A 55,675-nucleotide genomic window follows, 5' to 3' on the forward strand; every position below is an offset into this window, starting at 1 on the left:
GCCCGCGGTCGCCGAGCAGCAGCACAGCGAGCCGGACCAGGCCGGGGCGGTGCGCGCGGAAGAGTTCCGCCGGGTCGACGGCGGTATCGGTGCCCAGGGTGACCTCCTTTACCAGGTACACGCCGGGTACCGGGCCTAGGTTGACAACGCCACCAGTGCGGTCGCGACGGCGGCCTCGACACCGGCGCCGAGGACATCGCCGGTGATGCCGCCGAGCCGTTTGGTGCACCGCCAGAGGAGCGCTCCCGTGACGGCGTAGGCGAGGGCGACCGCGAGCGGGCCGCGCCACCACGGCAGGCCGGGCAGCAGCGCGGCCAGCCCGGCGGCGGCCAGGCCGACGGCGATCGCGGCGGCGCGGGCCACCGAGCCGGCGACGGTGGCGCCGAGGCCTTCCGGCCGGGCCGTCGGAACGCCGCGCGCGCACGCCATGGAGAGCGTGCACCGGCCGACAAGGACGCCCGCGGCCGCCGTGAACGGGTTCGCGGCGGTCAGGGCACCAACCTGAACGAGGAGGACCAGAACGAGAGTGGCAACCCCGGTGGGGCCGGAATCCCCGCGGCGCATGACGTCGAGGGCTTTGGCGCGGTCGTAGGAGGCGCCGAGGCCGTCGGCGGTGTCGGCGAGCCCGTCGAGGTGCAGCCCCCGGCTGCCTAGCGCGACGGCACCGAGGGCGAGCGCGGCGGTGGCCAGAGAGGGCAACCCGGCGGCGTTCCCCGCCCAGACGATTCCCCCGGCCGCGGCGGCCAGCGGGATCGCCGCGAGCGGGGCAAGCACCATGGCGCGGCCGGCGACCTGCTGGTCGATGACGCGCGGCGCCGGGACGGGCACGGTGGTCAGCGTCCCGGCGGCCATCCGCGCGGCGTCGGCCCACCGGCTCATGCCAGGTCGGCCAGCAGTCCCATGTCGGCCAGGATCGCGCGGGCCGCTCGCAGCGTCGGGACGGCCTGCACCGCTCCGCTCCCTTCGCCGAGCCGCAGGCCGAAGTCCAGGATCGGCTCCAGGCCCAGGGCCTTCAGCGCGAACGCCTGTGACGGCTCCGTCGAGCGGTGGCCGGCCAGCCACCACTGCTCGGCTCCGGGCGCGATGTCCCGGGCCACCACGGCTGCGGCGCCCGAGAACACGCCGTCCAGCAGGACCGGGATCCCGAGCACCGCCGCTTGGACCAGGAAGCCCGCCGTGGCCGCGACGCACGCGCTGCCCAGGGCCGTCAGCCGCTCGAACGGGTCGTCCGTGCGGCCGGCCGTGCGGGTCAGGGCGGCCGCGACCGCCGCCGTCTTGCGGTCGAGGCCGGCCGCGTCGACTCCGGTGCCCGTGCCGACCACCTCGGCCGCGGGGAGGCCCAACGACGCTGCCACCAGGGCTGCGCACATCGCCGTGTTGCCGATGCCCATGTCGCCGGGGATCAGCACGTCCGCGTCGCGCTCCTCCAGGGCGATCGCCCGGCCCGCCTCGAACGCGGCCTGGGCTTCGCCCGGGAGCAACGCGTCCTCGACGTCGATCGAGCCCGATCCGCGGCGGATCTTGTGCGCGGTCACCGACGGCGGCACGTCCGCGCCGTCCCAGTCGACGGCGATGTCCGCGACCCGTACGCGCGCGCCGACCTGGGCGGCCAGCACGTTCACGCCGCTCTTGCCGGCCAGGAACACCCGGACCATCGCCGCCGTCACCTCGCGTGGGTACGCCGAAAGCGCCGACACGCCGTGGTCGCCCGCGAAGACGACCACGCGGACGTCGTCCAGCGGGCGTGGTGGCACCGTGCCGTGCGCCGCGGACAGCCAGGCCGCGATCTCCTCCAGCCTGCCCAGCGCGCCGAGCGGCTTGACCAGGCCGTCGAGGCGCTCCAGGGCGGCGGCGCGGGCGGCGGGGTCGGGCACGGGTACGTCGAACACGGGCGCCTCCTGGCTACAGGTCGAGCGCCCGGCCCGCGACGACCAGCACGACCCGGTCGGCGTCGGCGGACACCCGGTTGTTGAGTGCGCCCAGCACATCACGGAACAGCCGCCCGGACGACGTTGCGGGCACCACACCGCTGCCGACCTCGTTGCTCACCGCGACCACCGGCACCCGGGCCGCGGCCCAGGCGGCCAGGAAGTCCTCGAGCCGGTCGTCCAGGCGGTGCTCCCAGCCCGGCTTCTGGCGCCACGCGCCGACGTCGTCGAGCACGCGGGACAGCCAGGTGCCGAGGCAGTCGATCAGCAACGGCTCGGTCGCCGTGCGCAGGATGCCGGCCAGGTCGGTGGTCTCGACCGTCTTCCAGTTCGCCGGCCGCCGTGCCTGGTGCGCGGCCACCCGCGCGGCCCATTCCGGGTCGTCTTCGCCCGCGGGCAGGCCCGGCGCGACGTAGACGAGGTGCGGGTGGCGGGCGACGAGCCGCTCGGCGTGCCGTGACTTCCCCGAGCGGACGCCGCCGAGGACCAGCACCTTGCCTTCGTCGCGCCCGTACCGGCGGAGGGCGCGAGCCAGGGTTTCGAGATACCCGGCGAGCCGGTGGGTCAGCTTCGTCATACCGGCATTCTGGTGCACGCGCTACCGTGCGCCACGTGCCACTCCGTCTAGGGACAACCACGGCCGGACTCGTGACCGGATACGTAACCGACGCTCTGTTCGGTGACCCCCGAACGGGCCACCCGGTCGCCCTCTTCGGTACCGCCGCGGCCCGTCTGGAACACCGTCTGTGGGCCGATTCGAAGCCGCGCGGAGCCGCGTACGCAGCGCTGTGCACCTTCGGCGCCGTCGGCCTCGGCGTCGTGCTTCAGACGGCGACGCGGCGACGTCCCTTCGCGCGTTACTTGCTCACCGCCGCGTCGACGTGGGTTGTGCTCGGCGGACGCGGCCTTGCCGCCGAAGGCAGCGAAATGGCCCGGCTGCTCGAAGCAGGCGAAGTGCCCGCAGCGCGTCAGAGGCTCTCGCACCTCTGCGCGCGCGACGCGACGACGCTCGACTCCGCGGAGCTGACCCGCGCGGCGACCGAGTCGATCGCCGAGAACACCTCGGATGCCGTGGTCGCGCCGCTGTTCTGGGGTGCCGTTGCCGGGATGCCGGGGCTCCTCGGCTACCGCGCGCTGAACACGCTCGACGCGATGGTCGGCTACCGCTCGCCGCGCTACCGGCGCTTCGGCTGGGCTGCGGCGCGGGCCGATGACGTCGTCAACCTGGTGCCGTCGCGGATCGGGGCGGTGCTCACGGCGTTGTGCGCGGGTGGCCGGGCGCGGGAGTCCTGGCGGGTGTGGCGCCGTGACGGCGACCGGCACCCGAGCCCCAACGCGGGGCAGGTGGAAGCGGCGTTCGCCGGCGCGTTGGACGTCCGGCTCGGTGGGACGAACAGTTACGGCGGCGAGGTGGAGAGCCGGGCGCGGCTCGGGGATGGGCGCGAGCCGGAGCCGGTCGACCTGCGGCGCGCGGTGCGGTTGTCGCGTCGGGTGGGTGCTGCCGCGGTTGCGGTGGCAGCGGTGGTGGCGGCCCGATGAACGGGGTGCTCGTCGCCGGGACGACGTCCGATGCCGGGAAGAGCCTGGTCACCGCCGGGGTCTGCCGGTGGCTCGCGCGCCGGGGGGTGCGGGTGGCGCCGTTCAAGGCGCAGAACATGTCCAACAACTCCATGGTCTGCGCCGACGGGGCCGAGATCGGCCGCGCCCAGTGGGTGCAGGCGCGCGCTGCCGGGGTGGAGCCCGAGGCGGCGATGAACCCGGTGCTGCTGAAGCCGGGCAGTGATCGGCGCAGCCACGTCGTCGCGCTCGGGAAGCCGTTCGGCACGCTCGAAGCGGGGGAGTACGCCACCGGACGGGCCGGGCTGGCCGAGATCGCCTTCAGGGCTTTCGAGGACCTCAGCGCGCGCTTCGACGTCGTCGTCTGCGAAGGCGCCGGGAGCCCGGCGGAGATCAACCTGCGCGGCGGCGACTACGTCAACATGGGGCTCGCGCGCCGGTTCGGGCTGCCGGTGCTGGTCGTCGGCGACATCGACCGCGGTGGCGTGCTCGCGGCCATGTTCGGCACCCTCGCGCTGCTCTCCGCCGAGGACCAGGCCCTGGTCGCGGGTTGGGTGGTCAACAAGTTCCGCGGCGACGTCGGGTTGCTGCGGCCGGGGCTGGACAGCCTCGAGAAGGTCACCGGGCGGCCGGTGCTGGGCGTGCTGCCGTGGCTGGACCGGGTGTGGATCGACTCGGAGGACGCCCTCGCCGTGGCGGGCTGGCGCCGCGAAGTGCCTGGTGGTGGGCTCGGCGTGGCGGTCGTCCGGTTCCCGCGCGCGTCCAACGCCACCGACGTCGACGCGCTGGCCGCCGAACCCGGGGTCACGGTGACGCTCACCGCGGACCCGGACGTGGTCGCGGCCGCGGACGTCGTGGTGCTGCCCGGGTCGCGCGCCACCGTGGCCGACCTGGCCTGGTTGCAGGAGCGCGGTCTGGCCGCGGCGGTGACGGCCCGGGCCGCCGCGGGCCGCCCGGTCCTCGGCATCTGCGGTGGTTACCAGATGCTCACGGAGTCCATTGTGGACGAAATCGAGTCCGGCGCGGGCGAGGTGACGGGCCTCGGCTTGCTGCCCGGGCGGGTGACGTTCGCCGCGGACAAGGTGCTCGCCCGGCCCGCGGGAACGTGGCGCGGGCACCCGGTGGACGCCTACGAGATCCACCACGGCACGGTGGCCACGACGGCGCCGGCGGAGTCCTTCCTGGACGGTCAGCGGGCGGGGGCGGTCTGGGGCACGATGTGGCACGGAGCCTTCGAAAACGACGCCTTCCGCCGCACGTGGCTCACCGAGGCGGCGGCCCAGGCGGGCGTCGGGTGGGCGCCGGCCCCGGGCGCGCCGGGGTTCGGAGCGCTGCGCGAGGAAATGCTGGACAAACTGGCGGACGCGGTCGAAGAACACCTCGACACGGCGATGCTGCGGACGCTGCTGGAGCGCGGGGCACCGCCGGACCTGCCGTTCATCCCGCCGGGCGCGCCTTAGCCCGCCCGGGTGGAGCCGCCGCCTCACGGCGTGCCGCCGGTGGCTGGTTCGCGGTCGCGTCCCTGCCGATCGCCGGTGATCAAGACCCGTGCGATGCCGAAGCCCACCCCAGCACCACTGATCCCGAAGCCCGGCGTCGGAACGCGACCGCGAACCCTCCGGCTCAGGCAGCTACCGCGGTCCGGCGGTTGAGCGCCTTCTCCGCGAACGCGCCGAACGTCAGGCCCAGCGCCAGCCACAGCGTCGCCTGCGTGCCGACCGATGCCGTGCGGAAGCTCCACAACGTCGAGGCCGGGAACGTCGGCGGGACCTCGTCGACCGACGGCAGCAGCCAAGCCACGATGCCGATCACGACGACGTAGGCCGCCGCCGCCAGGAGGAAGCCGTTCCAGGCGCCGAGGCGGTCTGCCAGCTTGCGGCCGAACACCGTGGCGAGAATTCCCACCAGCAGCGACACCGCGACGAAGCCGAAGTACAGCTCGGTGCGGGAGCCGATCGTGCCCGGCTGGCCCACCGCGGGCGGGTTGGCCGGGTACTTCAGGAACGGCACCAGGAACACCACGGCGAACGCGCCCGCCGTGAGCAGCAACGCCGTCAGGCGGGGACGCAACGCGCCGAGCCGGCCCTGGGCGAACGCGAAAGCCAGCGAGAGCAGGCCGCCGATGGCGACGCCGTACACGAGCACGCCGGTCAGCAGGCCGAGCGTGCTCTGGATGTCCCGGGGGACCAGTTCCTCCTCTTCCGCGGCCGGAGCGGGAGCGGCATCGGAGGTTTCATGGGAGTGCGAGTGGCCGGACTCCTCGAGGCCGATGGCCGCGTTCACCGACGGCTCACCGAAGGCGTAGGCGAACCCGAACGCGAGCACACCGGCGATCAGGCCCGCGAGCATGCCGCGGACCAGCAAGGTCTTCATCATGGGAGCGCGTGCCCGCCGATCAGTGGCAGGGGAAGGCCAGCAGGTGCCGGCCGTCGTGCACGAACTCGTGGACGTACATGTTCGCGAAGACCGCCGTCGCGCCCTGCTCGGCGCTCACGAAGTACAGCGCGATCAGGGCGAGGAGCACCACGAACACCGCCCACGGCACGATCTCACGGATCGGGATGCGGATCGGGAGCGGAACGGCGGGAGCTGCCGTCTGGGTCATGCGTGGCCTCCTCGGGCTTTCGCGGCCTCATCGGGGTCGGTCACGAGGGTCCGGGTCTGGCTTCCCCCTGGCGGGGGTCACAGTGGCGCGACCGCGCGGACTTGCACCGCGTTCCGGAATCACCTCGTCTGGCCGGTTGAGCGTAGGTCCGCCGTTCCGCGCCCGTCAATGTGACAATGCCGCGGTGACTCGAATGGTGGCCGCCCTCGATGTGGGCGGGACGACGATCAAGGCGGCGCTGCTCGACGAGGAGCTCCAGCCCAAGGCGGCCTTGCGCGCGGAGACGGCCCGCAGCGCGGACGGGACGGCGCTGGCCGCGCAGACCGTGGACATTGTGGCCGCGCTGGCCGAGCAGGCGGGCACCGGGCAGCCGGCCGCGGTCGGGGTGGTGGTGCCGGGGATCGTCGACGAGGAAACCCGCGTCTGCCACTTCTCGGCCAACCTCGACTGGCGCGAAGTCCCGTTCGGTGAGCTCCTGGAGGACCGGCTCGGGCTGCCGGTCGCCTTCGGGCACGACGTCACCGCGGGCGGCATCGCCGAGTTCCGCGTGGGCGCCGGGCGCGGCGCGACGAACGCGGCGTTCATCCCCGTCGGCACCGGGATCGCCGCCGCGCTGCTGCTCGACGGCCGGATCCACCGCGCGCACGGGCAGGCGGGCGAGGTCGGGCACATCGACGTCGGCCACGCCGGCAAGTGCGGCTGCGGCGCGACCGGCTGCCTGGAGGCCATCTCGTCGGCGGCCGCGATCGCCCGCCGCTACACCGAGCGCACCGGGCGCCCGGCCGACGGTGCGCGCGAGGTCGTCGAGCTGGCGCGACGTGGTGACGAGGTCGCCGTCGCCGTGGTGCAGGACGCGCTCGACGGGCTCGGCCACGGCATCCGGACGCTGCTGACGCTGCTCGGCCCGGAGGTGATCGTCCTGGGTGGCGGCCTGTTCACCGCGGCCGACTACGTGCTGGAGCCGGTGCGCGAGTGGCTGGCCGCGCACCTGACGTTCCAGAAGATGCCGGAGCTGCGGATCGCCGAGCTGGGCGACGAAGCCGGGCGGCTGGGCGCCGGATTGCTGGCCTTCGACCTGCTCCGGGCCTGAGCCGGCCGGAGGCCACCGCCACGGTGGCCTCCGGCTCGGTCACAGGGCGCGCAGGAAGGCCAGCGACGGCATGAAGAAGTACTCGCCGCCCCGCAGCGTCACCGACTGCGGCACCGGGCCGGCCGTCCGCTGGGCGGAGCCGCCCCAGTCCACGGTGTAGTCCGAGGACCCGCGCTCGCCCTGGCCGATCACCGGGTCCAGGCCCGGCGTGACGCCGTCGACGATCGGGAAGCCCGGGTTGTCCGCCCAGATCGCCTGGGTGAACTCGAACTGGTTGCCCAGCACCGAGTTGAAGGCCATGAACAGCAGCCCGACGCCACCGCTCGGCCGCGCCGCGGGCGGGACGTCGGCGTTCGGGTCGTCCGGGCGCTCGCCGTAGGTGACGCCGCGGCGGGCCATCAGGTGCCGCCGCTCGTCGGCCGGCTCTTCGGCGCCGCCGGAGCCGCGCGGGTTCGTCTTGCGGATGTGCGCCTGGAACGGGCACTTCAGCGCGGCGCGGTCGCTGTCGTAGGTGAAGTTGTTCGACACCGGGCTTTCCGCGCCGTCTTCCCGCTGGGTGGTCAGCGGCGTGCCGTCCTCGAACCGGCCGATGATCATCGCGCCGGCCCGCTCGCGGTCTTCACCGGTGAGGCCGAGGGTGTCGGCCAGGTCCTCTTCGGCCTGCTTGAACCGCCGGACGTTCTGCTCCAGTTTGCGGAAAACGAAATAGCTGCCGAAATGCACGCCGGGATCCGGCGCCGCGGGGTCGGGAACCAGCACCTGCTCCAGCGGTGACGCCGGGTTCCAGACGTTGATTCCGTCGGTGTTGTTCTTCTCCGCGTCGACGTCTTCGGTGAGGAACAACGGCTGGCTGCGGCCGTCGACGTACCCGAAGTGCTCGATGCCCTCGCCGCGCGCGTTGACCCGGCCGAGGCCGATCTCCTCGGCGAGCACGGTGGCCGAATCCGGCAGCAGGCCGAGGATTTCGTTGCGGCGCGCGGCCATCGCCTTGTCGGTCGCGTCCCCGACCAGGACGACGGCGTGGATTTCGCTGCGGTAGCCCGGATCGAACGTCGAGCGCGGCGGGTCGTTCAGCCGCTGCCGCGTCTGCGGTGCCGTCATCCCGCGCAGGAACGCCTCGTCCTGCGGGAAGTTCTCGACGCCGAGGGCGCGGTAGCCGGCCGCGGTGAGCCCGACGCCGACGTACGGCGTTCCCCCGCCGGACTCGGCCTTGAAGGCGCTCACCTCGTCGAGATGTGCCTTGGCGGACTTCATCTTCCCGGTGACCGAGACGAGGAACGCCCGCGCCTCCGCCGCGTCGCCGAAGGCGAGGAACAGGGCGGACAGGTGATCGCGGACGTGGGCCTTGAGGATGTTCGGCTGCAGCTCGCCGAGCATCGTCGCGGCATCGCCGGTCGCCGTGGTCCAGGACAGCGTGGTGGACAGATCGACACTCATTCGGGTCCCCTCCCCTTGTGAAAAAGCCCGCCTCTCGGCGGGCACCCGGCCGGCCGGACTCCCCCCTCGGCCGACCGGGTCCCCTGAATACAGAGTGCAACGCCGGAGGCGGTCGAGGCCACCCGATTGCCGGATTCACACGAAAGATTAAGTTGAGCGTGAAACAGTTTCCGACCGGAAACAAAAAGGGCTACTCGGGTTCCCCTTGAGCGTCCACGGAGGGACGGGGAAATGCGCGCCGGTAATCGCCCGGTGACACGCCGAGTTGCTTGAGGAAGTGGTGCCGCAGGTTGTTCGCGGTGCCGAGGCCGCTCAGCGCCGCGACCTTCTCCATCGGGAGCCCGGTCGATTCCAGGAGCGTCTGCGCGCGGGCCAGGCGCTGGTTGAGTAGCCACTGCAGCGGCGTCGTCCCGGTGGCGCGCCGCAGCTGCCGGTAGAAGGTGCGCGGGCTGACCGCGGCCCGGCGGGCCAGGTCCTCGATCGTCAGGGGCCGGTCGAGGTGCGCGCGGGCCCAGTCCAGCACCGGCGCGAGACCCCGGTCGTCGGTGGCGGGGACGGAGAGGTCGACGAACTGGGCCTGGCCGCCGGGGCGGTGCGCGGGCACGACCAGCCGGCGGGCCAGCTGGTTGGCGACGTGCGCGCCGAGGTCGCGGCGGACGAGGTGCAGGCAGAGGTCGAGCCCGGCGGTCATCCCGGCGCTGGTGAGGACGTCGCCGTCGTCGACGTAGAGGACCGAGTCGTCGACCCGGACCGCCGGGTGGCGCTCGGCGAGCTGGGCGGTGTGCATCCAGTGGGCGGTGGCGCGGCGGCCGTCGAGCAGCCCGGCCGCGGCGAGCGCGAAGGCGCCGGTGCACAGCGACACCACCCGCGCGCCGTTGCCGTGGGCGGTGCGCAGGGCCGCGACCAGGTCCGCGGGCACCGGCACGCCGTCTTCCACGCAGGCGTCGGGGACCGAGGGCACGATGACCGTGTCGGCGTCCTCGAGGCCGTCGAGCCCGTACGGCGTCCGCAGGGCCAGGCCGGGCCCGCTCGGTCCCGGGGAGCCGACTCCGCAGATCCGCAGGTCGTACCAGGGATCGGCCAGATCGGGCTGCGGGACACCGAACACGGTGGCCGCGATGCTCACTTCGTAGAGATCCCAGGTCCGGAGCCCGATTTCCGCGGGCACGACCAGGGCGACGGACCCGGCGCTCATGGGTCCGATCGTATGGCAGGAATTTGGTGCCGGGCGTCAGTGGTGCCACTGGCCGGTGCCCCGCCCGCGCTGCGAATCTGGCGGCCGATGATCACCGGTGTTTGGGGAGCAGGGGAATGAAGCAGTCTGTGACGGTTCTCGGCCTGGGGGCGATGGGTTCGGCGCTGGCCGGAGCCCTGCTGGATCGCGGTCACGCGGTGACGGTGTGGAACCGCACGGCCGGGAAGGCGGCGTCGCTGGTGGAGCGGGGAGCGCGGCTCGCGGCTACGCCCGCGGAGGCGATCGCGGCGAGCCCGCTCGTCGTCGCCTGCGTGCTCGACTACGCCGTGCTGCGGGCGGTGCTCGGCGCGGAGTCGTTGAGCGGCAGGGATTTCGTGAACCTGACGTCCGGTTCGCCGGAGCAGGCCGAGGAAGCCGCCGGGTGGTTCGGCGCGCAAGGTGCCGGCTACCTCGACGGCGCGATCATGACCACGCCGGAGGGGGTCGGCTCGGCGGAGGTGATGTTCCTGTACAGCGGGCCGCGGCCGGTGTTCGACGCGCACGAACCGGTGCTGGCGGCGCTCGGCGACCCGGTGTACCTCGGGGCGGACGCGGGTCAGGCGTCGCTGTACGACGCGGCCCTGCTGGGCCTGATGTGGTCGGCGATGGCGGGCTGGCTGCACGGCGCGGCCCTGGTTGGAGCGGAGAAGACGACGGCGGCCGAGTTCACGCCGGTGGCGATCCGCTGGCTGGGGACGGTGAACCGGTTCTTGACGCGGTACGCGGACCAGGTCGACGAGGGGCGCTACCCGGGCGACGACGCCACGGTGGACGTGCAGGTCGCGGCGATCGGGCACCTCATCCACGCGGCCGAGGCGCGCGGGGTGGACAACGCGCTGCCGGAGTTGCTGAAGTCGATGCTGGAACGCGCGAGCGCGGCCGGGCACGGGTCGGACAGCTTCGCGAGCCTGGTGGAGGTGTTCGCGGGCCGGGTGGCGGCGAGGTAGGGAATTGGGGGCGGTCGATCGGCTGCCGGGCCCAGCCGACTCAGCGCGCTGCCGGGCCGCTGGGAGTGCCGGGGCTGTTTCGCCGTCGGTCCGCCTGGCGCGGCGGCGAGGTGAATCAGCCGAGGGTGGTGGTTGCCGCCAACAGCTCGTCCAACGCTTCGCGGACCAGCTCGGTGAACTCCCGTTCGCTGTCCGGGGCGACCCAGCGGGCGAAGCCCGTCGAAAAGGCGAGCCCCCCGATCTCCGCGGCCAGGGCGGCCGTCGGGTCCGGGACTCCGCGGGCGCGCAGGGCGTCGGCCATTGCGGCCCGCAACGTCGCCAGCTTCAGCAGCTCGCGCTCGCGCAGGTCGGTGTGGCCGGCGACCACCGCTCGGACCTGGCGGGCCCGGGCCCGCCGGTGCGGTCCCATGGCGGCCGCCGCTGCGGTCAGCGCCACCGCCACCGCCTCTGCCGGGCTGGCCGACGCTGGCGCGTCCGCGATCGCTTCGGCGAAGATCCGGCTCAGCACGTCCTGGCCCGCGAAGAGCACTTCGCGCTTGTCGCTGAAGTGGCGGAAGAAGGTCCGCTTCGTCAGCCCGGCCCGCTCCGCGATCTCGGCGACCGTCACGCTGTCGTACCCGCGCTCGCCGAACAGGTCGAGCGCGGCGTCGAGCAGGCGCTCGCGCGTGTTCGGCTCCCAGCGGCTCATGACCCCAGCCTAGGCGATGACACCTGGTGTCATCGCGGTGCTATGGTGATGACACCAGGTGTCATCACGAACGGGAGAAGCTCATGCGTGTGTTCGTCACCGGCGCGTCCGGCTGGATCGGCCGGGCCCTCGTGCCCGAACTCCTCGAGGCGGGCCACGAGGTCGTCGGGCTCGCCAGGTCGGACGGCTCGGCCGGCACCGTCGCGGCCATGGGCGCCGACGTCCTCCGCGGCGACCTCACCGACCTCGACGTCCTGCAAAGCGGCGCCGAGGGGGCCGGAGGCGTCGTCCACCTCGCCTTCGGGCACGACTTCGGCCGGATGGACGACGCGATCCGGACCGACGCGGCCGCCGTCGCCGCCATGACCGGCGTCTCGGCCGGCAAGCCCTTCGTCGCCGCCTCGGGGACGCCGATGGTGCCCGGGCGTCCGGCGACCGAGCGGGACGACTCCCTCTTCGCGGGCCCGGTGGCCGGCCGGGGAGACATCGCCCGTGCCGTATTGAAAACCACCGAGCAGGGCGTCCGCGCGTCGCTGGTCCGGCTGCCGCGTTCGGTCCACGGCGAAGGCGACGCCCACGGCCTCATCGCCCGCCTGGTTGCCCTGGGGCGAGAGAAGGGCATCGCGCCTTACGTCGGCGACGGGACGCAGCGCTGGCCCGCGGTGCACGTCCTGGATGCCGCTCATCTCTTCCGGCTGGCGCTGGAGCAGGCTCCCGCCGGTGCCGTGCTGCACGCCGTCGGCGACGAAGGCGTGCGGATCCGGGACGTCGCCGAGGTGGTCGGCCGCCGCAACAACCTGCCGGCCACGTCCGTGACCGCCGAAGAGCTCGGCTTCCTCGGGGGTCTGCTGGCGCTCGACCAGCCGGCTTCCTCCGCGGCGACCCAGGAGTCGCTCGGCTGGCGGCCCACGCAGCCGGGGCTGCTGGACGACCTCGAAAAGGGTTACTACGACTGAGAAGTGGGACAGCGCCGGCGGAGGTGGCGACGATGACACCTCCGCCGGCGCCGGGTCTTACGCGATCGGCCGGTCCGTCGGCGCGATCGGGCGGGGCAGGACGTCGCGGCCGGTCAGGTAACTGTCGACGCCGGCCGCGGCGCTGCGGCCCTCCGCGATCGCCCAGACGATCAGGGACTGGCCGCGGCCCATGTCGCCGGCCACGAACACGTTGTCCAGGCTCGTCTTGAACGCCTTGTCGCGCGCCACGTTGCCGCGCGCGTCCAGCTCGACGCCCAGCTCCTCGAGCAAGCCCTGCTTCTGCGGCCCGAGGAAGCCCATCGCCAGCAGGACGAGCTGGGCGGGCAGCTCGCGTTCCGTGCCTGGCACCGGTACGAACTTGCCGCCCTCGTTGCGGACCTCGACCAGCTTCAGCGCACGCACCCGGCCATCGGAGTCACCCAGGAATTCCTGCGTGTTCACCGCGTAGAGCCGTTCGCCGCCCTCTTCGTGCGCCGAGGACACCCGGTAGATCATCGGGTACGTCGGCCAGGGGTGCGCGTCCGAGCGCGACTCCGGCGGCTTCGGCATGATCTCCAGCTGCGTCACCGACCGCGCACCCTGGCGGTGCGACGTCCCGACGCAGTCCGCGCCGGTGTCGCCACCGCCGATGACCACGACATCCAGGCCGGCGGCAGAGTACGGCGACTCCGAAAGCTCGCCCGAAGCGACCCGGTTGGCCGGCGGCAGGAACTCCATCGCCTGGTGGATACCGTCGAGCTCCCGGCCGGGGATCGGCAGGTCGCGCCAGTCGGTCGCGCCACCGGCCAGCACCACGGCGTCGTAAGCCAAGAGCTCGGAAACCGCCAGGTCGACGCCGACGTTCACCGACGTCCGGAACTCCGTGCCCTCGGCGCGCATCTGGTCGAGCCGCCGGTCGAGCCGGGACTTCTCCATCTTGAACTCGGGGATGCCGTAGCGCAGCAGCCCGCCGATCTTGTCGGCCCGCTCGAGGACCACGACGCTGTGGCCCGCGCGCGTGAGCTGCTGCGCCGCGGCAAGACCCGACGGGCCGGACCCGACGACCGCGACCTTCTTGCCCGTCTTCACAGTGGGCGGCTGCGGCGTCACCCAGCCTTCGTCGAAGGCCCGGTCGATGATCGAGATCTCGACCCGCTTGATCGTCACCGGGTCGTCGTTGATCCCGAGCACGCACGCCGTCTCGCAGGGTGCCGGGCACAGCGTCCCGGTGAACTCCGGGAAGTTGTTCGTCGCGTGCAGCCGTTCGATCGCCTGCTGCCAGTCCTCGCGCCAGGTCAGCGTGTTCCACTCCGGGATGAGGTTCCCGAGCGGGCAGCCCTGGTGGCAGAACGGGATGCCGCAGTCCATGCAGCGGCCCGCCTGCTTCTGCAGCTTCGTGGTGGCGAAGTCCTCGTAGACCTCTCGCCAGTCCATCAGCCGGAGGTCGACCGGACGCCGCTTCGGCTCTTCGCGGGTGGTGGTCAGAAAGCCCTTGGGGTCAGCCATGTGCGGCCTCCATGATCGCCTCGTTCACGTCGCGCCCGTCGCGCTCGGCCTGCACCTGGGCGGCGAGCACGCGCTTGTAGTCCTTCGGCATGACCTTCCCGAAGCGGTCGACGCCCGCGTCCCAGTCGGCCAGCAGTTCCCGCGCGACCGCGGATTCCGTTTCGTTGTAGTGCTTCTCCAGCGTTTCCCGCAGGAAGTCCGCGTCCTCGGAGTCGAGCGGGTCGAGGTCGACCATCTCCGGGTTGACGCGGTGCGCGGGCAGGTCCAGCACGTACGCGATGCCGCCGGACATGCCGGCCGCGAAGTTGCGCCCGATCGGGCCGAGCACGACCATCCGGCCGCCGGTCATGTACTCGCCGCCGTGGTCGCCGACGCCCTCGACGACGGCCAGCGCGCCCGAGTTGCGCACGCAGAACCGCTCGCCGACCTTGCCGCGGATGAAGATCTCGCCGCTGGTCGCGCCGTAGCCGATGACGTTGCCGGCGATGATCTGCTCTTCGGCGACGTACTGCGCTTCCCGCGGCGGCCGCACGATCAGCCGTCCGCCGGAGAGGCCCTTGCCGACGTAGTCGTTGCCGTCACCGTAGAGCCGCAGCGTGATGCCCTTCGGCACGAAGGCACCGAACGACTGGCCGGCGGTCCCGGTGAAGGTGACGTCGATGGTGTCGTCGGGCAGCCCTTCGCCGCCCCACCGCTTGGTCAGCTCGGACCCGAGCATGGTGCCGACGGTCCGGTTGACGTTGCGCACCGGCAGTTCCAGCCGCACCTTGTCGCCGGAGTTCAACGCACCCTCGGCCAGCTGGATCAGCGTGTTGTCCAGGGCCTTCTCCAGGCCGTGGTCCTGCAGCGTCTGCTGCAGCCGCAGGCCGGCCGGGGCCATGTCCGGCACGTGGAAGATCGGCGACAGGTCGAGCCCGGACGCCTTCCAGTGCTCGATCGCCTTGCGCTTGTCGAGGAACTCGGCGTGCCCGACGGCTTCGGCGATGGACCGGAACCCGAGCTCCGCCAGGTACTCGCGGACTTCCTGGGCGATGAACTCGAAGAAGTTGACGACGTACTCGGCCTTGCCGCTGAACTTCTCGCGTAGCTTCGGGTTCTGCGTCGCGACGCCCACCGGACACGTGTCGAGGTGGCAGACACGCATCATGATGCAGCCCGACACCACCAGCGGCGCGGTCGCGAAGCCGAACTCCTCGGCGCCGAGCAGTGCCGCGACGATGACGTCCCGGCCGGTCTTGAGCTGGCCGTCGGTCTGCACGACGATCCGGTCGCGCAGCCGGTTGGCCAGCAGCGTCTGCTGCGTCTCGGCCAGGCCGAGCTCCCACGGGCCACCGGCGTGCTTGATGGACGACAGCGGCGACGCGCCCGTCCCGCCGTCGTGACCCGAGATGAGCACGACGTCCGCGTGCGCCTTGGAGACGCCCGCCGCGACCGTGCCGACGCCGACCTCGGACACGAGCTTCACGTGGATGCGCGCGTTCGGATTGGCGTTCTTGAGGTCGTGGATGAGCTGCGCCAGGTCCTCGATCGAATAGATGTCGTGGTGCGGCGGCGGCGAAATCAGGCCGACACCCGGCGTCGAGAACCGCGTCTTCGCGATCCACGGGTACACCTTCGCGCCGGGCAGCTGCCCGCCCTCGCCGGGCTTCGCGCCCTGCGCCATCTTGATCTGGATGTCGTCGGCGTTGACGAGGTACTCGCTCGTGACGCCGAAGCGCCCCGAAGCGACCTGCTTGACCGCGGAGCGACGCTCCGGGTCGTACAGCCGCTCGGCGTCTTCGCCGCCCTCACCGGTGTTGGACTTGCCGCCGAGGCGGTTCATCGCGATGGCGAGGGTCTGGTGCATCTCCATCGAGATCGACCCGTAGGAGATGGCGCCGGTGGCGAACCGCTTGACGATCTCCGAGACCGGCTCGACCTCCTCGATCGGCACCGGCGCGCGCTTGCCGTACTTGAAGTCGAACAGCCCGCGCAGCGTCAGCAGCTTCTCGGCCTGGTCGTCGACGGCCTTCGTGTACTCCTTGAAGATCTCGTACTTGCCGGACCGCGTGGAGTGCTGGAGCTTGAACACCGTCTGCGGGTTGAACAGGTGCGGCTCGCCTTCGCGCCGCCACTGGTAGTCCGCGCCGGTCTCCAGCTCGCGGTGCGGTGCGTGGAACCCGTCGGCCGGGAACGCGTACTTGTGCCGCTTCGCGACCTCGTCGGCGAGCGTCTCGAAGCCGACGCCGCCGAGGCTGGACGTCGTGCCGGTGAAGCAGTTCTCGATGACCTCTTCGCCGAGCCCGATGGCTTCGAAGATCTGCGCGCCGGTGTAGGACGCGACGGTCGAAACGCCCATCTTGGACATCGTCTTGCGGACGCCCTTGCCGAGCGCCTTGATCAGGTTCTGCGTCGCCTGCTTCGGCGTCACGCCGGGGATCAGGCCGCGGTGGGCCATCTCCTCGACGGTCGCCATCGCCAGGTACGGGTTCACCGCGGCCACGCCGTACCCGATGAGCAGCGCGATGTGGTGCACCTCGCGCGCGTCGCCGGCCTCGACGATGAGGCCGACCTGCGTGCGCGTCTTCTCGCGGACGAGGTGGTGGTGCACCGCGCCGGTCAGCAGCAGCGACGGGATCGGTGCGTGGTGCTCGTCGACACCGCGGTCGGACAGCACGATCAGCCGGGCGCCGTCCTCGATCGCCTCCGACACCTCGGCGCGGATCTCGTCCAGCCGCTTGACCAGCGCGTCGCCGCCGCCGTGCACGTTGTACCGGCCGAGCACGGTGACCGCCTGGAACTCCGGCAGGTCGCCGTCGTCGTTGACGTGCACCAGCTTGGCGAACTGGTCGTTGTCGAGCACCGGGAACGGCAGCACGATCCGGCGGCAGCTGGCCGCGTTGCCCTCCAGGAGGTTCGGCTCGGCGCCGATCTGCGTGCCGAGCGCGGTGACGAGCTCCTCGCGGATGGCGTCCAGCGGCGGGTTCGTCACCTGGGCGAACAGCTGGATGAAGTAGTCGAAGATCAGCCGCGGCCGGCTGGACAGCGTCGCGATCGGCGAGTCGTTGCCCATCGAGCCGATCGGCTCCGCGCCGGTGCGGGCCATCGGCTCGAGGATGGCTTCGAGCTCTTCCTCGGTGTAGCCGAACGCCTGCTGGCGGCGCACGAGCGCGGCGTGCAGCGGGACCTCGCGGTCGCGCTCGGGCAGGTCTTCGAGGTGCACGAGCCCGGCGTCGACCCACTCGTCGTACGGGTGGGCGGTGGCCAGCTCGGTCTTGACCTCTTCGTCCTCGATGATCCGGCCTTCGACGGTGTCCACGAGGAACATCCGGCCGGGCTCGAGACGTCCCTTCCGGACGATCGTCGCCGGGTCGATGTCGAGCACGCCGACCTCGGAGGCGAGCACGACCAGGCCGTCGTCGGTCACCCAGTACCGGCCGGGGCGCAGGCCGTTGCGGTCGAGGACCGCGCCGATCTGGCTGCCGTCGGTGAAGGCGACCAGCGCCGGGCCGTCCCACGGTTCCATCAGCGTCGAGTGGAACTCGTAGAAGGCGCGCCGCGCGGGGTCCATCTCCTGGTGGTTCTCCCAGGCCTCCGGGATCATCATCAGGACGGCGTGGGGCAGCGAGCGGCCGCCGAGGTGCAGCAGCTCCAGGACCTCGTCGAAGCTCGCCGAGTCGCTGGCGCCGCGGGTGATCACCGGGTAGACGCGCTTGAGGTCGCCCGGGATCAGGTCGGTTTCCAGCAGCGCCTCGCGGGCGTCCATCCAGTTGCGGTTGCCGCGCAACGTGTTGATCTCGCCGTTGTGCGCCACGTACCGGTACGGGTGGGCCAACGGCCACGACGGGAACGTGTTGGTGGAGAACCGGGAGTGCACCAGGCCGATGGCGCTGGTGACGCGCTCGTCGGTGAGGTCGGCGAAGAACCGCTCGACCTGCGGCTCGGTGAGCATTCCTTTGTAGACGATCGTGCGCGAGGACAGCGACGGGAAGTACACGTCGTCCTCGACGAGCTCGTGCTCGGCGCGTTTGCGGACGCAGAACGCGCTGCGCTCGATGTGCAGCGGGTCCGCGTGCTCCGGCTTCGGGCGGCGCGCGGCGAGGAACAGCTGCGTGAAGTGCGGCATGGTTTCGGCCGCGGTCGGCCCGCAGTGCTCGGTGTGCACCGGCAGCTCGCGCCAGCCGAGGACGCGCATGTCCTCCTCGGCGGCGATGCGCTCGATGGTCGTCATCGCCCGGCCGCGGCGCTTTTCGTCCTGCGGCAGGAAAGCCGTGCCGACCGCGTAGGTGCCCGGTTCGGGGAGCTCGAAGTCCACGACCGCGCGGTAGAACTCGTCCGGGATCTGGATCAGCAGGCCGGCGCCGTCGCCGGTGTCCGGTTCGGCGCCACGAGCCCCGCGGTGTTCCAGGTTGCGCAACGCGACCAGGGCCTTGGCGACGATCGCATGATCTCGGCGCCCGGTCAGGTCGGCGACGAAGGCGACACCGCAGGCGTCGTGTTCGTAGTCGCTCCGGTAGAGGCCCTTGGCCTCGGCGTTGCTGAGCTGCTCCCCGGACGGGGGCAGGGAACTGGCACGGTGGGTCACGGCTGGCCGCCTCCCAAGGCGTTGGCGCGACCGGTACTCACTCCATGGGGTGGTTCGAGCTGAACCGGTTAACGAAGTGGTCCGGAACCGCGATGGTCAGTCGAGAACAGTTGCTGTTGTCGAGGTGCTGGATGACGCGAGGAACCGGCCGAGCGCCGATGCTCGGAAACCGGCCGCGATCATCTGGGAGGCCGCACAACGCTGGGCAGCCGAACATGTCGGGTGCTGCGAGCGCGCACAGGCCGGCCACGGTGGTGGGGGCCGTCCGGAGCGCGCGGTGTTACTCCCGGGTTCGCCGGGTCTTATGACGATAGTGTGAATTCGCTGTTATCGACATACGTCGTTGCGCCCGGGTGGGAAATGCCACGCATGCGTTGACGTCCCCGGGGGTAGTCCCATATGTCGGGCCAGCTCTCCCGTAGAGCGGGCTGCAACGCCGTTGACCTGGGAAAACGTCCGTCCGAAGTGGTCGGGGGTGGCTGGTGGAACCCCTGGTCGAGGTGGGAAGCTGGGTGCATGGCGGCTTGGCTCGATGACTGATCGTTATCTCTCCGTGGCTCGGGACGGCGTCCACGAGATCGAGATCAAGCGCTCCCGGTTCCTCTGCGCGCTCGCTCCGGTGACGTCGGAAGAGGCCGCGCGCGAGTTCATCGCGGCCCGCCGCCGCGCGGATCCGGGGGCGCGACACCACTGCCACGCCTTCGTTTTGGGGCCGGATGGGCGAACTCAGCGGTCCAGTGACGACGGTGAGCCGGCGGGCACGGCGGGTACGCCGATGCTGGAAGTGCTGCGCCGCCGGGACCTGACCGACACGGTCGCCGTGGTGACGCGGTACTTCGGGGGAGTCCTGCTGGGGGCGGGAGGGTTGATCCGGGCGTACGGTCAGTCCGTTTCGGACGCTGTGGAAGTTGTTGGTGTACTAGAACACCGGCGTCTCAGCCTGGTCGAAGTGGCGGTGCACTACGACCGCGCGGGCCGGCTGGAGAACGACCTGCGCGCGTCGCCGTACCTCCTCCACGCGACCCGCTTCGACGAGCTGGCCCGCTTCGAGATCGGCCTGGCACCGGGGGAGGGAAACGCCTTCGCGGGCTGGCTGGCGGACCTGACGAACGGCGAAGCGGCGACGACCCCGCTCGGCGACCACTGGGTGACCTCCACTCCCCAAGGTCGCGAATGACTCATTCGGGACCTGCGACGTCCCGAATGAGTCATTGGCGGCACTGCGGCGGGGTGGTCCACCGGGGCTGCGTGGTCCGGTCGCGAAACCGCTTGGCGCGCAACGAACTTTCGGCGCTTCCGTGCGCGGACCCTTCCGTGGCACCATGTCGTGCCACCGAGTTCCGGTACCACTTCTACCCCCTGGACGTTGCCGGCGCGGCTCGACCCGCGCTGACAACGTTGTCACCACCCGTTCTGCTTGTCCGACAACGTTGTCGCCCGGCGGGAATGCGTGCGACAAGGAGAGGAAGGGTCATGTCCAGACCATTGGCCGGCCGGGTGCGCGCGGCCGCGCTCGCCGCGGTGCTCCTCGGCGCGGGGCTGGCCGCGCCACCAGCCGGCGCCGCGACGCTCGCCCTCACCCAGTACGTGAATCCCTTCATCGGCACCGACAACAGCAACTCGCCCAACCCGGTGCCCGGAGGTGCCGGCGGCAGCACCTACCCCGGCGCCGTCGTGCCGTTCGGCATGGTGCAGTTCAGCCCGGACACCCCGACCGCGTCACCGTCGGGGTACCGCTACAGCGACACGAGCATCGAGGAATTCAGCCTCACCCACTTCAACGGCGCCGGCTGCGCCAACAACGAAGACCTCGGCCTGCTGCCGATCACCGGCGCGATCGGGACGTCGCCGGGCACCGGGTGGACCGGGTACGCGGGCCGGTACACCAAGGCCAACGAGTCCGCCGCGCCCGGCTACTACAAGAACAAGCTCGACAGCTACAACACCACCGTCGAACTGTCCGCCACCCAGCGGTCCGGCTTCATGAAGCTGACCTACCCGAACACGACGTCCGCGCGGCTGCTCGTCAACACCAGCCGCAGCGCCACCGGGTCCCGCAGCGGAAGCATCAGCATCAGCGGCAGCCAGCTCACCGGTTCGGTGACCGGCGGCGGGTTCTGCGGCTCGTCGAAGACTTACCAGATCTTCTACGTCATCCAGTTCGACCGCGCGCCCAGCGGGTTCGGCACCTGGCTCGGCGGCACCGTGAACGCCGGTTCCGCGAGCACCAGCGGCACGAACTCCGGCGGCTACGTCACCTTCGACACTTCGAGCAACACGACCGTGCAGGCGAAGATCGGCATCTCGTTCGTCAGCCTCGCCAACGCTCAGGCGAATCTGGCCGCCGAGAGCCCCGGCTTCGACTTCGCCGGGATCCGCGGCGCAGCCGACACGAGCTGGAACAACGTCCTCAACCGCGTCCAGATGACCGGCGGGGCGACCGCGGACCTGCAGAAGTTCTACACGGCGCTGTACCACGTCTTCCAGAACCCGAACATCGCCAGCGACACGAACGGCCAGTACCGCGGGTTCGACCAGGCGGTGCACACCGCGTCCCACACCGTCTACCAGAACTACTCCGGCTGGGACATCTACCGGTCGTGGGCCGCGCTGATCGGGCTCGTCGCGCCGAACGAGGCGAGCGACATCGCGAAGTCCATGGTGCTGGACGGCCAGCAGGGCGGGTTGCTGCCCAAGTGGTCGCACAACAGCAACGAGCACTTCGTGATGACCGGTGACCCCGGCCCGATCATCGTCGGCAGCATGTACGCCTTCGGGGTTCGCGGGTTCGACACCGCGGCCGCGTTGACGCTGATGGACAAGAGCGCCAGTGGCGGCACCACGCAGGGTCAGGCGATCCGCGGCCGGGAAAGCGGCTACCTGAGCCGGCACTACGTCTACGAGGACCCGTCGGACTCGCTCGAGTACTCGGCGTCGGACTTCGCGGTGGCGCAGTTCGCGAAGGCCGTCGGTGACACCACGAAGTACAACACCTACATGCAGCGCGCCCAGTGGTGGCAGAACGTGTTCGGCCCCGACTCCGGCTACATCCAGCCGCGGGGCAGCACGGGCACCTGGGCGTGGCCGGTCGTGCCGTCGAGCAACAGCGGCTACACCGAGGGCAACCCGTCGCAGTACACCTGGATGGTGCCCTACAACTACCAGGGCCTGATCAACCTGATGGGTGGCCGCCAGACCGCCGTCCAGCGGCTGGACCACCACTTCACCCAGCTCAACGGCGGGCTCACCCAGCCGTACTTCTACATCGGCAACGAGCCCGAGCACGGCGTGCCGTGGGCGTACAACTACGCCGCCCACCCGCAGGGCACCAGCTCGGCGGTGCGGCGGGTGATGAACGAGTCGTTCACCACCGGCCCGGGCGGCCTGCCCGGCAACGACGACCTCGGCGCCACCTCGGCGTGGTACGTCTTCGCCGCGCTGGGGATGTACCCGGCCACGCCGGGCGCGGACGTCCTGGCCCTGCACGGCCCGCTGTTCCCGGCGGCGTCGATCATCCGGCCGTCCGGGACCATCCAGATCACCGGGAGCGGTGCGGGCCAGGGCACGCAGTACGTGCAGAGCGTGAGCGTCAACGGCGTCTCGACGACGAAGTCGTGGATCCGCTACGGCGACATCGCGGGCGCGGCCACGCTGGGTTACACGATGGGCTCGTCGCCGAGTGCGTGGGGCACTAACGTGTCCGACGTCCCGCCGTCGTACAACGACGGGTTCACCCCGCCGGCCGCCGCGCCGGAGCTCGGGACGAACCTGGCCCAGGGCAAGGTGGCCACGGGCTCGGCGTCGTGCAACTCGGCCGAGACTCCCGCCAAGGCCGTCGACGGCAGCCTGGCGAACAACAGCAAGTTCTGCAGCACGGCGGCGACGAAGTTCCTCCAGGTCGACCTCGGGTCGGCGCAGAACGTGTCCTCGTTCGTGGTCAAGCACGCCGGCCTCGGCGGCGAAACCACCGGCTGGAACACCGGCGCCTTCACGATCCAGACGTCGACCGACGGCTCGTCGTGGACCACGGTGGCGTCGGTGTCCGGGTCCCGGGCGAGCCGCACGTACCACCCGATCACCACCCGGTCGGCGCGGTACGTGAAGCTCAACCTGACAACCCCGGCCAACGACGGCAACGGCGCGGCCCGGATCTACGAGTTCGAGGTCTACCGCTGACCCCTCGTGAGTGTTTAGGCGGGTTCTAACCCGCCTAAACACTCACGACCCGGCCGCGGCAGACCACTCCTCGCGGGTGATGCCGTACTCGACTTCGCCGTGCTCGCTGCCCGGGGCCCGCTCGTGCTCCGGGAACTCCTCGAAGTAGGTGCGGACGAACGTCATCCCCAGTTTTTCCATCACGCGGCGCGAGGCCTTGTTCACCGTCATGGTGAACGCCGTCACCCGGGTGACCCCCAGTTCGGTGAAGCCCTTCGCGAGCAGTGCCGCCGAGCCCTCGGTGCCGTAGCCCTTGCCCCACGCCTTCCGGTGCAGCCGGTAGCCGAGTTCGGGCTGGTCCGGCGGGTCGCCCGGGCGCGGGCGGAAATGGAACCACCCCAGGAAGTCGCCGGTGCTCTTTTCGATCGCCGCCCAGAACCCGTAACCGGGGAAACGCTCGTAGTAACCGAGGAACGCGGGAAGGTCCAGGGTGACGATCTCCGTGCGGTCCGCCGGCTGTCCCCCATTGAGGTACTTCATCACGGCCGGGTCGTCGTAGAGCTCGAAGAGCGCGTCCGCGTCGTTCTCGGTGAACCGGCGGAGGATCAGCCGCTCGGTTTCGAGGAATACGTGCATCGGATGATGCTGGCAGTGACCCCAGTGCGTGGCAAACGTGTTTACGCCGCGGTGGCGAAAACCTCGCCGAGCGCCCGCGATCCGGCGTCGGTGAGCAGCGCGGGCACGCGCTCGCCGCACTTGCCGGGGTGCGCGGGTGCGATCAGGCCGAGCCGCGCGAGCCGGTGCACGGTGGACTGGTCGCAGCAGCTCAGGCCGTCGATGAAGAGGTCGGGCTCGCAGCTGCAGCTGATCTCGGCGTGGCCGCCGGCCACGGCTCTCAGTGTGGCGCGCTCACGGTGGTTCAAATCGGTGATCATGGCGGCGCCTCCTTCCCGTCGTGCTCATTAGACGCCCCGCCACCGACAGTTTCCGCCTTTGAACGTGCGAACCCGGGTATTTCAGGGGTGCACGTAGGGGGCGGCGTGTCGCGCCGTTCCGGGGTCATCCCCGGATACCCCTACGGGAGCGGTTCAAGCGTCGTCTTCCGCAGGTGCCGGAAAACGATCGACGTCCGGAACCCGACGATCTCCCGGCGCAGCGCGAGCCGGTCGGTCAGGAATGCGTGCAGCGCGTCGATGTCCGGCGTGGTGACTTCGATCAGGAAATCGTCGTTTCCCGCCGTGACGTACACCGACAGCACTTCCGGGAGTTCGGCGATCGACCGCTGGAAGGAATCGATCACCGCCCGGCTCAGCGGCCGCACCTGCGCCGTGACGAGCGCCCGGACGCCGCGGTTGAGGCTCGGCAGGTCGATGTCGGCGTGGTAGCCGCGGATGACGCCGCGTTCGCGCAGCAGCCGGATGCGCTCGAGGCACGTCGACGGCGCGATGCCGACCTTCCGGGCGATGTCCCGGTTGGTCTGGCGGGCGTCTTCCTGCAGCAACCGCACGATCGCCGAATCAAGTTCGTCCAGCACGGGGCCCTCCGTAGCCTCGCCGAATTTCGTTCGGCAGCCGGTCCTGACTGCCGACTGTCACCCTAACTTCGGCGCTCATGACCGCACATGAGCAGCTCGTAGTCCACCGAGGCCGTCGATCCGGCGTCCCCACGATGGTCGCGATCCATTCGACCGCGCTCGGCCCCGCCGTCGGCGGCTGCCGGTTCAAGCCCTACGGCACGCTCGAAGAAGCCATCGGCGACGTCCTCCGCCTGTCGGCCGCCATGACCGCGAAGTGCGCCGTCGCCGGCCTGGCGTTCGGCGGCGGCAAGAGCGTCATCGCACCTGAGCCGGGCCGCGTCCTTTCGCCCGAGGAGCGCCGGGCCGTCCTGCTCGACCACGCCGACCTGATCGCCGAGTTCGGCGGGGCCTACCAGGCGGGCCCGGACGTCGGCACCGGCCCGGCCGACATGCTGGTGCTCCGCGAAGCGTCGCCGTACGCGTTCTGCACGCCCGAATCCGCGGGCGGAACCGGTTCCTCCAGCGGGCCGACCGCCCTGGGGGTGCTCGCCGCGCTACGGGCGGCGGCCGGACCGGACCTCGCGGGCCGCCGGGTCGTGATCAGCGGCTACGGCTCGGTGGGCGCCCACCTCGCGGCGAGCCTCCACACGGCGGGCGCCGACGTCGTCGTCTCCGACATCGACGCGGGGAAACGGCCCGGCGCCGAAAAGCTGGGCCTGACCTGGGCCGAGCCGGAGAAGGTCCTGACCCTCACCGCCGACGTCGTCATCCCGGCGGCGGTGGGCGGGGTGCTCGGCCCGGAGACGGTGGCCCGGCTCGACACACCGCTCGTCGTCGGGCCCGCCAACAACCAGCTCACCTCCGACACCGTCGCGGACGACCTCGCCGCACGCGGCATCGTGTGGATCCCGGACTACGTGGCCAGCGCGGGCGGGATCCTGTACACACTTTCGCGCGAGGCCGAGGGCCTGGACCACGAAGCCGCGCTCGCTCGCGTGGAGACGATCGAGGACACCGTGCGCACCCTCCTCGAGGCCGCCGCGGCCAACGCGACCACTCCGCTGCACGAAGCGGCCGCGCTGGCGCGAACCCGGCTCACTTCTGGTGCGGAGCCACGTACTCCTTCGCTTCCGGAGCTTCGAACAACGGCTTGACGTACTTGACGCCGCCCTCGGCGGAGGCATCCGGCGTCGCCGCGTACACCTGGCGCGTCGCCGGCGTTCCCGGCTTCGAGAAGTCGAGCGCCGCGACCAGGTTGTCCGTGCTCGCCGACGTCGTCTGCTTCAGCGCCGCGGCGATGCCGTCGCGCGTCAGGTCCTTGTTGTCGCACGCCTTCTTCAGGACCGCGCCCCACACCTCGCCGACCGCGTAGCCGTACGGGACGCCGCCGTTGGGGGTTTCCTTGTACGCGGCCTTGTACTTCGCCGCGACGTCCTTCGCCTTCGGGATGTCCGCGGAGAACGGCACGCTGCTCGCCACGACCGTCAGCTTGTCGAGCGCTCCGGCGGCCGGGCTCTTCAGCAGCGCCGGGTCGAACGTCGGGTTGTTGCCCAGCACCGGGACGTTCAGCCCGAGCGCCTTGTTGGCCCCGACCGTCGAGCCGGTCTGCGTCGGCGTGGTCGTCAGCACGATCACCTTCACGCCTTCGCCCTTGAGGCCGGTGACGACGTTGGTCAGGTCGCTGTCGGTCGAGGTGATCTTGACTTCCTTCAGCGTCAGGTTGTGCTTCTTGGCGTAGAACTGCGAGCCGCGCAGGCCGTTCTTGCCGTACTCGCCGTCGATGTAGATGTGCCCGATCGTGTCGCCGTCCTTCAGCTGCCCCTGCTCCTGCAGGTACGACAGGCCGTCGATGATCTCCAGGTCGTAGGTCGTCCCGACGATCATCACGTACGGGTTGTCGAGCAGCTCGGACGACCAGGACGCGGGCGCGGCGGTCGTCTTGTCCGAGGCCAGGTTCTGCTTCAGCGCGGCCACCACCGGTGAGCCCAGCAGCTGCACGAACCCGAGCACCTTCGGCTCGATCTGCGGGTACAGCGTCTTCGCCGTGTCGGCCTTGTAGCCGTGGTCGACCTCCTCGAGCCTGACCTGCCGCCCGCACACGCCGCCGGCCGCGTTGAAGTCCTTGGCCCACAGCTCGTTGCCCTGCGTGACGCCGAGGCCGAGGTTCTTGAACACGCCGGACTTGTCGGTCATCACGCCGAGCGTCACCTCGTTCGCCGTCACCCCCTTGCCCGTCTTGACGCCGGAGCTGTCCGGGCCCGACGCGCCCGAGTCGTTCGCTTTCGTGCTGCACGCCGAGAGCGCGAGGACGGCCACCAGCGCCGCCGCCAGGTGTGTGCGTTTCATGATTCCTCCGGGGGTTGACGGCGAGGCCGGGTGAGCCGGCGGCCGATCGCGGCGAGCCCGCCCGGCTCGAACAGCACGACGAGGATGATCGCGGCGCCGTAGACGAACGAGCTGACCAGGACCGGGGTCAGCGCGCCGTCGCCGGTGCCGGAAAACCAGCCCAGGTCGGCCGAATACAGGGCGAGGACCTGCGGCAGCCCGTTGACGATCAGGGCGCCGACCAGCGCGCCGGGGACCGAGCCGAGGCCGCCGATGATGACCATCGCCAGGTAGGCGATCGAGACGTTGATGCCGTAGGTGCCGAACTCGCTCTCGTCCGGCTTGAGGATGTCGAACCACAGCACGGTCATCGCGCCGGCGAGGCCGCCGTAGGCCGAGGAGACGGCGAACGCGCCCGCCTTGGCCCGCAGCACGCTGACGCCCATCACCGCGGCCGCGGCCTCGTTGTCGCGCACCGCCCGCCACGACCGCCCGACCCGCCCGCGGACCGCGCCGCGGGCGATCACGAACGCGAGCACGGTGAGCAGCAGGAACAGGTACCACATCCGCTCGGCCTGGCGGATCGGCACGCCGAGCAGGGTGATCTCCGGTCCGTCGTCGGTGAACGGGAAGCCGAACAGGGAGAACGGCGCCGGCGCGCGCCCGGTCGACGTCCCGCCGGTGAGCTCCTCCGCGGACTGTCCGAAGTAGAGGCCCAGGAAGACCAGCGCCAGCGAGGCGACGCCGAGGTAGATCCCGCGCAGCCGGCCGGCGACCGGCGCGAAGGCCAGGCCGAGCAGGGCCGCGACGACCACCGCGCCGAGCAGCGAGAGGCCGGGGTCGAGACCGAGGCCGACCACCCGGTCGTCGCCGGCCGGTCCGGAGAGGACGGTGTAGGCCGTGCCGCCGGCGAGCAGGAAGAACGCGTGGGCCAGGGAAAGCTGTCCGGCCTGGCCGACCACCAGCGTCAGCCCGATCGCGCCGACCCCGCCGATCATCATATACTGCCCGGCCTTGAGCCACGCCGCGTCGAGGTACAGCGGCAGGGCGAGCAGGACGACCAGCAGCGCGAGGGAGACGACCCGGCGGACCAGCCGCGCCGGGCTGCGGCGTGGGCGTGGCGGCGCGGCCGTTTCGGCTGGGGTGTCCACTTCGGACACGGCTTGGTCAGACACGGGTCCGCTCCCTCGTGCCGAACAGCCCCGACGGCCGCGCCACCAGGACCACCAGCATCACCAGGAACACCGCGCTCTTCGAGAAGTCGAACGAGACGTACTGCGCCGACAGGGCCTCCGCGATCCCGACGACCAGGCCGCCGACGACCGCGCCCGCCGTCGAGTCGAGGCCGCCGAGGATCGCCGCGGGGAAGGCGGCCAGCGCGATCGAGTGCGTCCCGCGCGAGAGCCCGGCGCCGGAGAAGTCCTGCGTCGCGATGAACAGCACGGCCACCCCGGCGAGCAGGCCGGCGACCAGCCACGCGGTCGCGGTGACGCGCGAGCTGCGGATGCCCATCAGCGCGGCGGCCTCGCGGTTCTCCGCCTGCGCCCGCATGGCCACGCCCCAGTTCGAGTACTTGAAGGCCAGCCAGAACGCCGTGATCAGCACCGCCGCGACGGCGAGCGCGACCAGGTGCGTGCGGAACAGCGTGATCCCGCCGAGCCGGAACGGCTTCGCGTCCCAGGCGTCGCCGAGGAAGGGTAGCGTGACGCCGAGGCGGCGCACGATCTCCTCGGTGACGATCACGTCGACGCCGATGGTGAGCAGGGCCAGGCTGTTCGCGTCGGCGTGCCGGGAGCGGGCCAGCAGCAGCCGCTCGACCAGCAGGCCGAGCAACCCGGCCGAGACGATCCCGGCAAGCGACGCGCCGGCCCAGCCCAGCGCGTCCTTCGACACCACGACGAGGTAGCCGCCGAAGAGCACCAGCGAGCCGTGCGCGAAGTTGACCACCTCGGTGGCCTTGAAGATGATCACGAAGCCCAGTGCCAGCAACGCGAACACCGCGCCCTTGCCGAGGCCGTTCACCACGAGCTGCAGGAAAGTGTTCACGCTGCCTCCGTGCCCAGGTAGGCCTTGATGACGTCCGGGTCGGACTGGACCTGCGCCGGGGTGCCGTCGGCGATGCGCCGGCCGAAGTCGAGCACCGTGACCCGGTCGGCGATGCCCATCACCAGGCCCATGTCGTGTTCGACGAGCAGGATCGAGATGCCGAGCTCGGCCCGGATCCCGCTGATGATGCCGGCCAGCTCCGCGGTTTCCGCCGCGTTCATCCCGGCCGCCGGCTCGTCGAGCAGGAGCAGCACCGGCTCGACGGCCAGCGCGCGGGCGAGGTCGACGCGCTTGACGACGCCGTAGGGGAGCGCGCCGACCGGAGCGTCGACGACCGCTTCGAGCCCGAGGAACGCGCAGATCTCCCGCGCGCGCTCGGCGTGCCGGCGTTCGGCGCGGACCGTCCACGGCAGCCGCAGCCCGGCTTCGAGGAACCCGCCGCGGGTGAGCGCGTGCCGGCCGAGCATGACGTTGTCCAGCACGGTCGAGCCGGGGGAGAGGGCCGCGTTCTGGAAGGACCGCCCGACGCCGAGCCCGGCCAGCTTGTGCGGCGCGAGCCCGGTGAGGTCGGTGTCCCCGAGCCGCACGCGCCCGGTGCCGGCCCGGTAGAGGCCGCTGATCACGTTGAAGCAGCTGGACTTCCCGGCGCCGTTCGGCCCGATCAGCGCGTGCAGCGAGCCGGGGGTGACGGTGAAGCTCACGTCGTCGAGCGCGCGGATCCCGCCGAACCGGAGCGAGACGTTCTCGACCCGCAGTTCCGGCGGCGTCATCCGGCCCACCTCGACAGGGTCCGGCCCGCCAGGCTCCGGCGTGCGGTCTCCGCCTCGGCTTCGGCGGTCTCCGGCGATTCGGCGTGCCCGCCGAGGTAGAGCCGCTGGACGTCCTGGCTGGCGGCCAGCTCGGCCGCGGTCCCGGCCAGCGCCACCCGGCCCACTTCGAGGACCACGGCGTGGTCGGCGACGTTCAGCGCCATCACGGCGTTCTGCTCGACCAGCACGACGGCGGTGCCCTGGTCGTGGATTTCGCGGATGGTCCGGCCGATCTGCTCGACGACCTTCGGCGCGAGACCCAGCGACGGCTCGTCGAGCAGCAGGAGCTTCGGCGCGGACATCAGCGCCCGGCCGATGGCCAGCATCTGCTGCTCGCCGCCGGACAGCAGGCCCGCGCGCTGCCTGGCGCGTTCGGTGAGCACCGGGAACAACTCGCCGACCCGCTCGCGTGCGCCGGCCCGCTCCGCCGCGGTCCGGGCGCCGATACCGCCGGCCCGCAGGTTCTCCTCGACGGTCATCCGGGCGAACACCTGCCGCCCTTCCGGCACGCCGACGACGCCGAGCCGGACGATCCGGGCGGGGTCGAGCTTGCCGAGCGCGTGGCCGGCGTAGCGGATCTCGCCGGCGTCGATCGCGCCCCGGTGCATCCGGAGGGTGCCGGAGACGGCCCGGAGCAAAGTGGACTTCCCGGCCCCGTTGCTGCCCAGCACGGCCAGCACGCCGTCGGCGGAGACGTCGAGATCGATCCCGTGCAGGGCGGCCGTCGACCGGCCGTACCGCACCCGCAGGCCACGCACGGTCAGCACGAACTCACTCCGGAACGCAAGGGGCCTCCTCCGCTCGTGTGACGTGAGTCACGGTCGGTGGCGGTCATCCTGCGATCAGACGTGGCTCCCGGACACCCCCACCTGGAGACCCCGCGGGCTACGAAACGGACACGGCGGACTCCCGCAGCGCTGCGAACACGTCAGGCGAAGTCGTGCACTCGCCGAGGCGGACCGGCTTGCGATCGCCGTGGAAGTCGCTCGACCCGGTGGCGAGCAACCCCAGGCCGGCGGCCACTTCCCGGAGCCGGTCGCGGACGTCCGGCGGCTGCTCGGGGTGGTCGGCCTCGATCCCCGCGAGTCCCGCGGCAGCGAGCGCGGCCAGCTGCGCGTCCGACACCGAAGCACGCCGCTTGACCGAGCGGGGATGGGCGAGCACCGCCACGCCGCCGGCCGCGCGGACCAGCGCGATCGCGTCCACAGCGGACAGGACGTGCTTGGGGACGTCCGCCCGGCCGCCGTCGGCGATCCAGTCGGACGTGAAGGCGTCGGTGATGCCCACCGCGGCCAGCGCCGCGGCGATGTGCGGACGGCCCAGCGGCGCGCCCGCGGCGATCGCCTCGACCTGCGCCAGGGTGATCGGCGCCCCGAGTTCCCGGCAGCGCTCGACCATCCGGACACCGCGGCGGACGCGGTCGGTGCGGATCAGCTCCAGCTCGTCCGCCAGCGGCGCGGAGGACGGGTCGACGAAGAGGCCGAGCAGGTGCACCTCGAACTCGTCCAGGCGGCACGAGATCTCGACCCCGGGGACGAGCTCGACGCCGGCGGCGGCCGCGGAAGCCTCGGCCAGGCCCGCGAAGGTGTCGTGGTCGGTGAGGGCGAGCACCGCCAGCCCGGCTTCGGCGGCCAGGCGCGGGAGCTGCGCCGGTGGCGTCGTCCCGTCGGAGGCCGTGCTGTGCGCGTGCAGGTCGATCATCACCCGGCCGAGGATCTCACAGCAGCCCGGCTTCGCTGGCCTTCCCGATCGCTTCGACGCGGTTGCGTGCGCCCAGCTTGTGCAGCGCCGACTGCAGGTACGTCTTCACCGTGTTCCGCGCCAGGCCCGTCGACTCCGCGATCTCCGGGTTCGTCTGGCCCTGCGCGGCCAGCCGCAGGACCTCGTACTCGCGGCGGGTCAGGCCGCTGCGGGCCAGCGCGTCCGACCGCTGCCCGGCGTCGGGGAGGATCCGGGGGTCGACGACGCGCTCGCCGCGCAGCACCCGGCGCAGCTCGGTCACCAGCTGCGCGCCCGCCGCGTCCTTGAGCAGGCAGCCGTGCGCGCCGGACTCCAGCGCGGCCAGCACGCCCTGGTGGTCGCCGTGCGCGGTGAAGACCACGATCTTGCCCTCGGGGTGCACCCGCCGCAGCTCGGTGACGACCTCGGGCGCGAGCATGTCCGGCAGCCGCAGGTCGAGCAGGATCAGGTCCGGGGCCAGCGACGCCACCCGCTCGATCGCCAGCCGCCCGGACTCCGCCGAGCCGACCACGTTCAGGCACGGGTCCGAGCGCAGCAGCAGCGTCACGCCGTCGCGGACCACCGGGTGGTCGTCGACGACGAAGACGCTGGCGGGGGTCACGGCCGCACCAGCGGCACCCACGCGCGCAGGGTGCAGCCGTCGTCGTCGTCGCGGACCAGGCTGACCCGCCCGCCGAGCCGCAGCGCGCGCCCGGCGAGCGTCCGCAGGCCCATGCCGGTGCCGGGCACCGGGTCGGTGCCCGTGCCGTCGTCCGCGACGACCACCTGGACGCCGTCGTCGCTGGGCAGCAGGCTGACGATCACGGAGGACGCCCGGGCGTGCTTCTCGACGTTGAGCAGCCCCTCGCGGACCGCGGCGACCAGCAGCGCGGTGCGTTCGGCGTCCAGCGGCGGCACCGCGGCGAGCTGCACGAACCGGGCCGGGACGCCGCAGCGGGCCTGGAACGAGCGGCAGTGCTCGGCCAGCTCGACCGGCAGCGCCCGCTCCGGACTGGACTCCGACAAGGCCAGCAGGGACTCCCGCAACGCGCCGGCCGCCGCGGAGACGTCGCCTTCCAGTCGCCGCAGCCGCGCTTCCAGGCCGGGGTTTCCGTGGAAGTCCTCGTGCAGGTCGCGCACCTGGACGCCGATGGAGAACAGCAGCGCGCCGACCGAGTCGTGCAGGGCGCTCTGCATGCGCAGGCGCTCGCCGGCCACCGCGGCCGTGCGGTCGGTCTCGGCCACCTTCGCCAGGTGCAGCGCCGCCCCGGCCTGGCAGGCGACCTCCTCCATCCGCCGGACGGCGTCGTCACCGAAGTCGGCGGGCTCCCGCATGGCCGCGTAGGCGATGGCGACGGTCTCGCCGTGCGCGACGATCGGGACGGCGAGCAACGCGGCCAGGCCCTCGCCGCGGACCTGGGCGTCGAAGTGGTGGGTGATCGTCGGCGCGCTGACGTAGTCGGTGACGCGGACCGGGCGGCCCAGCGCCAGCACCCGCCCGCCGACGCCCTGGCCGGTCGACACCTCGAGGTCCTGCAGCGCGTCGGTGCGGTTGCCGGACATCCAGCGGATCACGGCCAGCCCCGGCTCGGTGAGTTCGCCGACGAACCCGGCCTTCGCCCCGACCGTCTCCCGGATCAGGCGCGCGGTCCCGTGCAACGCGGCGACCCGGTCGAGCGTGCCGAGCAGCTTTTCGCGCTCGCGCAGCAGCTCGCCCAGCACCGCGCTGTACTCGGCGACGTGCTCCTTTGCCGTCACCCGATCACGATGGCACACGGAGTGTGGTTCCGGACATACCCGGCTGGAGAGGTACGGCGGCCTCCGGTCGACTTGAATGGGGGTGTGGAGATCCTCACCGACGCCGCCACGCTCGCGCTGTACACGACCGACGCGTCCAACTACCGCCACGTGCCGCGCGGGGTGGTGCTGCCGCGGACCGTCGACGACGTCGTCGCGGCGGTCGCGGCCGCGCGCGATCGCGACCTGCCGGTGATCGCCCGTGGCGGCGGCACGAGCGTCGCCGGGAACGCGTGCGGGCCCGGCCTGGTGATCGACACCTCGCGCCACCTCGGCGGGGTGCTCTCGCTGGACCCGTCGACGCGGCTGGCGCGGGTGCTGCCGGGGACGGTGCTGGACGACCTGCAGGCGGTCGCGGCCCCGCACGGCCTGCGGTTCGGCCCGGACCCGTCGACGCACAGCCGCTGCACGCTCGGCGGGATGATCGGCAACAACGCGTGCGGCTCGCACTCGGTGGCCTGGGGGCGCACGGTCGACGTCGTCCGCTCCCTGGACGTCCTGCTCTACGACGGCACGCGGCTGCGGGTGGGCCCGGACGAACCCGCCGAAGGCCGGATCTTCGACGAGCTGCGCGCGCTGGTGCGCGACAACCTGGCGGTGCTGCGCAGGGAACTTTCGACGTGGCCGCGCCGCGTGTCCGGCTACGGGCTCGAACACCTGTTGCCGGAGAACGGCTTCGACGTCGCCAAGGCCCTGGTCGGCAGCGAGGGCACCTGCGTGACCATCCTGGAGGCGACGGTTTCGCTGGCCGAGTTGCCGCGCGAGCGGGTGCTCGCGGTGCTCGGCTTCCCCTCCGACATCGCGGCGGCGGACGCGGTGCCGTCGATCCTGCCGTGGTCGCCGCTGACCGTCGAAGGCGTGGACGCCGAGCTGGTCGCGATGCTGCCCGGCCGGGCGGGTGACCTGCCGCCGGGCGGGGCGTGGCTGTTCGTCGAGCTGGCCGGGGACGACCCGGCGGCGCGGGCCCGTTCCCTCGCTGCGTCGCTCGACCTGACGGGCTTCGCGATCCTCGACGACCCGGCCGCGCAACGCCGGCTGTGGCGCATCCGCGAAGAAGGCGCCGGGCTCGCGACGCGGCTCGCCGACGGCTCGGAAGCCTGGCCCGGCTGGGAGGACGCCGCCGTCCCGCCCGAGCGGCTCGGCGCGTACCTGCGCGAGTTCAAGTCCTTGATGCGGGCGCACGGCCGCCGCAGCGTCGTCTACGGGCACTACGGCGAAGGCTGCCTGCACCTGCGGCTGGACTTCGACCTGCTGTCCGCGTCCGGTGTGGCGGACTTCCGGCGGTTCCTGGAGGAGGCGGCGGACCTCGTCGCCGCGCACGGCGGTTCGCTGTCCGGCGAGCACGGCGACGGCCAGGCGCGCTCCGAGCTGCTGTCCCGGATGTACAGCCCGGAGATGCTGGACGTCTTCGCGCGGTTCAAGGCGATCTTCGACCCGGCCGGGCGGATGAACCCCGGCATCCTGGTCGCGCCGCGGCCGATCGACGCCGACCTCCGGGTGCGGTCGACGTCGAAGTCCTTCGAGGACAGTGTCTTCCTCGGGTACCCGGAGGACCGCGGGAACTTCGGCCAGGCGATGCGGCGCTGTGTCGGCGTGGGGAAGTGCCGCAACACCAGCGGGGGCGGCGTGATGTGCCCGAGCTACCGGGCCACCCGCGAGGAGCAGCACTCGACGCGCGGCCGGGCCCACCTGCTCGCCGAGATGCTCAACGGCGAGGTCATCAAGGACGGCTGGCGCTCGGAAGAAGTCCGTGACGCTCTCGATTTGTGCTTGTCCTGCAAGGGGTGTCTGTCGGATTGCCCGGTCGACGTCGACATGGCGACGTACAAGGCCGAGTTCCTGCACCAGCACTACCGGCGGCGGCTGCGCCCGGCGTCGCACTATTCGATGGGCTGGCTGCCGCTGTGGTTGCGGCTCAGCGCTCGCGCCCCGCGGCTGGCCAATCTCGTGGGACGGTCTCGCTTGGCGGGTTTGGTGAAACGGCTCGGCGGGATCGCGCCGGAACGTTCGCTGCCTTCCTTCGCACCTTCCCCTTTCACGTCCTCGCGTGCGGACCTCCGGCGGAGGGCGTCAGGGGAGCGCCGGGTCGTGCTGTGGCCGGACTCGTTCAACAACTACCTGACGCCGTCGGTGCTGGATGCCGCTTACGAGGTGCTCACCGCGGCGGGCTACGACGTCGTCCTCCCGGACCGTGGAGTCTGTTGTGGACTGACGTGGGTGTCGACGGGCCAGCTCGGCGTCGCCCGCCGCGTGCTGGACCGGACGCTGTCCGTGCTGGCGCCCTACTTGGAAGACGGCTACGAGGTGGCGGGCCTGGAACCGAGCTGCACGGCATTGTTCCGCGGCGACCTGCCCGCGCTGATGCCGGGCGACGCGCGTGCTTCGCTGCTGGCGTCCCGGACGTTCACGTTCGCCGAACTGCTGGAGCGGGCGCCGATCCCGTTCGCGGCCCTCGACGTCGACGCGATCACGCAGGTCCACTGCCACCAGCACGCGGTGCTGGGCTTCGGTGCCGACGAGTCCGCGCTGAAGGCCGCGGGCGTGCGCAACACGACGTTGGATTCGGGTTGTTGCGGCCTGGCGGGCAACTTCGGCTTCGAGCGCGGCCACTACGACGTCTCGAAGGCGGTGGCGGAGGACCGGATGCTGCCCGCGATCCGCGCGGCCGCCCCGGACACGGTGGTGGTGTCGGACGGCTTCAGCTGCCGGACGCAGATCGCCCAGGAGTCCGGGCGGACACCGGTGCACCTCGCGGAGCTGCTGCGGCGGGCGCTGCCGTGACTATTCGCTGCGCTCGAGCAGCGTCTTGACGCCGGTGAGGACGAGCCGGCAGATGTCCTCGGGATCGGCACCCGCCAGGGGTTCCTTCCCGGTGACCTCGCGGACCAGCGCGATGCCCATCAGCCAGGCGAGCGCGAGGTCGGCGCGCAGTTCGGCGTCCGGGGCGTCGGTCAGGGTGGCGAGCACCTCGGCGTACTCGCGGCCGACCTCCTGCCGGATGGCGGCCGCGACGCCGTCGCTGCCCGACGAGCGCAGGTACGTCTCCAGCGCCCGGTTCTGCCGTCCGGGTTCCAGCATGCTGCGCAGGGACGTGCTGAAGAGCCGCTCGGGCGAGGTGGCGGCGAGCTGCTCGCGGCCCGACCGGGCGATGACCGCCTCGAACAGCGCTTCCTTGCTGCCGAAGTAGCGGAACAGCAGCGACTGGTTCGCCCCGGCCAGCTTGGCGATGTCCCGCACGGTCGTCCGGTCGAACCCGCGTTCGGCGAACAGCTTTTCGGCGGCGTCGAGCAACGCCAGCCGCGTCGCGGCCGCGTCCCGCTTGCGGCCGGCCTGTTCCGTCATCGAAGCAGGTTAACCGGCAAACCGGACGCGGGCGCGACAACCCCTAGCTGCCGGAAAGGTGGATCGCCGCGGCCGGGCAGGTCAGTTCGGCCTGCCGGACCGCTTCTTCCTCGCCGGACGGCGGTTCCTCGGCGAGGAGGACGACCGTGCCGTCGTCCTCGTTCTGGTCGAACGTCTCCGGCGCCAGCAGAACGCACTGGCCGGACGAGACGCAGCTCCCGGTGTCGACGGTGATCTTCATCGGCTCACCACTCCACGGGAACGCGCTCGACGCCGCCGGCCACGCGGTTGGTGCGCACCGGGATTTCGCCGATCCCGACGGCGAGCCGCAGGCCGGGGAAGCGGCGGAACAGCTTGGGGAACACCGTGCGCAGCTCGGTGCGGGCGAGGTTGGCGCCGATGCAGACGTGGGCGCCGGTGCCGAAGGCGAGGTGCACGTTCGGCGTCCGGTCCGGGTCGAAGCCGTCCGGGTCGGCGAACACCGAAGCGTCCCGGTTGGCCGCGTCGCTGGAGATGAGCACGGCGTCGCCGCGCATGATCCGCGTCCCGGCGATCTCGACGTCTTCGTGCGCGTAGCGGAGCAGGCCGGTGCCGCTGGTCGCGGTCAGCCGCAGGATCTCCTCGACCGTCTGGTTGACCTGGCCCTCGGGATCGGCGGCGAAGCGGTCGCGCCGGGCGGTGTCGCTGAGCAGGAAGAGCGTGCCCATCGCGATGCGCGTCGACGTCGTCTCGTGGCCGGCGAACAGCAGTCCGGCGCCCAGCCGGGCGAGGTCTTCGTCGGTGAAGGTCGGGTCTTCGGCCTGGAACGCGACCAGGTCGGAGATGACGTCGGGCTGCGGGTCCGCGCGCTTGGCGTCGGCCAGTTCCGTCATGTAGGCCATGAATTCCGCCATGGCCGCCTGGGCGTCCGCGCCGCCGTCCATCAGCGCGATCCGCTCCGACAGCCCGCGGAAGTGCGCGCGGTCGGCGTACGGGACGCCGAGCAGCTCGCAGATCACCAGCACCGGCAGGGGGAAGGCGAGGAAGTCGGTCAGGTCGACGGGCCCGGCGGCACGCGCGGCTTCCAGGTCGTCGAGGCAGCGGTCGGTCAGTTCCGCGATGCGGTCGCCGAGGGCGCGCATGCGGGGTGCGGAGAAGGCGGGCGCCAGCATCCGGCGCATCCGCTTGTGCTCGCGCTCTTCGCTCTCGAAGTCGCCGCTCGGGCCGTCCTGCACCGCGGCGTAGGAGATCCGCGACGCCTGTTCCGGCGCCGGGTGCGACCGGCCGAAGCGGCGGTCGCGGAAGACCTCCTTGGCCTCCTCGTAGGACGTCACCAGCCAGGCCGGATCGCCGGCCGGGGTGAGCACCCGGCTGATCGGCGCCTGCCGGCGGAGGACGGCGTAATCCGGGGCGATGGCGAGCGCGTCCGCGCGGGCGAAGGGGAGGCGGGGCGTTTCTTCGGTGGTGGTCATGCGTCTTCCCTCGGATCGGTGGTGAGCTCGGCGAGCCAGCGGAGCTCGGCGTCGAACTTCCCGAGCACGTGGTGCAGCGCGGCTCGGCTCCACTGGTCGGCCTGGCCGGCGGCGAGCCCGGTGAGCCGCGCCTGTTCGGCGGTCAGTGCGGTCCTGCGGATTTCGAGCACCCGCGCCCGTTCGTGCGGGCGCAGCCAGGCGAAGTTCCCGACGCGGGCCAGGAACTCCGGTTCGTTGAGCGCCAGGTCGGCCGGGAAGTCCGCGAGCAGGTCGTGCAGCAGTTCCCGCCCGACTTCGGTGATCGTGTAGACGTGCCGCGGCGGCTTGGCCTCCTGCTCCTCGGCGCTGCGGCTCACCGCGCCCGCGTCGACGAAACGCCGCAGGGTCGGGTAGAGCGAGTTGTTCGACAAGGTGTGGCCGGTCGAGGCCTCCACCGCCTTGCGCAGTTCGTAGCCGTGCATCGGCTCGACGGCCAGCTTGGACAGCAGCAGGATCTCGATCCACACCTAGGTCACCGTAACCTAGGGTTCGGTGACCGGGCAATGGCGGATCGTGACAGGTGGGGAGAAACTTTCCGTTACGGCGGTGACTCTCGGTGCTCGACTCGATGCTCGACGTCGTCTCCGTTTGCCGCGTCGCTCTTGCTCTCACTGGACGGTGAAAGTCATGCGAATGAATGTCACTCTATTGGGTTGTTCGGGGTGTTTTCCGGCCGCTTGTTGCTTGTGAACTGAATCATTTCGGGTGAATTTTACTCGGCCTTGTCCGGTGTCAGGGGTCGTGGTTGCGAGCCTCGGCGGTCGAGCTATTGTCACGGGCGACCTCCGCGGTTGAGCCAGTGTAAGGAGATGATCTTGTCGATCGGACCGCCTGCTGAGTCGGAAGATTCCGCGAACGAGACCGACCGTCGACGATTACTGGGAAAGCTCCTTTTCGACGTTTGGCGGGCGTCGGAAAAGGAGACGGAGACGGAATTCGTCAAATTGACGGCCAAGCGACAGAAGAAAAGTCGCAAAGTCAGTTCTGCAATGGCCGTTTCCTGTGCGGTCACCGGAAGCTTGGCCCTGGCAGGGGGGTCTACTGGGTCGAAGTAGTCACAAAGGTCGACCCGGTGCCGGCGCAGCCGGGGGTTACCACTTCGGTGGCGCCTACGCCGGTCGTCGGGCTGTCCGGTTCGCCGAAGTCCGAAGCTCCCGTTGGTGGGGGCAAGCCGGGTCCCGGGTCGGGCGAGTGCTCTACGGCTCCGCCGACCACGAGTAGACCGAGCGCGACGTCGACCACGGCTCCCTCGAGTGAGGTGAGCGCGGAGCCGAAGCCTTCATCGACGCCTGAGACGAAGCCGCGATCACCGGAAACGCCGGTGGTGACGTCGAGTCCGACTCCGGTCGCAACCCCAACACCGGAGTCGCCCGAGCCGGAGTCGGATCCTGAACCGTCAGGCTTGGCCGGCGTCGCCGAGAAGATCGTGGATTGGCCTCTGCGGGTGCTCGGTCTCCGCGAGTGAGCCACCGCCTTCACGCAATGTGTTTGCCTTGGCGCCCGACGTGAGCGCGTGGTCTGTGTAGCGTTGTAAGCAGCTGCTTACAAACCTGGAGCACGGGGGTTCCCGCATGACCGCCACCCACACCGAACCGCTCGCGTACCCGTTCAACGAGGAGGCCGGGCTCGACCTGAACGAGGCCTACGCGGCCGCCCGGGACGCCGAGGGCATGGTCCGGGTGAAGATGACCTACGGCGAGCCGGCGTGGCTGGCCACCCGGTACGCCGACGCCCGGCTGGTGCTGGGCGATCGCCGGTTCTCGCGGGCGATGGAGAAGGAAAAGGACGCTCCGCGCCGTTCGCCGGTCGTGCGGGACGGCGGCATCCTGCAGATGGACCCGCCCGACCACACGCGGCTGCGGACGCTGGTCGCGAAGGCGTTCACCATGCGCCGCGTCGAGCTGCTGCGGCCGCGCGTCGCCTCGCTGGCGTCCGAGCTGATCGCGGAGATGAAGGCGGCCGGCGCGCCCGCCGACCTCGTCGACGCCTACGCGTTGCCGATCCCGGTCGCGGTGATCTGCGAGCTGCTCGGCGTCCCGGTCGCCGACCGGCCGAAGTTCCGCGTGTGGAGCGACGCGGCGCTGTCCACGAGCGGGCTGACGCCGGAAGAGTTCGAGCGCAACCGCGAAGAGCTGCGCGACTACATGCGCGGCCTGATCGCCGACCACCGCGCGCGGCCCCAGGACGACCTGATGACGGCCTTGATCGAGGCCCGCGACGTCCGCGACCGGCTGACCGAGCTGGAGCTGGTCGACCTGTGCGTCGGCATCCTCGTCGCCGGGCACGAGACGACGGCGAGCCAGATCCCGAACTTCGTCTACGCGCTGCTGGACCAGCCCTCGCAGTGGGCGAGGCTCTGTGCCGACCCGGACCTGATCCCGGCGGCCGTCGAGGAGCTGCTGCGGTTCGTGCCGCTCGGCGCCGGCGCGGGATTCGCGCGCTACGCCACCGAAGACGTCTCGGTCGGCGGCGTGCTGGTCCGGGCGGGTGAACCGGTGCTGGTGGCGATCGGCGCGGCCAACCGCGACGCGCTCCAGTTCGGCGACGCGGAGAAGCTGAACTTCGACCGCCCGGAGAACCACCACCTGGGCTTCGGCCACGGCGTCCACCACTGCCTGGGCGCGCCGCTGGCCCGGCTGGAGCTGCAGGAGGCGCTGCGCGCGTTGGTCACCGAGATGCCGGGGTTGCACCTCGCCGGCGATATCGTGTGGAAGACGCAGATGCTCGTCCGCGGACCGCGGTCGATGCCGATCGGATGGTGATGATGAGCTGGGACGTGAAGGTCGACGAACACACCTGCATCGGGTCGGGGATGTGCGCGGCCCTGATGCCGGAGGTGTTCACCCTCGACGGCGCGGTGGCCCACCCGGTGACGCCGTCGGTGGAGGCCGACGAGACGGTGCTGGACGTGGCGGACTCGTGCCCGGCGATGGCGATCACGGTGACCGACGGGGGCCGGGAGATCGGTCCGCGCCCCTGAAGGTGCCGTGCTCGGTGACCACGGCGGTGATGAGGTCGAACGGGGTCACGTCGAAGGCGGGGTTGAAGACCTGCGTGGTGTGTTCGGTCAGCTCGCGGGCGTCGCGTTCCTCGATGGTGATGCCGGTGCCGTCCGCGAGTTGGCTGTCCACTGTGGACGATGGGGCGACCACGACGAACGGGATGCCGTGGTGCTTCGCGGCGATGGCGAGGCCGTAGGTGCCGATCTTGTTGGCGACGTCCCCGTTCGCGGCGATCCGGTCGGCGCCGACGAGCACGCAGTCGACCAGCCCGCGCGCCATCGCGGCGGCGGCGGCCGAGTCGGGCTGGACGCGGTAGGGGACGTTCTCCTGGGCGAGCTCCCAGGCGGTCAGCCGGGCGCCTTGGAGCAGCGGGCGCGTCTCGTCGACGAGAACTTCTTCGACGAGCCCGCGGGTGTGCAGGTGCCAGACGACGCCCAGGGCGCTGCCCCAGCCGACGGTGGCGAGGCGTCCGGCGTTGCAGTGGGTGAGCAGCCGGAGGGGGCGCCGGGAGCACTCGGCGAGCACGATCTCGGCGGCGTGGTGCGAGGCTGTCTTGTTGAGCCGTTCGTCTTCGTCGAGCAGCGCTCGGGCTTCTTCGAGGACGGCCTCCGGTCCGTTTTCGAGTTGTGCGAGGGCCCGTTCGACACCCCAGGCGAGGTTGACGGCGGTGGGGCGCGCGTGCGCGATGCGCTCGGCGTCTCGATGCACATCGCGGCGCTGGTGGGCGGAGAGGGCCACGCCGAGCGCCCCGGCGGCCCCGAGAGCGGGGGCGCCCCGGACGGCGAGCCGCTGGACGGCGTCGACGAGTTCGTCGACGGTCCGGAGCTCGAGCAGCCGGAATTCGGTGGGCAGCGCGGTCTGGTCGATGATGACGATGGCGCCGTCGGCCCAGTCGATGGTCCTGCGCACGAGCCCTCCTCGGTTTCTCGGTTTTTCGGTTGCCCGGCCGGTGAAGATGGGGCGGTGACCATTGAACGGCAGAACCCGCCGGGCTTGCACACACCGCCGGGCTACCACCACGTGACGGTGACCTCGGCGCCCCGCACGGTGTACCTGGCGGGCCAGTGCCCCCTGACCCCGGACGGCTCCGTGGTATCGGGTGACCTGCTGGCCCAGGTGGACCAGGTGGCGGCCAACACGGCGATGGCTTTGGAGTTCGCGGGCGCGTCCCCGGCCGACGTGGTCCGCACGGTGATCTACGTGGCGACGGAGGACCGCGCGGTGCTGTCCTCGGTCTGGACCCGCCTGACGTCCTCCCCGATCGCGGCCGCGTTCGCTTCGGCGAGCACCCTGCTGGGGGTCGCCCAGCTGGGGTACCCGGGGCAGTTGGTTGAGCTGGACGTGACCGCCGCCCTCGCCTGAGAAGCCCGCCTGCTTACGCGAGTTGCGCGCCCGCTCACGCGAGTTATGCCCCTGATCGCGCGAGTCCGCCGTACCGGGACGGACGACTCGCGTACTTGGATGGACGACTCGCGTACCTGGATGGACGACACGTGTACCTGGACGGACGACTCGCGTACCTGGATGGACGACACGTGTACCTGGACGGACGACTCGCCTACCGGGAGGGTCGGTTCGCGGGCTCGGGCTCGGGCCCGGGTCTCGCGTGGCTGGAGACGGATCCCGCGTAATTGGGGAGCGATCTCGCGTGATTGAAGGGTCATCATGCGTGATTGGAGGGACGACACGGCACCGGCGGGCCATTCGCGTTGGCCGACCGGTTGCCACTCTGCCCGCTCGCCCGCCCCGCCCGGCTCATTCGCCGCGCCCGCCCGCCCGCCCGGTTCGCCCGCGCAGGCCCGGCTCGGCCAACCTGCCCGGCCCAGGGGTAACCGACCACCGGCTTGGCCGACCTGGCCTGGCCCAGGGGTAGTCGGCCCCGGCTGACCGGCCAACCTGCCCCCCCCCAGGCCCAGGGGTAACCGGCCATCGGCTTGGCCGACCTGGCTCGGCTCAGGGGCAGTCGGCCCCGGCTGACCGGCCAACCTGCCTCGCCGGGCCAGGGGTAACCGGCCCCGGTTGACTGGCTCACCTGGCTGGGGCTCGGAGCACCCTGCCCAGCCCCGGCGGCTGGCCCACCTGGCCGGGGACCGGAGCACCCTGCCGGGCTGCCGCGGCTAAGCGAGCCCTGGGTGGGTCAGAGGCCGGCCATCAGGTCGGTTTCGGTGATTCCCGGGCCCTGGCCCCAGCGGATGAACCACTCCGTGCCGAAGGCGAACGTGAATGCGTCGTCCGGCATGGCCAGCATGAACATGTCCTCGCTGATCTGGCTCGGGTGCGCGCGCATCGCCGCCCTCTTCACCGGGGCGTACTTCGACACGTCCACCGCCGCCGTGATCTCGGCCTCCGGCTTGCCGAACTCCACGTTCTCCGGGGGCTTCGGGGCCGCCTCCGGGGGGATCTGGCCGGCCGCCACCGCCGCTTCGAAGCCTCGCTGCATGAACTCCCTGTTGAACGTCGCCTGGAAGACGCGCGAAGTGCCGGCCAGCTCCGCCGCGCGGAGGCCGACCCGATGGACCTGGATGTGGTCCGGGTGGCCGTAGTCGCCGTTGTCGTCGTACACCGTCAGGACGTCGGCCGACTCCTCGCGCAGGATCGCCGCGAGCTGCTCGGCCGCCTTTTCGACGTCGGCGCGCCAGAAGCACGCCGGGTCGTCGTTCGTCGGCTCGCCCATCATCCCCGAGTCGCGGTAGCCGAGGAACTCGACGCGCTCGACGCCGAGGATCTCCGCCGCCGCGTACGACTCCTGGACGCGCCTGTCCTCCAGCTTCTCGCCCTCGGCGAGGAAACCGTCGGGGACCTCGCCGACCTCGCCCTTGGTGGCGACGACGAGCACGACCCGGTGCCCGTCTTCGACGGCTTTGCGCATGACGCCCGCGGTGCGGAGGCACTCGTCGTCCGGGTGGGCGTGGAAGGTGACCAGTGTTGCCATGTCCGCGACGTTACCGGGTACCCCCGACAAAAACCGCCCGCCAGGATGCGCTCCTGTCCGCCATGGTCCGCGACCGTGAGCGAGAAGACGACGTTGCCCGGCGTTCCTGCGCGCCCAGCGCGAAAGCGTCCTGGCTCGGCCCCGCTAGGCCTGCTCCTTCGAGCACCACCACGTCGACCGGCCGCCGACCGTCCCGTGGTGCATCTCCGCGCCGCAGCGCGGGCAGTGGCCGCCCGCCCGGCGGTGGCCGATGACCTCGCCCGTGTGCACGCCGCCGTGGCGGATCGCCGCGCGCAACGCCTTCCGCAGCGCCTTGTGCAGGTTCGCGAGGTCGTCGCCGGTCAGCTCGTTCACCGGCCGCGCCGGGGACAACGCCGCCTGCCACAGGGTTTCGTCGGCCAGCAGGTTGCCGATCCCGGCCACCACCGACTGGTCCAGCAGCCGCGCCTTCAGCGGCGCCCGTCCGCGGCCGACGCGCTCGGCGAACTCGCGCCGCGACGCCTCCCCGGCGTCCGGGCCGAGCGCGTCGAGGTCCGGGTCGAGCCGCACCCGGCTGAGCCGCCGCGTGTCGAACAGGCGCAGCTGTTCGCCGTCGGCGAAAGTGATCCCGAACCGGAACCACTCGGGTTTCTCCACCCGGTCGCGCGCCCGCCCGGGTGGCCCGCTGCGGCCCGCGAACCGCAGCTGCCCGGCCATCCCGAGGTGCAGCCCGAGGTTCGGCCCGGGCCGCCCGTCCCGGCTTTCCGTTTCGCACCAGAGCGTCTTGCCCCGCCGGTGCGCGGCCACCAGCCGGCCGCCGCGCAACGCCGTCGCGATGTCGCCGGGGGCGTGCGGGCGGCAGACCCAGTCGTCGTGGTCGTCGACCGAACGGATCTTCCGGTCGAGGGCACCGGCGAGGACCTGCCGGGCGAGTTCCACTTCGGGGAGTTCGGGCACGCGATCCAGTCTGCGTCAGGGACGCCGGTCGCGCCGCGCCAGGCGGCCGATGAGCGGGTGATCAGGAGAGGCTCGCCGAAGCGGTGGTCTCCCAAGCGAACCCGTCCGGGTCGGTGAACGCCGAAGCCGCGCCGCCGACCGCGATCCGGTGCGAGCCGCTGCCCTCGGGGGCGACGCCGGCGTCCTTGGCCAGCGCCTTGCGGCGGTACAGCGCCAGCTTGACGGGGCTTTCGCCGGCGTCGAACTCGACGTACACCTTGCCGAAGCTCTTGCCGACGGTCATGCCCTGGCCGACGTAGAACTTCTTGCTCGCGGCCACATCGCCGACGCCGAGCAGGAGCACGATGGCGTCGATCGTGCGGGTGGCGGGGCCGGTGTTCTTCTTGGCCGAGGTCGCGAGCTTCCAGATCGTCCCGTCCGGCGCCCGGACCGTGCCGCCGTAGCCCCACATGGACTTGGTGGCCGGCTTGATGGTCGTGGCCCCGGCCGCGAGGGCGGTCCCGATCAGGGAGTCGACGTCCGCGGGCTGCGGCACGGTGAGGGAGAGGGTGAAGCCGCGGAAGCCGTCGCTCGGCGCGTCCGCGACCCGGAACCGCAGCTGGGTGGTGAGCCCGAAGGCCTCGGCGTAGAAGCGCTCGGCGGCGGCGGTGTCGGCAACTTCGAGGGTGATGGTTTCGATGTTCGTCATGCCGGTAACGCTAGGTCCGGGCCGCTGACCGGCGCTTCTCGATTCCTGATCGGTCTGCGCGGCCGCTCGCGGAAAAAGGAGTGGGCGGGGTGCGCGGCCGTCTGATAGCTTTCCGCCGTCCGTGACCCGGCCCTGGGAGGTGAGACCCGTGAACGCTGCAACGTTGTGGGTGCTCCCCCTCGTCGTCACGGGCGGGCCGGCCTAGCTGTCGCCGGGAGCACCTGGAACCGGTACTCCCGAAAGGCGACACCATGAACCATCTGCACGAACGGCCGGACGTGGCCGGCCGCGGGGAAGTGTCCCGGCGACCGGACGGCCGCCTCTTCCTCAGCATCGACACGTGGACCGACGCGGACTTCGCGCTGCTCGCGGCCGACATGCTGCCCACCCTCCCCAGACCGCTCCACACCGTGGTCGACGAAGCCGACACCGATCTCCGGGCCCGCTGGGAAGCCGTCGGGTTCACGCCGCGGCGCCGTGAGCGGGAGTACGTGCTGCCCACGGCCGCGGGCCCGGCTTCCCCGCCGCCGGGCGTGACGATCCGGCCGCCGTCCGATCCCGACCTGCTGCGCTCGCTGGAGACGACGATCCGCGCCGAGGTCGAGGCCACGATCGGCTGGCAGGAGATGCCCGCGGAGGTCATGGCCCCGCCGCTGGACCTCACGAAGTACACGGTGGCCGCGGCCGAGGACGGGTACGTCGGCCTGCTCCGGCTGGCGGCGGTGACGCGCCGGCCGCGGATCGGCCTGCTCGCGGTCCGCGCGGACCGGCAGCGGTCCGGGATCGGCCGCGCGTTGCTGGTCCACGTGCTGGACACGTTGCACCACAAGGGAATCCCGGCGGTCACGGCCGAGGTGAACGAAGCGAACCCGGCGGCGCTCGCGTTGTTCGAGGGCGCCGGAGCCCGCCAGGTGGGCGGCAACGTCGAGCTGGTGCTGCGCTGATGGGGAACACCGCCGGCATCGAAGTCGAAGGCACGGTCGTCGAGTGCCTGCGCAACGCGACGTTCCGGGTGGAGCTGGAGAACGGGCACAAGGTGCTCGCGCACATCAGCGGGAAGATCCGGAAGAACTTCATCAAGATCCTGCCGTTCGACCGGGTCCTGGTGGAGCTGAGCCCCTATGACCTGAACCGCGGGCGGATCCTGTTCCGCTACCGGACCTAGTTGCGGGGCCGTCGCCGGGTCCGCGGGCCCGGCGACGGCTTCCCCGGAGGAGTTTCCTTGACGACGCAGGCGAACCCGGCCATCGACGGCGCACTGGCGCGACGGCTGGTCGACACGCAGTTCCCGCGCTGGGCCGGGCTGCCGCTGACCCGGTTCACCCCGGCCGGGTCGGACCACGTCATCTTCCGGCTCGGCGCGGAGCTGTCGGTCCGGCTGCCCCGCCACTCCGGCGCGATCGGGCAGGCGCAGAAGGAGGCGGAGTGGCTGCCGCGGCTGGCCCCGCACCTGCCGCTGGCCATTCCCGCGCCGGTCGCGGTGGGCGAACCGGACTTCGGGTACCCGTGGCCGTGGGCGGTGTCGCGCTGGCTGGACGGCGAGGTGGCCACGGTCGAAGCGCTGTCGGGCTCGCACGAGGCCGCCGTCGAGCTGGCCGGGTTCCTGACCGCGCTCCACCGGTTCGACGCCGAACCCGCGGACGGCGGCGCCCGGCCGCTGGCCACCCGGGACACCGCGACCCGGGCCGCCATCGGCCAGGTCGGCGCCGCGTTCGACGGCACGGCGCTGACCGGCCTGTGGGACGCCGCCCTCGCGGCCCCCGCCCGGTCCGGTTCGCCGGTCTGGTGCCACGGCGACTTCCACACGGGCAACCTGCTGACGACCGGCGGGCGCCTCAGCGCGGTCATCGACTTCGGCGAGTTCGGCGTCGGCGACCCGGCGTGCGACCTGATGATCGCCTTCACGCTCCTGTCGGCCGAGACGCGGGCGACGTTCCGCGCCGCGCTCGGCGTGGACGAGGCGACGTGGACCCGCGGCCGCGGCTGGGCCCTGGCGACCGGCCTGAACGCCTACGTCACGTACGCGGCCGTCAACCCGCGTGTCGCGGCGCAGACGACCCGCCAGATCACCGAGGCCCTCGCCGGGTGAGGGTCAGTACTCGTTCTTGATGACGAAGTAGGAGCCGCGGATGGTGCCGGCCAGCTTGGACTTCTGGCGGGCGAACTTGAAGGAGGACAGCTCCTCGGGGACGTCCATGCCGTCGGAGAGCTTGAACCCGACGGCCCGCTTCCCGCCCTCGTCCACGGTGTACAGGACGTTGACCGACAGGCCGTTCTCGTAGAAGACGTAGGTCCAGCGGACGTTCTCCACCTGGAAGGCGGTGGCCTCGAGCGGCGGCGAGGCGATGACGATGCCGCGTTCTTCCTCGAGGATGCGGTGCACCAGGTCGACGGCCTCCCGGGCGTCGCTCGCGGGTTCGACGGTGAAGACGTGGCCGTACTTGTTCTTGAAGTACCGGGCCTCGTTCGCCCGCAGCCCGGCCAGCGCGTCCGCCACCGGCGACGACTCCAGGCCGGCGGTCGAAACGGTGTCGAAGTCGACGGTGTGGGGCATGGCGATCCTCCGCGTGCGTCCGGTTCGGACCCAGCGTAGGCGCTCCCGCGCCCGGTCAGTAGGACGCCCGGCCGTACACGCCTTCCTTGCTGAAGCTCAGGTAGAAGTGGGTGCCGTCCTTGACGTCGGTGGCCGCGAGTCCCCAGGTGTTGGCGTACACCGTCCGCCGGCTGTTGCAGGAGATGCCGCCGCTCGAGGGCAGGAAGCACGTGGAGACGCTGACCGTCTCGGTCATCTTGACGTTGATGTCGTAGCAGTAGGACGTCGTCACGGCCTCGCCGTAGGGCGGCCAGTGCCCGTTGGGGTCCGCGCCGTTGATGGTGTGGAAGTGGTCGTTGCACGCGAGCACCGTCGCCGAAGCGGCCGGACCGGGAGCGAAGACCAGCCCGGCCAGGGCCAAGGGGACGGTCACGAGCGAGAGCGCCTTCCGTCGGTTCATGGTTTTCTCCTCCGAGCGTGGGTTGGCGAAGCGCCACCGTGCCACGGCCGGATCGGCCCGGACCGGTGTTTCGAACAGGTTCGAAACCGCTCGCGAAAAATTTCCGCGCCGGGTTGTCGGATCCGGCCGGCCGCGTTCGTGGCAGGGGTGCAGCCACCCGCGAACGGAAGGAACCCCGGCCATGAAGCTGACGACCATCACCCAGATCACCCTCGACGGAGTCGTGCAGGGCAACGGCGGCGCGTCGGAAGAAGACCGCCGGACCGGGTTCGAGCGGGGCGGCTGGGCCCTCGGGGCCGGGGACGACGAAACCCGGGCCTTCATCACCGAGACCTACCAGCGCGCCGGCGCCTTCCTCTTCGGGCGCCGCACCTACGAGCTGTTCGCCGGCGCGTGGGGGCCGAGCACGCACCCCATCGGCGTGGCCCTGAACGCCGCCCCCAAGTACGTCGCCTCGAGCACGCTCACCGAGGCGCACTGGACCGGGACGACCGTGCTCGCCGGTGACCTCGCGAGCGCCGTCGCCGAACTGAAGGCGCGGCCCGGCGGCGAACTGCAGGTGCACGGCAGTGGCACCCTGGTCCGGTGGCTGCTGGCGCACGGTCTGGTCGACGAGTTGACGTTGCTCGTCGTCCCGGTGATCCTCGGCCAGGGCGCGCGGTTGTTCCCGGAAACCGGCCCGGACCTCGCGCTCGACCTGGTCGAGTCGCGGGTCGACGCCAAGGGCGTGACCACCCAGGTCCACCGGCCGGCCGGGCGGCCGCGGTACGCGACGGCTTGAGCTCGTTCCCCCGAGAAAGGATTCTGTATGCAGTATCTGGTCTCCGTCATCGACGACAAGGTCGAACCCGGCAGCACCGACCGGCAGCCCTTCATCAGCGAGTTCAACGACCGGCTGATCGCCGACGGCCACTGGGTCTTCGCGGGCGGGCTCGCGGACACCGACGCGGCCACCGTCGTCGACAACCGGGGTGAGCAGGCCGTGCTCACCGACGGGCCGTTCGTCGAGTCGAAGGAGTACCTCGCCGGCTTCTGGGTGTGGGACGTCCCGGACCTCGACGTCGCGCTCAAGCTCGCCGCCGAGGCGTCGAAGGCCTGCGACCGGAAGATCGAAGTGCGGCCGTTCCGGTGAGCGACGCCGGAGAAGCGGTGACCCGGGCCCACCGCGAAGAGTGGGCCCGGGTGGTGGCCGCCCTGACCCGGCGGTTCGGGGACCTCGACGTCGCCGAGGAGGCGGCCGCCGAGGCGTTCGCGACCGCCGTCGAGCGGTGGCCGGGCGACGGCGTGCCGCCGAACCCCGGGGCCTGGCTGACCACCACCGCCGTCCGGAAGGCGATCGACCGGATCCGGCGCGAGAACAAGCGCGACGACAAGCACAAGGAGGCCCGGATGGTGCACGACGACACCCCGCCCGCGCCCGCCGGTGCCATCGACGACGACCGGTTGCGGCTGGTCTTCACCTGCTGCCACCCGGCACTGGCGACGCAGGCCCGGGTGGCCCTGACGCTGCGCCTGGTCGGCGGCCTGACCGTGCCCGAGATCGCCCGCGCCTTCCTGGTCCGGGAGTCCACTTTGGAGCAGCGGATCACCCGGGCCAAGGCCAAGATCAAGGCCGCGCGCATCCCGTACCGCGTGCCGTCCGCCGAGGATCTCCCGGCCCGCGTGTCGAGCGTGCTCACCGTCCTCTACCTCGTCTTCAACGAGGGCTACCTGGCGACCGGCCCCGGCACCGGCCCGGTCCGGCACGACCTGACCACCGAGGCGATCCGGCTCACCCGCCTGGTCCACGCGCTCCTGCCGGACGACGGCGAGGTGACCGGGCTGCTGGCGCTGATGCTGCTCATCGAGGCCCGCCGCCCGGCCCGCGTTGCGGCGGGCGAGCTGGTGGCGCTCGACGAGCAGGACCGCGGAGCCTGGGACCGCGGGCTGATCGCCGAGGGGCACCGGCTGGTGCGCGAGCGCCTCGCCGCCGGGGTGGCGCCGGGCCGCTACCAGATCCTCGCGGCGATCAACGCCGTGCACACGTCCGCCCGCGACATCCGCGACACCGACTGGTCGCAGGTCGTCGCCCTCTACGACCAGCTGGTCCGGGTCGACGCCTCGCCGGTCGTCGTCCTCAACCGGGCGATCGCGGTCGCCGAACTCGACGGCCCGGAGGTGGCCCTGGCGGCCGTCGGCCGGCTCGAGGACCAGCTGGCCGGCTACCACGCCTACCACGCGACCCGCGCCGACCTGCTGCGGCGGCTGTCCCGCCGTGCCGAGGCCCGGGCGGCGTACGACAAGGCGATCGAGCTGGCGGGCAACACGGCCGAGGTCGCTTCCCTGAAGCGGCGCCGGGACCGGCTGAGTTAGTCCACAGTGGACACAACTGCTCGGCTATTCGTGTGGATCGCCCTCGCACCAGCACAATTCACGCAGCGCTTCGGCTACTGTCCGCGGCAAGGGAGACCGGCGTCGCCGGTCGAGGAGGGGAGTCATCGTGCTGCGGATTTTCCGAAGATCGCTGGCGGCCGTGGTCGTGTTTTCCGGGGCGCTGGCGGGGACCGCGCAGGCCGCCCCGGGCGGACCGGTCGACCTCGGTACCTTGCCGGGCGACGACGACAGCATCGTCCTGGCGGTCAACGAGGCGGGGGTGATGGTCGGCCTTTCGTCCGTGGGCACCAATCCGCGGCGGGACCTCCCGGTCCGCTGGGACGCCGACGGCGTCATCACCGCGCTGCCGACCCCCGGCGGCAGCGCGGGACAGGTCCGGGACGTCAACGAGCTCGGGGAGTCGGCCGGGTACGTGCTGACCGCGACCGACGCCGTGCCGGCTCGCTGGGACGCCCAGGGCCAGGCGACCACGTTGCAGGTCCCGCCCGGGTTCCACAACGCCACCGCCTTCGCGATCAGCGACACCGGCGTCGTCGTGGGGAATTGGCTGACGCCAGGCAACGAGTACCACGGCTTCCGCTGGGACCCGGACGGCCAGGCCACCGACCTGGGCACGCTGCCCGGCGAGACCTGGAGCATGGCCGAGGACATCTCCGCCGACGGCCGGATCGTCGTCGGCGGCGCCCAGCGCGCCGGGGCGAACCACGCCGTGCGCTGGGTCGACGGCGGGCCGATCACCGAGCTGGCGCCGCAGAGCCCGAGCAGCGGGGCCCACCTGGTCAACGCGGGCGGAGTCGCCGCCGGGACCACGAGCGGGCCGATCGTCCCGGCGACCTGGGACACCGGCGGCACGGTCCACCCGCTGGCCTGGCCCAGCCCGTACTCGGTCTGGATCTCCTGGATCGGCTCCACCGGCTACGTCGTGGGCTACGGCTACCTGACCCCGCCGGCCCGCTCGGCGGTGCGGTGGGCCCCCGACGGCACCGTGTCCGTCCTGGCCGACGACGGCTCCAGCGCCGACGTCCAAGGGGTCGACGCGGAGGGCACCGCGGTGGGCACGCTCCGGAGCCGGGCGACCGTCTGGTACCGGAACGGGCCGCGCACGCAGCTCGCCATGCTGCCCGGCAGCACCCGCAGCGAAGCCTCCCGGATCACCGACAGCGGCCGGGTCATCGGGCGGGCCAACACCGCGGCCGGGAAGTACCACGGGGTGTTCTGGACCCTCCGGTGAGGCTCTGACCCGATCCGGGGCCGGGCCGTGTCGCGGCCGTGATCACCGCGCCGCAGGCTGTACCGAATGCGAACTGGGGTCTTCCTGCGGTGGCTGGGGCATCCGCTGACCATCGGCGCCACCACGGTGCTGCTGCTCAACGACCATGTGTTCAAACCGTGGTGGCCGGGGCTCGTCACCGGCAAGCTCAGCGACTTCGCCGGGCTGGTGGCGGCCCCGCCGGTGCTCGGGCTGCTGCTCGGCCTGTTCCTCGCCCGCCGGACCGCCGCCGCGGCCGCGGTGCTGGTGACCGGCGCGGGGTTCGCGCTGGTCAAGCTGACCGCCGCGGGCGCCGGCGTCGCGTCCGCGGCCTGGTCGGTCGTCAACGGGCCTTCGGTGATCCTGGCCGATCCGGCGGACCTGGTCGCGCTGCCCGCGCTGGGCCTGTCCTGGTGGGCCTGGCGCCGGGTGGCGACGGCCCCGCCCCTGCCGGTGCGGTTGCGGGTGGTGGCCGCGGTCCCGTTCACCGTGCTGGCGATCACCGCGACGTCGGCGCCCAGCGAGAACACCCCGGCCGTCCAGTCCGTGCGGAGCGAGGGCACGCAGGTGGTGATCGAGGCGGGCGGCGGGTTCTACGGCTCCGTCTCGGGCGTCGACGGCTGGCGGTTCCTCGGGGATGCCCCGGCGCCGTCCTGGCCGCCGCCCCGGAAGCAGGTCGAAGCCTGCGCGCCCGAGGCGGCGACGCACTGCTACCGCGTGCACGGCGCCGATGTCGTCGACGACACGCGCGGCGGCCGGCTGCTCGGCGTCGACGAAACGACCGACGGCGGCCGGACCTGGCACACCGCCTGGGAGGTGCCCGCCGTCCGGTGGGAGTTCGTCCAGCGGCAGCACCCGTTTCCCGCCGGGATCGTCAACGTGGCCAAGCTGGCCAGCACGGAGGTCGCCGTCCGCGCCGTCCCGGGTGGACACCAGGTGATCGTGGCCAACGGCGTGGAGGGGCTGGCCGTCCGCGACGCCGGCGGGACCTGGCGCCGGGTGCCCGTCGTGGTCGCCGGAACCGGGCTGGACATCCGGCCGGTGCCGCTCACCGCGTTCGGCCGGGTGATCGGGGTGGACGTCATGATCGCCGGGCTGCTCACCCTGCTCGCGCTGGTGATCGGGACGGCGGTGGCGGCCGGCCGGGTCCGCGCCCGGCACGGACGCGGGCTCATGGCGGCGCTGCCCGTCACCCTGTTCCTCTTCGCTTCCGTCCCGATCAGCGGCTTCGTGGCGTTCTTCGGTTCGAACGCCGGGCAGTCGACCCTCCTCTGGCTGGTGACCGAGGTGTGCCTGCTCGGCGTCGGTGCCGCGCTCGTCCTGGCACCACGACGGCCGCTGTACCGGCCGCGCATGCTCGTGGTGGTCGCCGCCGCCGTCCTGCCCGGACTCGCCTCCGTCGTACCCGCGCTGGGCTGGACGGTCGGCCACCCGCAAGAGCCGGCCCCGGGCATCCTCGGGCTGATCCTCGCCGCGGCCTGCCTGCCGGTGATCGTCGCGGCCGGCTGGTGGGCGGGCGCGCGCGACCCGGACCCGGACCTGCGGGTGGAACCGCCGTGGCCGCCGCTGTCCTGGCCGCCGCGGGATACGATCGGGCCAATGCCAGGGTCGTAGCGCAGAGGCAGGCGCGCCGCCGTTTCGCGCGCCGAGCCGGCGTCAGCGCTGGAGGGTCAGCACGGCGGGCCGCCAGGGCAGGTGGTTGTAGTCGGTGCCGTCGGACGCGGGGTTGCGGCCCTGGTACAGCAGCTGCAGGTGGCAGGGGTCGACCGTCTTGGTCTGGTCGGGGTTGGTGCGGACCAGGTCGCCGTGGCTGATGTCGTTGGTCCACGTCGCGCCGCTGTTGGCCTTGCCCGCGAACGGGTTGCTCTCGGTCGCGGCCTGCGGGGTCCACGTGCCGCCCAGGCTGGTCGTGGTGAACGAGCGGAAGAAGCGGCCGCCCGCGCCCATCGCCTCGACGAGCATCAGGTACTGGTTCTGGCCCTGGACCTGGTAGACCTCGACGGCTTCGAAGAGGTTGGCCGTGGTGTCGCTCATGATCGTGGTGTAGTTCGAGCCGAAGCTGCCCGGGAAGTTGCCGATCGGCATGCTCGCCCGGTAGATCTTGCCGTTGTCACCGGCGAAGAACAGGTACATGTTCGTGCCGTCGCCGATGAGGGTCTGGTCGAGCGGCGCGCCGCCGGGGATGGTGCCGGTGAACAGCTCCTGCGGGGCGGACCAGCCGTTCGCGTTGGTCGGGTCGCTCGACGTCCGGTAGCTGAAGGTGGTCGGGCCCCATTGGTAGGCGAGCACCCAGATGTTCTTGGGGGCGAAAAAGAACAGCGTCGGTGCGACCGTGCCGATGGTCATTCCGGTCTGGCCGGCCGAGGCCACGTCGGACCAGTTCGTGAACGGGCTGAACGCCATCGAGCCGTACGACCCGGACGCGTCGGTCGTCGACCCGTAGACGACGTGCTTGCCGTTGTGGACCACGCTGCTGAAGTCCTTGAGCGCCAGCCAGCCCGCCTTCGGTTCGGCCAGCGGGCCCGTCGAGGACCAGTGGTAGGACGCCGGGAGGGCGCACGAGGCGGTGTCACCGAGCCGGACGAGCTGCCACTGCTGGTTGGCGCCCTTCCAGTCGCCGTACTGGACGACGGCGGCGCCGTCCGCGGTCGACGCGCCGGTCACCTCCACGGCCTTGCCGCTGTTGCGGTTGAGCAGGCGGAGGTAGCCGCCGTCGGAGTCGGCGAGGCTGAACTGCTGGTTGGTGCCGTTCAGATCGGTCCACTGCTGGACTTTCGCGCCGTCCGCGGTCGACCAGTTGCCGATGTCGAGCACCTTTCCGGAGTTCTTCGACTTCAGCCGGTAGTAGCCGTTGCCGGAGTCCACGAACTGCCACTGCTGGTTGGCGCCGTCGTGGCGGGACCACTGGTGGATCGCCGCGCCGTCGGCGGTGGACGCCCCGGAAACGTCCAGCACCTTGCCGCTGTTGCGGTTGACCAGCACGTACCACGCACTCGTGTCGACGGTCGCCGCCGACGCCGCGCCGGGGGCGAGCACGACCGCCGCGGTGGCCGCGAGGACGGTGGTGAGCAAGGCGATCAGCGCGCGCCTCCCCCGGCTGCGCCGGACGCGAACCGCTCGGTGTGATGACCTCATCGGTTCTCCTTCGCGGATCTGTTAGCGCTAACAATCAGCCCGGAAAAATGTAGGCTATTTCCTCGTGTGCCGTCAACTTTCGATTTCGTCGAATGTATCCGACAACGGCGGGACGCCGGGAAGCAGCAGTCCGGGCGGCGGGCTGTCCCATGGGTCGAACACGGGCGGCGCGGTGTAGTCGTCGGTGCTGACCTGGGAAAGGTCGACTTCGCCACCGGTGAACCGGGCCCCGCGGAAACTCACTTCACCACCGGCGAACGCGGCGCCGTCGAACTGGACGCGCCCGCCGCTGAACTCCGCGTTTTCGAAAGTCACCCGGGCGTCGCCGTCGAACGTGGCGCCACCGAACCACACTTCGCCGCCGCTGACGTGCATTCCGTCGAACGACGTCCAGCCGCCGGGAAACCGGGCCAGGCTGAGCAGCAACCGGCCGCCGGTCATCCGGATGTCCGCGAAATCGGCGGAGCGGAGCACGGCCCGCAGGAGGTTGAACTCGTGACCGTGCCAGCCGACCGGCGCCCCCGGGCGGAGGTGATCGCTGATCACGCTGGTGATCGAAAGGCGCACTTCGGATTCTTCGTCGTGGTACCACGGCGAATCGATCGCGGGCTCGTACGGGATGCGCAGGTACGCGCACAGCACGTCGATGCACACCT

General features: G+C 71.7%; 54 protein-coding genes (2 of these 54 cut by a window edge). 20 read left to right on the plus strand and 34 right to left on the minus strand.

What is annotated here, in order from left to right:
* The 4 genes in view from H5965_RS18295 to H5965_RS18310 are tightly spaced (at most 14 nt apart) and all read right to left on the minus strand, a layout consistent with a single transcriptional unit that may run on beyond the window.
* Positions 1–121: the beginning of a SigE family RNA polymerase sigma factor gene (locus H5965_RS18295; protein WP_310971212.1), read on the minus strand. Its footprint begins 389 nt before the window's first position; 121 of the gene's 510 nt are visible here — the first part of the coding sequence; it begins with the start codon at positions 119–121; its stop codon lies beyond the left edge, outside the window.
* 14 nt (positions 122–135) lie between these two features.
* Positions 136–879 (minus strand): adenosylcobinamide-GDP ribazoletransferase, encoded by a 744-nt coding sequence (locus tag H5965_RS18300; protein ID WP_310971213.1) that lies wholly within the window; start codon positions 877–879, stop codon positions 136–138.
* Positions 876–1,889, minus strand: coding sequence for a nicotinate-nucleotide--dimethylbenzimidazole phosphoribosyltransferase (gene cobT, locus H5965_RS18305; protein ID WP_310971214.1), 1,014 nt, complete (start codon positions 1,887–1,889; stop codon positions 876–878). Before cobT ends, H5965_RS18300 begins: the two co-directional genes overlap by 4 nt.
* Before the next feature lie 13 nt (positions 1,890–1,902).
* The gene (locus H5965_RS18310; RefSeq protein WP_310971215.1) at positions 1,903–2,505 is read right to left on the minus strand and encodes a bifunctional adenosylcobinamide kinase/adenosylcobinamide-phosphate guanylyltransferase; all 603 of its coding nucleotides are present in this window, start codon (positions 2,503–2,505) and stop codon (positions 1,903–1,905) included.
* Positions 2,506–2,540: 35 nt separating this feature from the next.
* Between H5965_RS18310 and H5965_RS18315 the strand changes: the two genes are divergently transcribed.
* The gene (locus H5965_RS18315) at positions 2,541–3,467 is read left to right on the plus strand and encodes a cobalamin biosynthesis protein (RefSeq protein ID WP_310971216.1); all 927 of its coding nucleotides are present in this window, start codon (positions 2,541–2,543) and stop codon (positions 3,465–3,467) included.
* Positions 3,464–4,945, plus strand: a complete 1,482-nt coding sequence (locus H5965_RS18320) for a cobyric acid synthase (protein ID WP_310971217.1) — start codon at positions 3,464–3,466, stop codon at positions 4,943–4,945. The genes H5965_RS18315 and H5965_RS18320 overlap by 4 nt, the downstream gene beginning before the upstream one ends.
* A gap of 163 nt (positions 4,946–5,108) precedes the next feature.
* On the opposite strand, the gene H5965_RS18325 is transcribed toward H5965_RS18320, so the two are convergent.
* Together H5965_RS18325 and H5965_RS18330 are read right to left on the minus strand one after the other, a co-directional pair.
* On the minus strand, positions 5,109–5,861 hold the full coding sequence (locus tag H5965_RS18325) for a CbtA family protein (RefSeq protein ID WP_310971218.1): 753 nt from the start codon (positions 5,859–5,861) through the stop codon (positions 5,109–5,111).
* A 19-nt stretch (positions 5,862–5,880) separates the two neighbouring features.
* Positions 5,881–6,090, minus strand: coding sequence for a CbtB-domain containing protein (locus tag H5965_RS18330; protein WP_003069169.1), 210 nt, complete (start codon positions 6,088–6,090; stop codon positions 5,881–5,883).
* 193 nt (positions 6,091–6,283) lie between these two features.
* Here H5965_RS18330 and H5965_RS18335 point away from each other — a divergent pair, with 193 nt between their 5' ends.
* Positions 6,284–7,180 (plus strand): ROK family protein, encoded by an 897-nt coding sequence (locus tag H5965_RS18335; protein WP_310971376.1) that lies wholly within the window; start codon positions 6,284–6,286, stop codon positions 7,178–7,180.
* Between the two features lie 39 nt (positions 7,181–7,219).
* Here the strand turns inward: H5965_RS18335 and H5965_RS18340 are convergent, their stop codons facing one another.
* Together H5965_RS18340 and H5965_RS18345 are read right to left on the minus strand one after the other, a co-directional pair.
* Positions 7,220–8,617: a peroxidase gene (locus H5965_RS18340; RefSeq protein ID WP_310971219.1), complete on the minus strand. Its 1,398-nt coding sequence runs from the start codon at positions 8,615–8,617 to the stop codon at positions 7,220–7,222.
* A 190-nt stretch (positions 8,618–8,807) separates the two neighbouring features.
* Positions 8,808–9,812 carry a helix-turn-helix domain-containing protein gene (locus tag H5965_RS18345; protein ID WP_310971220.1) on the minus strand — a complete coding sequence of 335 codons (1,005 nt, stop codon included), beginning with the start codon at positions 9,810–9,812 and terminating at the stop codon, positions 8,808–8,810.
* Between the two features lie 116 nt (positions 9,813–9,928).
* On the opposite strand from H5965_RS18345, the gene H5965_RS18350 reads away from it, so the two are divergent.
* Positions 9,929–10,798: an NAD(P)-binding domain-containing protein gene (locus H5965_RS18350; RefSeq protein ID WP_310971221.1), complete on the plus strand. Its 870-nt coding sequence runs from the start codon at positions 9,929–9,931 to the stop codon at positions 10,796–10,798.
* A 115-nt stretch (positions 10,799–10,913) separates the two neighbouring features.
* Here H5965_RS18350 and H5965_RS18355 read toward each other — a convergent pair whose 3' ends face one another.
* Positions 10,914–11,486: a helix-turn-helix domain-containing protein gene (locus H5965_RS18355; protein WP_310971222.1), complete on the minus strand. Its 573-nt coding sequence runs from the start codon at positions 11,484–11,486 to the stop codon at positions 10,914–10,916.
* A gap of 83 nt (positions 11,487–11,569) precedes the next feature.
* Between H5965_RS18355 and H5965_RS18360 the strand changes: the two genes are divergently transcribed.
* Positions 11,570–12,442, plus strand: coding sequence for an SDR family oxidoreductase (locus H5965_RS18360; protein ID WP_310971223.1), 873 nt, complete (start codon positions 11,570–11,572; stop codon positions 12,440–12,442).
* A 57-nt stretch (positions 12,443–12,499) separates the two neighbouring features.
* Here the strand turns inward: H5965_RS18360 and H5965_RS18365 are convergent, their stop codons facing one another.
* Both H5965_RS18365 and gltB read right to left on the minus strand, forming a co-directional pair.
* Complete coding sequence (locus H5965_RS18365; RefSeq protein ID WP_310971224.1) at positions 12,500–13,948, minus strand: glutamate synthase subunit beta; 1,449 nt, start codon at positions 13,946–13,948, stop codon at positions 12,500–12,502.
* Entirely contained in the window at positions 13,941–18,512 is a 4,572-nt protein-coding gene (gltB, locus tag H5965_RS18370) for a glutamate synthase large subunit (protein ID WP_310971225.1), read from the minus strand. The genes H5965_RS18365 and gltB overlap by 8 nt, the downstream gene beginning before the upstream one ends.
* Before the next feature lie 532 nt (positions 18,513–19,044).
* Between gltB and H5965_RS18375 the strand changes: the two genes are divergently transcribed.
* On the plus strand, positions 19,045–19,689 hold the full coding sequence (locus tag H5965_RS18375; RefSeq protein WP_310971226.1) for a YigZ family protein: 645 nt from the start codon (positions 19,045–19,047) through the stop codon (positions 19,687–19,689).
* A 296-nt stretch (positions 19,690–19,985) separates the two neighbouring features.
* Complete coding sequence (locus H5965_RS18380; protein WP_310971227.1) at positions 19,986–22,688, plus strand: GH92 family glycosyl hydrolase; 2,703 nt, start codon at positions 19,986–19,988, stop codon at positions 22,686–22,688.
* 42 nt (positions 22,689–22,730) lie between these two features.
* Here H5965_RS18380 and H5965_RS18385 read toward each other — a convergent pair whose 3' ends face one another.
* The 3 genes from H5965_RS18385 to H5965_RS18395 form a co-directional block, all read right to left on the minus strand.
* Positions 22,731–23,303: a GNAT family N-acetyltransferase gene (locus tag H5965_RS18385; RefSeq protein ID WP_310971228.1), complete on the minus strand. Its 573-nt coding sequence runs from the start codon at positions 23,301–23,303 to the stop codon at positions 22,731–22,733.
* Positions 23,304–23,344: 41 nt separating this feature from the next.
* Positions 23,345–23,602 (minus strand): hypothetical protein, encoded by a 258-nt coding sequence (locus tag H5965_RS18390; RefSeq protein ID WP_310971229.1) that lies wholly within the window; start codon positions 23,600–23,602, stop codon positions 23,345–23,347.
* Positions 23,603–23,742: 140 nt separating this feature from the next.
* Positions 23,743–24,198: an Lrp/AsnC family transcriptional regulator gene (locus H5965_RS18395; RefSeq protein WP_308673114.1), complete on the minus strand. Its 456-nt coding sequence runs from the start codon at positions 24,196–24,198 to the stop codon at positions 23,743–23,745.
* A gap of 80 nt (positions 24,199–24,278) precedes the next feature.
* Between H5965_RS18395 and H5965_RS18400 the strand changes: the two genes are divergently transcribed.
* Positions 24,279–25,337, plus strand: a complete 1,059-nt coding sequence (locus tag H5965_RS18400) for a Glu/Leu/Phe/Val dehydrogenase dimerization domain-containing protein (RefSeq protein WP_310971230.1) — start codon at positions 24,279–24,281, stop codon at positions 25,335–25,337.
* On the opposite strand, the gene H5965_RS18405 is transcribed toward H5965_RS18400, so the two are convergent.
* From H5965_RS18405 to H5965_RS18440, 8 genes are all read right to left on the minus strand, one after another.
* Positions 25,279–26,529, minus strand: a complete 1,251-nt coding sequence (locus H5965_RS18405) for an ABC transporter substrate-binding protein (RefSeq protein WP_310971231.1) — start codon at positions 26,527–26,529, stop codon at positions 25,279–25,281. The two genes, H5965_RS18400 and H5965_RS18405, sit on opposite strands and share 59 nt — an antisense overlap.
* Positions 26,526–27,668 (minus strand): branched-chain amino acid ABC transporter permease, encoded by a 1,143-nt coding sequence (locus tag H5965_RS18410; RefSeq protein WP_396136915.1) that lies wholly within the window; start codon positions 27,666–27,668, stop codon positions 26,526–26,528. The genes H5965_RS18405 and H5965_RS18410 overlap by 4 nt, the downstream gene beginning before the upstream one ends.
* Positions 27,669–27,675: 7 nt before the next feature.
* The gene (locus tag H5965_RS18415) at positions 27,676–28,554 is read right to left on the minus strand and encodes a branched-chain amino acid ABC transporter permease (RefSeq protein WP_310971233.1); all 879 of its coding nucleotides are present in this window, start codon (positions 28,552–28,554) and stop codon (positions 27,676–27,678) included.
* Positions 28,551–29,324 carry an ABC transporter ATP-binding protein gene (locus tag H5965_RS18420; RefSeq protein WP_310971234.1) on the minus strand — a complete coding sequence of 258 codons (774 nt, stop codon included), beginning with the start codon at positions 29,322–29,324 and terminating at the stop codon, positions 28,551–28,553. The genes H5965_RS18415 and H5965_RS18420 overlap by 4 nt, the downstream gene beginning before the upstream one ends.
* Positions 29,321–30,130 (minus strand): ABC transporter ATP-binding protein, encoded by an 810-nt coding sequence (locus H5965_RS18425; RefSeq protein ID WP_310971235.1) that lies wholly within the window; start codon positions 30,128–30,130, stop codon positions 29,321–29,323. The genes H5965_RS18420 and H5965_RS18425 overlap by 4 nt, the downstream gene beginning before the upstream one ends.
* A 118-nt stretch (positions 30,131–30,248) precedes the next feature.
* Positions 30,249–31,064: a PHP domain-containing protein gene (locus H5965_RS18430; protein WP_310971377.1), complete on the minus strand. Its 816-nt coding sequence runs from the start codon at positions 31,062–31,064 to the stop codon at positions 30,249–30,251.
* 16 nt (positions 31,065–31,080) lie between these two features.
* Positions 31,081–31,704 carry a response regulator transcription factor gene (locus H5965_RS18435; RefSeq protein ID WP_310971236.1) on the minus strand — a complete coding sequence of 208 codons (624 nt, stop codon included), beginning with the start codon at positions 31,702–31,704 and terminating at the stop codon, positions 31,081–31,083.
* On the minus strand, positions 31,701–32,840 hold the full coding sequence (locus H5965_RS18440) for a GAF domain-containing protein (protein WP_310971237.1): 1,140 nt from the start codon (positions 32,838–32,840) through the stop codon (positions 31,701–31,703). The genes H5965_RS18435 and H5965_RS18440 overlap by 4 nt, the downstream gene beginning before the upstream one ends.
* 84 nt (positions 32,841–32,924) lie before the next feature.
* Here H5965_RS18440 and H5965_RS18445 point away from each other — a divergent pair, with 84 nt between their 5' ends.
* Positions 32,925–35,660 carry an FAD-binding and (Fe-S)-binding domain-containing protein gene (locus tag H5965_RS18445; protein WP_310971238.1) on the plus strand — a complete coding sequence of 912 codons (2,736 nt, stop codon included), beginning with the start codon at positions 32,925–32,927 and terminating at the stop codon, positions 35,658–35,660.
* Here H5965_RS18445 and H5965_RS18450 read toward each other — a convergent pair whose 3' ends face one another.
* The 4 genes from H5965_RS18450 to H5965_RS18465 are packed head-to-tail and all read right to left on the minus strand — an operon-like array spanning position 35,661 to position 38,178.
* A complete protein-coding gene (locus H5965_RS18450) occupies positions 35,661–36,221 on the minus strand; it encodes a TetR family transcriptional regulator (RefSeq protein WP_310971239.1) in 561 nt (186 codons plus the stop codon).
* 43 nt (positions 36,222–36,264) lie between these two features.
* Complete coding sequence (locus tag H5965_RS18455; protein WP_310971240.1) at positions 36,265–36,462, minus strand: ferredoxin; 198 nt, start codon at positions 36,460–36,462, stop codon at positions 36,265–36,267.
* A 4-nt stretch (positions 36,463–36,466) separates the two neighbouring features.
* The gene (locus H5965_RS18460; RefSeq protein WP_310971241.1) at positions 36,467–37,672 is read right to left on the minus strand and encodes a cytochrome P450; all 1,206 of its coding nucleotides are present in this window, start codon (positions 37,670–37,672) and stop codon (positions 36,467–36,469) included.
* Positions 37,669–38,178 carry a PadR family transcriptional regulator gene (locus tag H5965_RS18465; RefSeq protein ID WP_310971242.1) on the minus strand — a complete coding sequence of 170 codons (510 nt, stop codon included), beginning with the start codon at positions 38,176–38,178 and terminating at the stop codon, positions 37,669–37,671. Before H5965_RS18465 ends, H5965_RS18460 begins: the two co-directional genes overlap by 4 nt.
* A gap of 1,104 nt (positions 38,179–39,282) precedes the next feature.
* Between H5965_RS18465 and H5965_RS18470 the strand changes: the two genes are divergently transcribed.
* Both H5965_RS18470 and H5965_RS18475 read left to right on the plus strand, forming a co-directional pair.
* Positions 39,283–40,473, plus strand: a complete 1,191-nt coding sequence (locus H5965_RS18470; protein ID WP_310971243.1) for a cytochrome P450 — start codon at positions 39,283–39,285, stop codon at positions 40,471–40,473.
* Positions 40,474–40,475: 2 nt separating this feature from the next.
* Entirely contained in the window at positions 40,476–40,691 is a 216-nt protein-coding gene (locus tag H5965_RS18475) for a ferredoxin (RefSeq protein WP_200876502.1), read from the plus strand.
* Here H5965_RS18475 and mtnA read toward each other — a convergent pair.
* Positions 40,648–41,622 (minus strand): S-methyl-5-thioribose-1-phosphate isomerase, encoded by a 975-nt coding sequence (mtnA, locus tag H5965_RS18480; protein ID WP_310971244.1) that lies wholly within the window; start codon positions 41,620–41,622, stop codon positions 40,648–40,650. The two genes, H5965_RS18475 and mtnA, sit on opposite strands and share 44 nt — an antisense overlap.
* Positions 41,623–41,676: 54 nt before the next feature.
* On the opposite strand from mtnA, the gene H5965_RS18485 reads away from it, so the two are divergent.
* Positions 41,677–42,075, plus strand: a complete 399-nt coding sequence (locus H5965_RS18485) for a RidA family protein (RefSeq protein WP_310971245.1) — start codon at positions 41,677–41,679, stop codon at positions 42,073–42,075.
* 775 nt (positions 42,076–42,850) lie between these two features.
* Here H5965_RS18485 and H5965_RS18490 read toward each other — a convergent pair.
* The 3 genes from H5965_RS18490 to H5965_RS18500 all read right to left on the minus strand — a co-directional run bounded on the left by H5965_RS18490 (position 42,851) and on the right by H5965_RS18500 (position 45,269).
* Positions 42,851–43,645, minus strand: coding sequence for a PIG-L family deacetylase (locus tag H5965_RS18490; RefSeq protein WP_310971246.1), 795 nt, complete (start codon positions 43,643–43,645; stop codon positions 42,851–42,853).
* 144 nt (positions 43,646–43,789) lie between these two features.
* Positions 43,790–44,581, minus strand: coding sequence for a DNA-formamidopyrimidine glycosylase family protein (locus H5965_RS18495; protein ID WP_310971247.1), 792 nt, complete (start codon positions 44,579–44,581; stop codon positions 43,790–43,792).
* A 61-nt stretch (positions 44,582–44,642) separates the two neighbouring features.
* Entirely contained in the window at positions 44,643–45,269 is a 627-nt protein-coding gene (locus H5965_RS18500) for a glyoxalase (RefSeq protein WP_310971248.1), read from the minus strand.
* A gap of 251 nt (positions 45,270–45,520) precedes the next feature.
* Here H5965_RS18500 and H5965_RS18505 point away from each other — a divergent pair, with 251 nt between their 5' ends.
* Genes H5965_RS18505 through H5965_RS18515 form a run of 3 tightly spaced genes read left to right on the plus strand, consistent with a single transcriptional unit; the run spans position 45,521 to position 47,358 of the window.
* Positions 45,521–46,213, plus strand: coding sequence for a GNAT family N-acetyltransferase (locus H5965_RS18505; RefSeq protein ID WP_310971249.1), 693 nt, complete (start codon positions 45,521–45,523; stop codon positions 46,211–46,213).
* Positions 46,213–46,434, plus strand: coding sequence for a translation initiation factor IF-1 (infA, locus tag H5965_RS18510; RefSeq protein WP_310971250.1), 222 nt, complete (start codon positions 46,213–46,215; stop codon positions 46,432–46,434). The genes H5965_RS18505 and infA overlap by 1 nt, the downstream gene beginning before the upstream one ends.
* 57 nt (positions 46,435–46,491) lie before the next feature.
* Entirely contained in the window at positions 46,492–47,358 is an 867-nt protein-coding gene (locus H5965_RS18515) for an aminoglycoside phosphotransferase family protein (protein ID WP_310971251.1), read from the plus strand.
* Positions 47,359–47,361: 3 nt separating this feature from the next.
* Here the strand turns inward: H5965_RS18515 and H5965_RS18520 are convergent, their stop codons facing one another.
* Positions 47,362–47,823 carry a phage tail protein gene (locus H5965_RS18520; protein ID WP_310971252.1) on the minus strand — a complete coding sequence of 154 codons (462 nt, stop codon included), beginning with the start codon at positions 47,821–47,823 and terminating at the stop codon, positions 47,362–47,364.
* Between the two features lie 55 nt (positions 47,824–47,878).
* Positions 47,879–48,262 carry a hypothetical protein gene (locus H5965_RS18525; protein WP_310971253.1) on the minus strand — a complete coding sequence of 128 codons (384 nt, stop codon included), beginning with the start codon at positions 48,260–48,262 and terminating at the stop codon, positions 47,879–47,881.
* Positions 48,263–48,443: 181 nt separating this feature from the next.
* Between H5965_RS18525 and H5965_RS18530 the strand changes: the two genes are divergently transcribed.
* From H5965_RS18530 to H5965_RS18550, 5 genes are all read left to right on the plus strand, one after another.
* Complete coding sequence (locus H5965_RS18530; RefSeq protein ID WP_310971254.1) at positions 48,444–49,043, plus strand: dihydrofolate reductase family protein; 600 nt, start codon at positions 48,444–48,446, stop codon at positions 49,041–49,043.
* Positions 49,044–49,070: 27 nt separating this feature from the next.
* Positions 49,071–49,394 carry a YciI family protein gene (locus tag H5965_RS18535; RefSeq protein ID WP_310971255.1) on the plus strand — a complete coding sequence of 108 codons (324 nt, stop codon included), beginning with the start codon at positions 49,071–49,073 and terminating at the stop codon, positions 49,392–49,394.
* Positions 49,391–50,614, plus strand: coding sequence for a sigma-70 family RNA polymerase sigma factor (locus H5965_RS18540; RefSeq protein WP_310971256.1), 1,224 nt, complete (start codon positions 49,391–49,393; stop codon positions 50,612–50,614). The genes H5965_RS18535 and H5965_RS18540 overlap by 4 nt, the downstream gene beginning before the upstream one ends.
* Positions 50,615–50,741: 127 nt before the next feature.
* Positions 50,742–51,866 carry an HAF repeat-containing protein gene (locus tag H5965_RS18545; protein WP_310971257.1) on the plus strand — a complete coding sequence of 375 codons (1,125 nt, stop codon included), beginning with the start codon at positions 50,742–50,744 and terminating at the stop codon, positions 51,864–51,866.
* Positions 51,867–51,932: 66 nt separating this feature from the next.
* Positions 51,933–53,498, plus strand: a complete 1,566-nt coding sequence (locus H5965_RS18550; protein WP_310971258.1) for a hypothetical protein — start codon at positions 51,933–51,935, stop codon at positions 53,496–53,498.
* Positions 53,499–53,540: 42 nt separating this feature from the next.
* Here the strand turns inward: H5965_RS18550 and H5965_RS18555 are convergent, their stop codons facing one another.
* Complete coding sequence (locus tag H5965_RS18555; protein WP_310971259.1) at positions 53,541–55,019, minus strand: non-reducing end alpha-L-arabinofuranosidase family hydrolase; 1,479 nt, start codon at positions 55,017–55,019, stop codon at positions 53,541–53,543.
* Positions 55,020–55,091: 72 nt separating this feature from the next.
* Positions 55,092–55,675, minus strand: the 3' portion of a protein-coding gene (locus tag H5965_RS18560; protein WP_310971260.1) for a pentapeptide repeat-containing protein. 391 nt of this gene lie beyond the right edge of the window; 584 of the gene's 975 nt are visible here — the last part of the coding sequence; its start codon lies off the right edge, out of view — the gene reads right to left on this strand; its stop codon occupies positions 55,092–55,094.

Source organism: Amycolatopsis sp. 505, assembly GCF_031625235.1.
Lineage (GTDB): Bacteria > Actinomycetota > Actinomycetes > Mycobacteriales > Pseudonocardiaceae > Amycolatopsis.

Excerpts from the sequence above, each read along its gene's own strand:
- H5965_RS18300 (WP_310971213.1), bottom strand. The coding sequence starts at position 879 with ATGAGCCGGTGGGCCGACGCCGCGCGGATGGCCGCCGGGACGCTGACC.
- H5965_RS18310 (WP_310971215.1), bottom strand. The coding sequence starts at position 2,505 with ATGACGAAGCTGACCCACCGGCTCGCCGGGTATCTCGAAACCCTGGCT.
- H5965_RS18320 (WP_310971217.1), top strand. The coding sequence starts at position 3,464 with ATGAACGGGGTGCTCGTCGCCGGGACGACGTCCGATGCCGGGAAGAGC.
- H5965_RS18325 (WP_310971218.1), bottom strand. The coding sequence starts at position 5,861 with ATGATGAAGACCTTGCTGGTCCGCGGCATGCTCGCGGGCCTGATCGCC.
- H5965_RS18330 (WP_003069169.1), bottom strand. The coding sequence starts at position 6,090 with ATGACCCAGACGGCAGCTCCCGCCGTTCCGCTCCCGATCCGCATCCCG.
- H5965_RS18335 (WP_310971376.1), top strand. The coding sequence starts at position 6,284 with ATGGTGGCCGCCCTCGATGTGGGCGGGACGACGATCAAGGCGGCGCTG.
- H5965_RS18340 (WP_310971219.1), bottom strand. The coding sequence starts at position 8,617 with ATGAGTGTCGATCTGTCCACCACGCTGTCCTGGACCACGGCGACCGGC.
- H5965_RS18345 (WP_310971220.1), bottom strand. The coding sequence starts at position 9,812 with ATGAGCGCCGGGTCCGTCGCCCTGGTCGTGCCCGCGGAAATCGGGCTC.
- H5965_RS18350 (WP_310971221.1), top strand. The coding sequence starts at position 9,929 with ATGAAGCAGTCTGTGACGGTTCTCGGCCTGGGGGCGATGGGTTCGGCG.
- H5965_RS18355 (WP_310971222.1), bottom strand. The coding sequence starts at position 11,486 with ATGAGCCGCTGGGAGCCGAACACGCGCGAGCGCCTGCTCGACGCCGCG.
- H5965_RS18360 (WP_310971223.1), top strand. The coding sequence starts at position 11,570 with ATGCGTGTGTTCGTCACCGGCGCGTCCGGCTGGATCGGCCGGGCCCTC.
- H5965_RS18365 (WP_310971224.1), bottom strand. The coding sequence starts at position 13,948 with ATGGCTGACCCCAAGGGCTTTCTGACCACCACCCGCGAAGAGCCGAAG.
- H5965_RS18375 (WP_310971226.1), top strand. The coding sequence starts at position 19,045 with ATGACTGATCGTTATCTCTCCGTGGCTCGGGACGGCGTCCACGAGATC.
- H5965_RS18380 (WP_310971227.1), top strand. The coding sequence starts at position 19,986 with ATGTCCAGACCATTGGCCGGCCGGGTGCGCGCGGCCGCGCTCGCCGCG.
- H5965_RS18385 (WP_310971228.1), bottom strand. The coding sequence starts at position 23,303 with ATGCACGTATTCCTCGAAACCGAGCGGCTGATCCTCCGCCGGTTCACC.
- H5965_RS18390 (WP_310971229.1), bottom strand. The coding sequence starts at position 23,602 with ATGATCACCGATTTGAACCACCGTGAGCGCGCCACACTGAGAGCCGTG.
- H5965_RS18400 (WP_310971230.1), top strand. The coding sequence starts at position 24,279 with ATGACCGCACATGAGCAGCTCGTAGTCCACCGAGGCCGTCGATCCGGC.
- H5965_RS18405 (WP_310971231.1), bottom strand. The coding sequence starts at position 26,529 with ATGAAACGCACACACCTGGCGGCGGCGCTGGTGGCCGTCCTCGCGCTC.
- H5965_RS18420 (WP_310971234.1), bottom strand. The coding sequence starts at position 29,324 with ATGACGCCGCCGGAACTGCGGGTCGAGAACGTCTCGCTCCGGTTCGGC.
- H5965_RS18430 (WP_310971377.1), bottom strand. The coding sequence starts at position 31,064 with ATGATCGACCTGCACGCGCACAGCACGGCCTCCGACGGGACGACGCCA.
- H5965_RS18450 (WP_310971239.1), bottom strand. The coding sequence starts at position 36,221 with ATGACGGAACAGGCCGGCCGCAAGCGGGACGCGGCCGCGACGCGGCTG.
- H5965_RS18455 (WP_310971240.1), bottom strand. The coding sequence starts at position 36,462 with ATGAAGATCACCGTCGACACCGGGAGCTGCGTCTCGTCCGGCCAGTGC.
- H5965_RS18460 (WP_310971241.1), bottom strand. The coding sequence starts at position 37,672 with ATGACCACCACCGAAGAAACGCCCCGCCTCCCCTTCGCCCGCGCGGAC.
- H5965_RS18470 (WP_310971243.1), top strand. The coding sequence starts at position 39,283 with ATGACCGCCACCCACACCGAACCGCTCGCGTACCCGTTCAACGAGGAG.
- H5965_RS18475 (WP_200876502.1), top strand. The coding sequence starts at position 40,476 with ATGAGCTGGGACGTGAAGGTCGACGAACACACCTGCATCGGGTCGGGG.
- H5965_RS18490 (WP_310971246.1), bottom strand. The coding sequence starts at position 43,645 with ATGGCAACACTGGTCACCTTCCACGCCCACCCGGACGACGAGTGCCTC.
- H5965_RS18500 (WP_310971248.1), bottom strand. The coding sequence starts at position 45,269 with ATGACGAACATCGAAACCATCACCCTCGAAGTTGCCGACACCGCCGCC.
- H5965_RS18505 (WP_310971249.1), top strand. The coding sequence starts at position 45,521 with ATGAACCATCTGCACGAACGGCCGGACGTGGCCGGCCGCGGGGAAGTG.
- infA (WP_310971250.1), top strand. The coding sequence starts at position 46,213 with ATGGGGAACACCGCCGGCATCGAAGTCGAAGGCACGGTCGTCGAGTGC.
- H5965_RS18520 (WP_310971252.1), bottom strand. The coding sequence starts at position 47,823 with ATGCCCCACACCGTCGACTTCGACACCGTTTCGACCGCCGGCCTGGAG.
- H5965_RS18525 (WP_310971253.1), bottom strand. The coding sequence starts at position 48,262 with ATGAACCGACGGAAGGCGCTCTCGCTCGTGACCGTCCCCTTGGCCCTG.
- H5965_RS18530 (WP_310971254.1), top strand. The coding sequence starts at position 48,444 with ATGAAGCTGACGACCATCACCCAGATCACCCTCGACGGAGTCGTGCAG.
- H5965_RS18535 (WP_310971255.1), top strand. The coding sequence starts at position 49,071 with ATGCAGTATCTGGTCTCCGTCATCGACGACAAGGTCGAACCCGGCAGC.
- H5965_RS18550 (WP_310971258.1), top strand. The coding sequence starts at position 51,933 with ATGCGAACTGGGGTCTTCCTGCGGTGGCTGGGGCATCCGCTGACCATC.
- H5965_RS18555 (WP_310971259.1), bottom strand. The coding sequence starts at position 55,019 with ATGAGGTCATCACACCGAGCGGTTCGCGTCCGGCGCAGCCGGGGGAGG.